The organism is Undibacterium sp. WLX3042 (assembly GCF_049544825.1).
In the GTDB taxonomy this organism is placed as follows: Bacteria; Pseudomonadota; Gammaproteobacteria; order Burkholderiales; family Burkholderiaceae_D; genus Undibacterium.
On the sequence record NZ_CP186698.1, the window covers coordinates 807,401 to 865,071 of the forward strand.

52 protein-coding genes (2 of these 52 running past the window's edge) are annotated in these 57,671 nt (G+C 51.3%); 30 read left to right on the forward strand and 22 right to left on the reverse strand.

Translation table 11 applies throughout. The annotated features are described in order from the left end of the window. From ACPAOP_RS03645 to ACPAOP_RS03655, 3 genes are all read left to right on the forward strand, one after another. Nucleotides 1–69, forward strand: the final stretch of a protein-coding gene (locus tag ACPAOP_RS03645) for a metallophosphoesterase family protein (RefSeq protein ID WP_423709374.1). Its footprint begins 858 nt before the window's first position; only the last 69 of its 927 coding nucleotides appear in the window; its start codon lies beyond the left edge, outside the window; its stop codon occupies nucleotides 67–69. 276 nt (nucleotides 70–345) lie between these two features. Next, entirely contained in the window at nucleotides 346–1,386 is a 1,041-nt protein-coding gene (locus ACPAOP_RS03650; RefSeq protein ID WP_423709375.1) for a GMP reductase, read from the forward strand. 420 nt (nucleotides 1,387–1,806) lie between these two features. Then, nucleotides 1,807–2,562 (forward strand): energy transducer TonB, encoded by a 756-nt coding sequence (locus ACPAOP_RS03655; protein WP_423709376.1) that lies wholly within the window; start codon nucleotides 1,807–1,809, stop codon nucleotides 2,560–2,562. Nucleotides 2,563–2,671: 109 nt separating this feature from the next. Here the strand turns inward: ACPAOP_RS03655 and ACPAOP_RS03660 are convergent, their stop codons facing one another. Both ACPAOP_RS03660 and tcdA read right to left on the reverse strand, forming a co-directional pair. Continuing rightward, nucleotides 2,672–3,175, reverse strand: a complete 504-nt coding sequence (locus ACPAOP_RS03660) for a chemotaxis protein CheW (protein ID WP_423709377.1) — start codon at nucleotides 3,173–3,175, stop codon at nucleotides 2,672–2,674. A gap of 186 nt (nucleotides 3,176–3,361) precedes the next feature. Next, nucleotides 3,362–4,174: a tRNA cyclic N6-threonylcarbamoyladenosine(37) synthase TcdA gene (gene tcdA, locus ACPAOP_RS03665; protein ID WP_423681247.1), complete on the reverse strand. Its 813-nt coding sequence runs from the start codon at nucleotides 4,172–4,174 to the stop codon at nucleotides 3,362–3,364. A gap of 115 nt (nucleotides 4,175–4,289) precedes the next feature. Here tcdA and ACPAOP_RS03670 point away from each other — a divergent pair, with 115 nt between their 5' ends. From ACPAOP_RS03670 to ACPAOP_RS03685, 4 genes are all read left to right on the forward strand, one after another. After that, nucleotides 4,290–4,823: a hemerythrin domain-containing protein gene (locus tag ACPAOP_RS03670; RefSeq protein WP_423681248.1), complete on the forward strand. Its 534-nt coding sequence runs from the start codon at nucleotides 4,290–4,292 to the stop codon at nucleotides 4,821–4,823. Nucleotides 4,824–4,868: 45 nt separating this feature from the next. Next, entirely contained in the window at nucleotides 4,869–5,504 is a 636-nt protein-coding gene (pdxH, locus tag ACPAOP_RS03675) for a pyridoxamine 5'-phosphate oxidase (RefSeq protein ID WP_423709378.1), read from the forward strand. Between the two features lie 191 nt (nucleotides 5,505–5,695). Next, a complete protein-coding gene (locus tag ACPAOP_RS03680; RefSeq protein ID WP_423709379.1) occupies nucleotides 5,696–6,841 on the forward strand; it encodes an MGDG synthase family glycosyltransferase in 1,146 nt (381 codons plus the stop codon). 61 nt (nucleotides 6,842–6,902) lie between these two features. Beyond that, complete coding sequence (locus tag ACPAOP_RS03685) at nucleotides 6,903–7,388, forward strand: hypothetical protein (protein ID WP_423709380.1); 486 nt, start codon at nucleotides 6,903–6,905, stop codon at nucleotides 7,386–7,388. Between the two features lie 31 nt (nucleotides 7,389–7,419). Here the strand turns inward: ACPAOP_RS03685 and ACPAOP_RS03690 are convergent, their stop codons facing one another. The 3 genes from ACPAOP_RS03690 to msrA form a co-directional block, all read right to left on the reverse strand. Continuing rightward, nucleotides 7,420–8,496, reverse strand: coding sequence for a hypothetical protein (locus ACPAOP_RS03690; RefSeq protein ID WP_423709381.1), 1,077 nt, complete (start codon nucleotides 8,494–8,496; stop codon nucleotides 7,420–7,422). Between the two features lie 10 nt (nucleotides 8,497–8,506). Then, the gene (locus tag ACPAOP_RS03695; protein ID WP_423709382.1) at nucleotides 8,507–9,079 is read right to left on the reverse strand and encodes a lysozyme; all 573 of its coding nucleotides are present in this window, start codon (nucleotides 9,077–9,079) and stop codon (nucleotides 8,507–8,509) included. Nucleotides 9,080–9,213: 134 nt separating this feature from the next. Then, a complete protein-coding gene (gene msrA, locus ACPAOP_RS03700; protein ID WP_423709383.1) occupies nucleotides 9,214–9,753 on the reverse strand; it encodes a peptide-methionine (S)-S-oxide reductase MsrA in 540 nt (179 codons plus the stop codon). Between the two features lie 272 nt (nucleotides 9,754–10,025). Here msrA and ACPAOP_RS03705 point away from each other — a divergent pair, with 272 nt between their 5' ends. The 4 genes from ACPAOP_RS03705 (at nucleotide 10,026) to ACPAOP_RS03720 (ending at nucleotide 15,716) form a co-directional block, all read left to right on the forward strand. Continuing rightward, the gene (locus ACPAOP_RS03705) at nucleotides 10,026–10,367 is read left to right on the forward strand and encodes a hypothetical protein (protein ID WP_423681255.1); all 342 of its coding nucleotides are present in this window, start codon (nucleotides 10,026–10,028) and stop codon (nucleotides 10,365–10,367) included. Nucleotides 10,368–10,732: 365 nt separating this feature from the next. Continuing rightward, nucleotides 10,733–12,109, forward strand: coding sequence for a hypothetical protein (locus ACPAOP_RS03710; RefSeq protein ID WP_423709384.1), 1,377 nt, complete (start codon nucleotides 10,733–10,735; stop codon nucleotides 12,107–12,109). Further along, a complete protein-coding gene (locus ACPAOP_RS03715) occupies nucleotides 12,106–12,885 on the forward strand; it encodes a hypothetical protein (RefSeq protein ID WP_423709385.1) in 780 nt (259 codons plus the stop codon). The genes ACPAOP_RS03710 and ACPAOP_RS03715 overlap by 4 nt, the downstream gene beginning before the upstream one ends. A gap of 5 nt (nucleotides 12,886–12,890) precedes the next feature. Further along, nucleotides 12,891–15,716, forward strand: a complete 2,826-nt coding sequence (locus tag ACPAOP_RS03720; RefSeq protein ID WP_423681258.1) for an ATP-binding protein — start codon at nucleotides 12,891–12,893, stop codon at nucleotides 15,714–15,716. A gap of 132 nt (nucleotides 15,717–15,848) precedes the next feature. Here the strand turns inward: ACPAOP_RS03720 and ACPAOP_RS03725 are convergent, their stop codons facing one another. Next, nucleotides 15,849–16,226 carry a TraR/DksA family transcriptional regulator gene (locus ACPAOP_RS03725; RefSeq protein ID WP_423709386.1) on the reverse strand — a complete coding sequence of 126 codons (378 nt, stop codon included), beginning with the start codon at nucleotides 16,224–16,226 and terminating at the stop codon, nucleotides 15,849–15,851. A gap of 442 nt (nucleotides 16,227–16,668) precedes the next feature. On the opposite strand from ACPAOP_RS03725, the gene ACPAOP_RS03730 reads away from it, so the two are divergent. After that, nucleotides 16,669–18,351, forward strand: a complete 1,683-nt coding sequence (locus ACPAOP_RS03730) for an alkaline phosphatase family protein (RefSeq protein ID WP_423709387.1) — start codon at nucleotides 16,669–16,671, stop codon at nucleotides 18,349–18,351. A gap of 75 nt (nucleotides 18,352–18,426) precedes the next feature. On the opposite strand, the gene ACPAOP_RS03735 is transcribed toward ACPAOP_RS03730, so the two are convergent. From ACPAOP_RS03735 to ACPAOP_RS03745, 3 genes are all read right to left on the reverse strand, one after another. Continuing rightward, nucleotides 18,427–19,983, reverse strand: a complete 1,557-nt coding sequence (locus ACPAOP_RS03735; protein ID WP_423709388.1) for an oligopeptide:H+ symporter — start codon at nucleotides 19,981–19,983, stop codon at nucleotides 18,427–18,429. A 209-nt stretch (nucleotides 19,984–20,192) separates the two neighbouring features. Then, nucleotides 20,193–23,381, reverse strand: a complete 3,189-nt coding sequence (locus ACPAOP_RS03740) for an efflux RND transporter permease subunit (protein WP_423681264.1) — start codon at nucleotides 23,379–23,381, stop codon at nucleotides 20,193–20,195. Nucleotides 23,382–23,384: 3 nt separating this feature from the next. Then, nucleotides 23,385–24,551, reverse strand: a complete 1,167-nt coding sequence (locus ACPAOP_RS03745) for an efflux RND transporter periplasmic adaptor subunit (protein ID WP_423709389.1) — start codon at nucleotides 24,549–24,551, stop codon at nucleotides 23,385–23,387. A gap of 438 nt (nucleotides 24,552–24,989) precedes the next feature. Between ACPAOP_RS03745 and ACPAOP_RS03750 the strand changes: the two genes are divergently transcribed. Together ACPAOP_RS03750 and ACPAOP_RS03755 are read left to right on the forward strand one after the other, a co-directional pair. After that, nucleotides 24,990–25,649 (forward strand): hypothetical protein, encoded by a 660-nt coding sequence (locus ACPAOP_RS03750; protein WP_423709390.1) that lies wholly within the window; start codon nucleotides 24,990–24,992, stop codon nucleotides 25,647–25,649. Between the two features lie 315 nt (nucleotides 25,650–25,964). Beyond that, nucleotides 25,965–26,996 carry a Leu/Phe/Val dehydrogenase gene (locus ACPAOP_RS03755; protein ID WP_423709391.1) on the forward strand — a complete coding sequence of 344 codons (1,032 nt, stop codon included), beginning with the start codon at nucleotides 25,965–25,967 and terminating at the stop codon, nucleotides 26,994–26,996. A gap of 145 nt (nucleotides 26,997–27,141) precedes the next feature. Here ACPAOP_RS03755 and ACPAOP_RS03760 read toward each other — a convergent pair whose 3' ends face one another. Both ACPAOP_RS03760 and ACPAOP_RS03765 read right to left on the reverse strand, forming a co-directional pair. Beyond that, complete coding sequence (locus tag ACPAOP_RS03760; RefSeq protein ID WP_423681268.1) at nucleotides 27,142–28,332, reverse strand: serine hydrolase domain-containing protein; 1,191 nt, start codon at nucleotides 28,330–28,332, stop codon at nucleotides 27,142–27,144. Between the two features lie 177 nt (nucleotides 28,333–28,509). Continuing rightward, nucleotides 28,510–29,943 carry an L-cystine transporter gene (locus ACPAOP_RS03765; protein WP_423709392.1) on the reverse strand — a complete coding sequence of 478 codons (1,434 nt, stop codon included), beginning with the start codon at nucleotides 29,941–29,943 and terminating at the stop codon, nucleotides 28,510–28,512. Between the two features lie 259 nt (nucleotides 29,944–30,202). On the opposite strand from ACPAOP_RS03765, the gene ACPAOP_RS03770 reads away from it, so the two are divergent. The 3 genes from ACPAOP_RS03770 (at nucleotide 30,203) to ACPAOP_RS03780 (ending at nucleotide 32,062) form a co-directional block, all read left to right on the forward strand. Next, the gene (locus ACPAOP_RS03770) at nucleotides 30,203–30,748 is read left to right on the forward strand and encodes a GNAT family N-acetyltransferase (RefSeq protein ID WP_423709393.1); all 546 of its coding nucleotides are present in this window, start codon (nucleotides 30,203–30,205) and stop codon (nucleotides 30,746–30,748) included. A 407-nt stretch (nucleotides 30,749–31,155) separates the two neighbouring features. Continuing rightward, entirely contained in the window at nucleotides 31,156–31,470 is a 315-nt protein-coding gene (locus tag ACPAOP_RS03775) for an NINE protein (RefSeq protein WP_423709394.1), read from the forward strand. A gap of 100 nt (nucleotides 31,471–31,570) precedes the next feature. Further along, nucleotides 31,571–32,062: a DUF805 domain-containing protein gene (locus ACPAOP_RS03780; protein ID WP_423681272.1), complete on the forward strand. Its 492-nt coding sequence runs from the start codon at nucleotides 31,571–31,573 to the stop codon at nucleotides 32,060–32,062. A 123-nt stretch (nucleotides 32,063–32,185) separates the two neighbouring features. On the opposite strand, the gene ACPAOP_RS03785 is transcribed toward ACPAOP_RS03780, so the two are convergent. From ACPAOP_RS03785 to ACPAOP_RS03800, 4 genes are all read right to left on the reverse strand, one after another. Further along, nucleotides 32,186–32,389, reverse strand: coding sequence for a hypothetical protein (locus ACPAOP_RS03785; RefSeq protein ID WP_423709395.1), 204 nt, complete (start codon nucleotides 32,387–32,389; stop codon nucleotides 32,186–32,188). Between the two features lie 205 nt (nucleotides 32,390–32,594). After that, the gene (locus ACPAOP_RS03790) at nucleotides 32,595–33,215 is read right to left on the reverse strand and encodes a 3'-5' exonuclease (RefSeq protein ID WP_423709397.1); all 621 of its coding nucleotides are present in this window, start codon (nucleotides 33,213–33,215) and stop codon (nucleotides 32,595–32,597) included. 57 nt (nucleotides 33,216–33,272) lie between these two features. Continuing rightward, nucleotides 33,273–33,542 carry a hypothetical protein gene (locus ACPAOP_RS03795; RefSeq protein ID WP_423681275.1) on the reverse strand — a complete coding sequence of 90 codons (270 nt, stop codon included), beginning with the start codon at nucleotides 33,540–33,542 and terminating at the stop codon, nucleotides 33,273–33,275. Between the two features lie 3 nt (nucleotides 33,543–33,545). Beyond that, nucleotides 33,546–36,071, reverse strand: coding sequence for a putative bifunctional diguanylate cyclase/phosphodiesterase (locus ACPAOP_RS03800; protein ID WP_423709398.1), 2,526 nt, complete (start codon nucleotides 36,069–36,071; stop codon nucleotides 33,546–33,548). Between the two features lie 248 nt (nucleotides 36,072–36,319). Here ACPAOP_RS03800 and glyQ point away from each other — a divergent pair, with 248 nt between their 5' ends. The 6 genes from glyQ to gloA all read left to right on the forward strand — a co-directional run bounded on the left by glyQ (nucleotide 36,320) and on the right by gloA (nucleotide 42,486). After that, the gene (gene glyQ, locus ACPAOP_RS03805) at nucleotides 36,320–37,249 is read left to right on the forward strand and encodes a glycine--tRNA ligase subunit alpha (protein WP_423681277.1); all 930 of its coding nucleotides are present in this window, start codon (nucleotides 36,320–36,322) and stop codon (nucleotides 37,247–37,249) included. Nucleotides 37,250–37,319: 70 nt separating this feature from the next. Beyond that, a complete protein-coding gene (glyS, locus tag ACPAOP_RS03810; protein WP_423709399.1) occupies nucleotides 37,320–39,404 on the forward strand; it encodes a glycine--tRNA ligase subunit beta in 2,085 nt (694 codons plus the stop codon). Between the two features lie 23 nt (nucleotides 39,405–39,427). Next, nucleotides 39,428–40,003: a D-glycero-beta-D-manno-heptose 1,7-bisphosphate 7-phosphatase gene (gene gmhB, locus ACPAOP_RS03815; RefSeq protein ID WP_423709400.1), complete on the forward strand. Its 576-nt coding sequence runs from the start codon at nucleotides 39,428–39,430 to the stop codon at nucleotides 40,001–40,003. A gap of 32 nt (nucleotides 40,004–40,035) precedes the next feature. Next, a complete protein-coding gene (locus ACPAOP_RS03820; protein WP_423709401.1) occupies nucleotides 40,036–40,782 on the forward strand; it encodes a lysophospholipid acyltransferase family protein in 747 nt (248 codons plus the stop codon). Nucleotides 40,783–41,047: 265 nt separating this feature from the next. Beyond that, on the forward strand, nucleotides 41,048–41,983 hold the full coding sequence (locus ACPAOP_RS03825; RefSeq protein WP_423709402.1) for a YgjP-like metallopeptidase domain-containing protein: 936 nt from the start codon (nucleotides 41,048–41,050) through the stop codon (nucleotides 41,981–41,983). 104 nt (nucleotides 41,984–42,087) lie between these two features. Further along, a complete protein-coding gene (gene gloA, locus ACPAOP_RS03830) occupies nucleotides 42,088–42,486 on the forward strand; it encodes a lactoylglutathione lyase (protein ID WP_423681286.1) in 399 nt (132 codons plus the stop codon). 87 nt (nucleotides 42,487–42,573) lie between these two features. On the opposite strand, the gene ACPAOP_RS03835 is transcribed toward gloA, so the two are convergent. From ACPAOP_RS03835 to ACPAOP_RS03860, 6 genes are all read right to left on the reverse strand, one after another. After that, nucleotides 42,574–42,699 carry a hypothetical protein gene (locus tag ACPAOP_RS03835; RefSeq protein ID WP_423681288.1) on the reverse strand — a complete coding sequence of 42 codons (126 nt, stop codon included), beginning with the start codon at nucleotides 42,697–42,699 and terminating at the stop codon, nucleotides 42,574–42,576. Between the two features lie 204 nt (nucleotides 42,700–42,903). Beyond that, entirely contained in the window at nucleotides 42,904–44,550 is a 1,647-nt protein-coding gene (gene pgi / locus ACPAOP_RS03840; protein WP_423709403.1) for a glucose-6-phosphate isomerase, read from the reverse strand. A gap of 67 nt (nucleotides 44,551–44,617) precedes the next feature. Then, nucleotides 44,618–45,394 carry a 16S rRNA (adenine(1518)-N(6)/adenine(1519)-N(6))-dimethyltransferase RsmA gene (gene rsmA, locus ACPAOP_RS03845; RefSeq protein ID WP_423681290.1) on the reverse strand — a complete coding sequence of 259 codons (777 nt, stop codon included), beginning with the start codon at nucleotides 45,392–45,394 and terminating at the stop codon, nucleotides 44,618–44,620. Further along, entirely contained in the window at nucleotides 45,391–46,434 is a 1,044-nt protein-coding gene (pdxA, locus tag ACPAOP_RS03850; RefSeq protein ID WP_423709404.1) for a 4-hydroxythreonine-4-phosphate dehydrogenase PdxA, read from the reverse strand. Before pdxA ends, rsmA begins: the two co-directional genes overlap by 4 nt. Next, nucleotides 46,434–47,765, reverse strand: coding sequence for a peptidylprolyl isomerase (locus tag ACPAOP_RS03855; protein ID WP_423709405.1), 1,332 nt, complete (start codon nucleotides 47,763–47,765; stop codon nucleotides 46,434–46,436). Before ACPAOP_RS03855 ends, pdxA begins: the two co-directional genes overlap by 1 nt. Before the next feature lie 179 nt (nucleotides 47,766–47,944). After that, complete coding sequence (locus tag ACPAOP_RS03860; RefSeq protein WP_423709406.1) at nucleotides 47,945–50,149, reverse strand: LPS-assembly protein LptD; 2,205 nt, start codon at nucleotides 50,147–50,149, stop codon at nucleotides 47,945–47,947. Nucleotides 50,150–50,331: 182 nt separating this feature from the next. Here ACPAOP_RS03860 and ACPAOP_RS03865 point away from each other — a divergent pair, with 182 nt between their 5' ends. The 5 genes from ACPAOP_RS03865 (at nucleotide 50,332) to ACPAOP_RS03885 (ending at nucleotide 54,989) form a co-directional block, all read left to right on the forward strand. Next, nucleotides 50,332–51,399, forward strand: coding sequence for an aminoglycoside phosphotransferase family protein (locus tag ACPAOP_RS03865; RefSeq protein ID WP_423681298.1), 1,068 nt, complete (start codon nucleotides 50,332–50,334; stop codon nucleotides 51,397–51,399). Nucleotides 51,400–51,409: 10 nt separating this feature from the next. Then, nucleotides 51,410–52,123, forward strand: a complete 714-nt coding sequence (gene murU, locus ACPAOP_RS03870) for an N-acetylmuramate alpha-1-phosphate uridylyltransferase MurU (RefSeq protein ID WP_423709407.1) — start codon at nucleotides 51,410–51,412, stop codon at nucleotides 52,121–52,123. Nucleotides 52,124–52,128: 5 nt separating this feature from the next. After that, nucleotides 52,129–53,481, forward strand: a complete 1,353-nt coding sequence (locus tag ACPAOP_RS03875) for an aminopeptidase P N-terminal domain-containing protein (protein WP_423709408.1) — start codon at nucleotides 52,129–52,131, stop codon at nucleotides 53,479–53,481. Nucleotides 53,482–53,484: 3 nt separating this feature from the next. Further along, nucleotides 53,485–54,672, forward strand: coding sequence for an FAD-dependent monooxygenase (locus tag ACPAOP_RS03880; RefSeq protein ID WP_423709409.1), 1,188 nt, complete (start codon nucleotides 53,485–53,487; stop codon nucleotides 54,670–54,672). 104 nt (nucleotides 54,673–54,776) lie between these two features. Beyond that, nucleotides 54,777–54,989 carry a hypothetical protein gene (locus tag ACPAOP_RS03885; RefSeq protein WP_423681305.1) on the forward strand — a complete coding sequence of 71 codons (213 nt, stop codon included), beginning with the start codon at nucleotides 54,777–54,779 and terminating at the stop codon, nucleotides 54,987–54,989. A 160-nt stretch (nucleotides 54,990–55,149) separates the two neighbouring features. Here ACPAOP_RS03885 and ACPAOP_RS03890 read toward each other — a convergent pair whose 3' ends face one another. Then, nucleotides 55,150–55,605, reverse strand: a complete 456-nt coding sequence (locus tag ACPAOP_RS03890; RefSeq protein ID WP_423681306.1) for an Lrp/AsnC family transcriptional regulator — start codon at nucleotides 55,603–55,605, stop codon at nucleotides 55,150–55,152. Nucleotides 55,606–55,901: 296 nt separating this feature from the next. Here ACPAOP_RS03890 and ACPAOP_RS03895 point away from each other — a divergent pair, with 296 nt between their 5' ends. Together ACPAOP_RS03895 and rocF are read left to right on the forward strand one after the other, a co-directional pair. After that, nucleotides 55,902–56,993: an ornithine cyclodeaminase gene (locus ACPAOP_RS03895; protein WP_423681307.1), complete on the forward strand. Its 1,092-nt coding sequence runs from the start codon at nucleotides 55,902–55,904 to the stop codon at nucleotides 56,991–56,993. A 36-nt stretch (nucleotides 56,994–57,029) separates the two neighbouring features. Then, on the forward strand, nucleotides 57,030–57,671 hold the 5' portion of the coding sequence (gene rocF, locus ACPAOP_RS03900; RefSeq protein WP_423709410.1) for an arginase. It continues 270 nt past the right edge of the window; the window shows 642 of its 912 coding nt (coding positions 1–642); it begins with the start codon at nucleotides 57,030–57,032; the stop codon falls past the right edge of the window.

Here is a 57,671-nt window from a genome sequence, read left to right on the forward strand (position 1 = left end):
TATGAGTGGGAATTTCTGCCAGTTCAGGGGAGCAACTTCAGCGATAAAGGCAAGGGAAGCTGCCACTAAGATTTCACACTTAGTCTCAACAATAATGCGGCTTAGCGAGGTATTCTACCTGCTAAGCCGCATTTTTATTGAGTCTTGCAAACGAATTGAATGATTACTGCTCTGCCGTGATCCCGCGTATACGTCAGCGGTGATATTCCTCATTTCAAAATCAATTCCAAACCGGCATTTTTTTAGGACTATACTTAACTACGGCTCAACGACTTGGTGCGTTTTATCTGATTCATCGCCCGGGTTGTCCATTCCCGCGTCCGCCAGACGCATTACGGAGTCGTCATGCATATTGAAGAAACACTGAGACTTGATTTTAAAGACGTGTTGATCCGTCCCAAGCGCTCTACCCTTACATCCCGCGCCCAGGTTGATTTAAACCGGGAATTCGTCTTTCACCATTCCGGCAAAACCTACAACGGTATTCCGATTATCGCTGCCAACATGGATTCCACCGGTACGATAGAAATGGCGCGGGCACTGGAAGGCCATCAGTTATCAGTCGCCCTGCACAAGCACTACGACGAGGACACACTGGTCAGCTATTTCTCGACGCTGGAAAAAAAATCGACCGCGTTTTATTCGATGGGCATTACACAAGCTGACTTTGAAAAATTTTCAGCTGTCATGGCACGCGCAAAAAATGCGATTGAATACGTCTGCATCGATGTGGCGAATGGCTATACCGAAGGTTTCATCAACTTCGTCAAAAAGGTCCGCTCTACCTATCCTCATCTGACTATCATGGCGGGCAATGTCGTCACCGGAGACATCACCGAAGAATTGATCCTTGCCGGCGCTGATATTGTCAAAGTGGGCATAGGCCCGGGCTCGGTCTGCACCACCCGCAAAATGACAGGTGTTGGTTATCCGCAACTATCGGCGATTATCGAATGCGCCGATGCCGCCCATGGCCTTGGCGGGCAAATTTGCGCCGACGGCGGCTGCGTTGTTCCCGGCGATCTGGCAAAAGCATTCGGCGGCGGTGCCGATTTCATCATGCTGGGCGGCATGCTGGCGGGTCACGATGAATGCAGCGGCGATCTGGTCGAGCGGGACGGTCAGCAGTTTAAACGTTTCTACGGTATGAGCAGTCGTGCTGCGATGGATAAGTATGCAGGTGGCGTGGCCAAATACCGCGCCTCAGAAGGCAAAGAAGTGCTGATCCCTTACCGTGGGCCAGTGGAAGCCAGTCTGCAGGATATTCTCGGCGGCGTGCGCTCTGCCTGCACCTATGTCGGCGCGCATAAACTCAAAGAGCTGACCAAACGCACCACCTTTATCCGCGTCACTCAGCAACTTAATGAAGTGTTCGGTAAATCCTGATACCCGCCTCACCATTCCTCTCTTGTGCCGCCACAGCCAAGCGCAAGAGAGGTATTACGTTCATCGACAGCACATCATCGCAACAATACAGCACTGAAGCGGTGCATCGTGTCTGCACACTCTCGCTGCCTCCAGCCGTCAATACCCTGTTCCTGTCTGAAAACAGCCCGATTTATTTAACTGCGGGCACTGGCACAATTCCTGCTGTTATTTTTTTCAAAACAGAATCCGCATTGAAAATAGTCATCACAAAAAACATTGCCAGTAAAATTTTTCCGTGTCAGGATAGCAATATATCTTTTATACAATTTATTTCCTTCTGACCAGAATGCGGTTTTGTGAAAACTAAAAAAAACGGGAAATACCGGCACACAAGATTAAAAGATATTGATGCAGCAACCGATTTGTATAGGGAGAAATATGAATAAGGTAGTTCAACAGCGAGCACATAAACGTCACACGTCTGCATATGCCATTCTTTGTACAGGAATACTGATCACCGCGTGCTCGAAAACGCCACCACCGGAAGAACCGGCAAAGGAATCCAGCACATCTGCGTCTTCTGGTGAGATGCCTACGGGGCTGGTCAAAAATCCCGTTAATCATGGTCATGTCGCAGATGTGACCAAATGGATGGATCAGGCATCGACTAAAACAGCTGCGCAAATCGCTCAGGAAGAAAAACTGCTGAAAGAAGCCAGAGAAAAAGAAAAACAGGCACTGGAAGCAAAACGCGCTCCGGAGAGTAAAACGCCAGCCAAACCAGCGCCCGTTGCGCGGGAAGTTCTGGCGGCAGCCTCAGCACCTGCTCCTGCTCCCGCCCCCGCTCCCGCACCTGTCGTGACGAAACCGGCGGAAGCCGCCCCGGTAGTCGCAGCAGCGCCGGCACCGGCAGCACAGAAGGCAGCAGAACCTGAACGTATTGCTTTAAGACTGCTCAATAGTATTCAGCCCAAATATCCTGCAACTGCTGCGCGGGCCGGCGTGACGGAAGGTGTGGTCAGCGCCAAAATTCATATCGAACCGGATGGCAAAGTATCACAGGTCGAAATTTTGAAAGCACGTCCGCCAAGGTATTTTGATAAAGAAGTGATTGCTACGGTGATGCAGTGGAAATATGCTCCGATCACCAGAGCACAAACAACGGTCACCGAGTTTAATTTCAAGATAGACTGAGCTTACGTATTGCAATTCTGCCTTCAGGCTCACGTACGGACAGCATGTAAAAAAAAGCCCTGCCTGCTACACGCAGATCAGGGCTTTTTTTCAGGTAAAGACGGATTGACTAGTGCGTAATCAGACCCAGCTCAGGACCAGACATCAGTTTTTCAATATCCAGCAAAATAATCATACGGTCATCAATGTCACCCAGGCCAACCAGATAATCTGAGGAAAAGGTCATTCCCATATCTGGCGGAGGTTTAATCGCAACAGCAGGCAGTGTCACAACATCAGACACGCTGTCAACGATCATACCTATGACATGCCCGTCGATGTTAAGAACGATCACCACTGTCGAGGCATCAAACGTCGCCTCTCCGGTCGCGAAACGCAGACGCATATCAATCACAGGGACAATCACGCCACGTAAATTCATCACGCCTTTCAGATACTCCGGCGCATTCGCAATCCGCGTCAGCGGCTCGAAGTTACGAATTTCCTGGGTCAGCAAAATGGGAATGCCATATTCTTCTGAGCCCAGACGAAAAGCAAGAAATTCCTGATCTTTCTGCTGTGCCAGACTATCCTCCGTATCTGCTTTTGTTCCGGCAAGTTCAGCAACGCTCATTGTTCTGCTCCTTTGAAAAATTTAAGCGAAAAACGCAGAAACATTACTCTGCCTGCGTTCTGGTGAGATCAAATTCGGAGAAGCTTCAAACGCAATAGTGTATGCACTGCACAAAACCATTGCGCCAAAATATTTCCATAAGGAACTAATTTTACTTGATTTACGCCGAAGCACGCGGCTTTTAACCTAATTTAATGGCTTCGCCAATTGACGCAGAACATGTGCAGCCGCCATCAGGCCGAACGATGCAGTCACCACCACGGAAGATCCGAAGCCGGCACAGTTCAGACCACTGATTCCATTATTCCCGTTATTTCCAGTATCGACAGCATCCACCTCACATGCCTCGGCGGTTTCAGGCATCGTCAGTGCTTCCATAGAAAACACGGCATCGATACCAAATTTACTTTTCGTTCCACGCGGGAAACCGTGATTCTGCCGCAAGCGTTTGCGTACCAGCGCCAGCAAAGGTTCTTGTTCGGTACGCGATAAATCGCGGATTTCTATCTTGCCCGGATCCGTCTGCCCGCCTGCAGCACCTATCGTGATCAGGGGAATAGTGTGCTGACGACAATAAGCGATCAGCGCCGTTTTTGCCTTCACATTATCAATTGCATCAATCACGTAATCGAAACCTTGCTGTCCCAGCATCGCGTCGAGATTGTCCGGTGTCACGAAGTCTTCAACCTCGGTCACCTTGCAAAATGGATTGATCAAGGCTATCCGCTCCGCCAGTGCCGTGACCTTGGCTTTTCCCAGGGTTTCACTGGTCGCCTGAATCTGACGATTGATATTCGATTCGGCAACATTATCAAGATCAATCAGCGTAATGCGGCCGATCGCGCTGCGCGCCAGCGCCTCGACAACCCAGGAACCGACACCACCGACGCCAATCACGCAGACGTGCGAGTCCGTAAAACGTGTCAATGCAGCACTGCCATACAACCGTGCAATACCACCAAAACGACGATCAAAATCAATATCAGAATCTTGTTGCATAATGAGAGAAATTGTAAATTCAGGTGCCATTTTACAAGACCGTGATTGATGTGTCGCAAGCAGGTCTACAATGGGTACTGCATAATGATGATCAACATCTCCAGAAGGAGTCTGCATGAACAGCTTATTTGACAGTGCGCCTGGCTTTGATCAGCCACTCGCGGTTCTCAAACACTGCCACGACCGTATCCGCAAACAACTCGCGACCATGGATAAACTGGTCAGCCATCTCAACGATGTCGGCATTGATGAGAATGCACAGCAAGCAGCAAAAGCGGTCTTACGTTATTTCAATAAAGCCGCGCCCCTGCATCATGAGGATGAGGAAATTGATTTACTGCCTGAATTAAAAGCAACGGTCACAGGCACAGACGCCGAATTGTTTGCGCAATTACACGCAGAAATACTGCAACAGCATCAGCAGATGGCGCAACAATGGCAAGTACTGGGAAAACAATTACAGGCGATTGAAGACGGCACAGGTACGGATTTATCCGCCGCAGATGTGGAAGATTTCGCAGCGCTCTATACCAGCCATATGCAAATTGAAGAAGGCCAGATCGCGCCAATGGCGCAACGCCTGTTCAGTGCCGCTCAGATGCAGAAATTAGGTGCGGCGATGCAGGCACGCCGCGGCATCAGCTCTTAGTACCGCCACAATTACAGATAATCATTTTGTTTTTAAAGGAAATCTATGTCGATCGCCCATCTCCGTAAGGATTATCAACAAGCCAGTCTGTCTGAATCGGATGTAGCCGCTGATCCTGTTGTCCAGTTTGGCACCTGGTTTGAACAGGCATTGAAAGCGGATGTCGCTGAAGCAAACGCGATGAGCTTAGCTACTGTTAATGATGACGGACGACCAACGTCACGCATCGTACTGATCAAGGAATTTGATCAGCGCGGTTTTTGCTGGTTCACCAATTACGACAGTGCAAAAGGTAAGGATCTGGAAGCTCATCCGTATGCTGCCTTACTATTTTTCTGGACTGCACTGGAACGTCAGGTAAGGATTGAAGGCCGCGTAGAAAAAGTGTCTTCGGAAGAAAACGACGCGTATTTCTATAGCCGTCCGTTAGGCAGCCGCCAGAGTGCAAATGCGTCAGCCCAGAGCCAGACAATTGCCAACCGCGATATGCTGGAACAACAGCTGGCCAGTGTTGTCGCTACCTTTGGCGATCAGCCTCCACGCCCTGAACATTGGGGTGGCTACCGTCTGGTGCCGGAAAAAATCGAATTCTGGCAAGGTCGCAGTTCACGCCTGCATGACCGTATCATCTACACCCGTAATGCAGATGGCAGCTGGAGTATTGGCCGCTTGCAGCCTTAAACAGCAGCCGCTTTATCCGCTGCGCCATCGTGTATGGTGCGCACAATATCCCCCGTCACTCTCTTCAGTCGGGGGATTTTTTATCTCCCGCCGACGTCAGAACATGTGTGATCTGCCACCGCAGATCACGTCATCAAGTCATCACACTGCACTGTTATGCTGGACGATCGTTTCTGATCAGTTCACCATTCATGCGAAAAAAAATCTTGTTGCTCAGCGTTTCAGCGGGAAGCGGACACAGACGTGCAGCCGAAGCGCTGCTCGCCTGCACGCCAGCCGACGAGCAGGTGGAAATACGCCATCTGGATGTGATGGATTTCGTCACGGCAGGGTTTCGCAAAATTTACACCGATTTCTACATCAGGCTGGTGAGCCGGGCCCCGCTGTTATGGGGCTATCTGTATCATGCAACTAATAGTGCGCAAGCTAACAGCATCCTAGAAAAACTGCGGCGCGGTGTGGAAAGACTGAATGCCAGGCCACTGAAAAAAATGCTGACCAGCTTTCAACCCGATGCCATTATCTGCACCCATTTCCTGCCGGCGGAAATGCTGTCGCATCTGCTGCAAAAATCAGAACTGAATTGCCCGGTGTGGGTGCAAGTCACCGATTTCGACTTACACCGTATGTGGGTACATGACAATATGGCCGGTTATTTTGCGGCGAATGTAGAAGTTGCTGAACGCATGCGCCAGAATGGCATTCCTGCGCAAAAAATACATGTCACCGGCATTCCTGTAATGCCTGGCTTCATGCAACGGCATGATCGCCGCAGCTGTGCCACAGAGTACGGACTGGATCCGCACAAACCAACAGTTTTGCTGATGGGCGGAGGTGCCGGTGTCGGCGATCTCGACAAACTGACTGCGCACTTATTACGCTTAGAGACGCCGTTTCAACTGATCACACTGGCAGGAAATAACACACAGATGCTGCATAAAATGCAGGCACTCGCACAAAAACATCCGGGCAAATTGCTGCCGCTGGGATACAGTAATCAGGTTGAGAGACTGATGGCGTGCGCAGACCTGGTCATAACCAAACCTGGCGGTCTCACGACCTCCGAGTGCCTTGCCTCTGGTGTGGCGATGATCGTGACCTCGCCGATTCCCGGTCAGGAAGAACGGAATGCAGACTTCTTACTCGAACAAGGCGTGGCACTCAAAGCGTACGACCAGATCAGTCTTGCCTATCGCCTGAATTTACTGCTCAGCCAACCCGAAAAATTATATGAGATGCGTCGCAAAGCGCTCACCTTAGGCAAGCCACATGCGGCGGCCGATGTCCTGACACGCGTTCTGAAAGAGGACGCGATACTGACAGAGGACAAACCTTAAGCCAGTAAAGAACAAAGACTGATCCAGCCTCGCACAACACCTCCACACTCACATCATTCGTATGAATTCATCGTTTAAAAATTTATTCCTGACGCTGTTATGGGTCGTTGTACTGGCGATTTTTTTTGCGCAGGTGGAAATCCAGATAGAAGGCGCTAACGGCTGGGGCGGCAGCCTGCCGACCTGGCGCATCAATAAACACTGGCTGCTCGATTTATTCTGGGGCGGTCGGGCAATGACGGGTTACCACGCATGGGTGTTTCCGTTCATCGCCATTTTCTTTCACTTCCCCCTGATCTGGATGCAGCAATGGAACGGCAAAATTCAGGCACGTATCATCGCCTGCATCATCATTTTCTGGATAGTGGAAGATGGCATGTGGTTCGTCATGAATCCCGCCTATGGCATCAGTAGTTTTAATCCTGTACTGGTGCCATGGCATCGCCACTGGCTCTGGGGTACGCCGGCCGATTACTGGATAGGCGGTGCGGTTGCGATCCTGTTACTTTACTATTCCTGCCGGAAAGATCCATCTGCCGGACAGTAAAGTACCGCAGCAACAACAGCACCGCCCGGCTTCAGGCAATCGGGCTGTAGGCTTTTTTAGGATCCTCACCGACATCTTCCGTCGATACTGTCGGTTCCGGTGACGCCGGATTAGGCGCGACACTCTGCGTTTTTTCAGGAATTTTAAAACCTGCATAAGTGCCGGCGCTCATCCCCATTAAAGTCAGAATATTGCCGTCAAATTCAGGCATGCTGACATGCTGTACAACATACAAAATAAACAGAATGCCAAACAACAGATTGAACACCAGCATCTGAAAACGGTACAAAGCCAGCCCCTGCGCATCACTCAGAATATCGTTCCAGAAACCCTGACTCTCACTGTTGACAGGTGGCTTGGTCGCATCCACGCCAGCGGCGGCAAAATACGTCACGCTGCCTATGCCAAGCAAGCCCAGCGCCTGACTGGATAAGGTCGGAATTCCTTCACCGACCAGCCACAACCACATGTAAGAAGCAAACACGATAAAAAACCACCATGCCATCTGCACCCGTGACAGACTGAAGCTACGGCAACGAACCGCGAGATCGGTGACATCGCGCAGCAAACCCGAATCACGTCCGAGGCGCAATAATGCAAAGCCGACACCGAGTATGAAGCCGAATCCCAGCAGCAGATACGAAGGACGCAATATCTGCAGACGCAATATGCCGTTTGCCAGCGCCACACTACCAGTAACCGTATTTATGCTCAGGCTGTAAGGCAGGTCGCGGCGAAAGCCGTGTTTCGCATCTTTCCACGGCGAGCCGACCAGTAACTCGCGCATGACACCAAGTTCACTGCCATCAAGCTGCGGCATAAAAAATTGCAGACCATATCCAATCGCATCCGGGTTGCAATCAATCGGTTTCAGTGGCGTCAGTTGTCCCTGTATGCGCAATTCCACTCCGGCGTACTGATCGCTGCTGACACGGTCACAAATACCGGGGCTGGCAATCACAAAGCGATGATTGATTTCAACCGCCACAATATCGGCGGAGCGGGCAGCATCGGCAGCATCAGCAGTAATCGAAGACAAACCACAAAGAAGAAAAACAGCGACAAAACATCGTTGCAGCACAGCACACAGAAATGAAGGCGCTCTCATTGTTTTCTCCTCAAGCGGATTGTGCAACTGGTATGATAGGTGTAAAGGATGCGGGTGCTCCGGCTGGCGTCACTACCGGGGTCAGAAATAAATCCCGTTCGGCGGCGCGGCGTTTGACCAGTCCCGGTAAGGGTTTGCCATCCGCCATGACCCAGCGTCCGAACTGATCTGCCGCACCGGCACGGTTATTGGCATTGAGCATCTTCAGTAGTGTTGAACTGCGCAAATTACCGATCCCCAGATTGAAGGTAAAACTGGTCAGCGCACCGAATTCATTGTCATTCAGGGACACCAGCACGACCGACGACACATCGCGCCCTGCGTTCATCAGATCCGTATGTAACAAGGCTTCGGCCTGAGCGAGTGTAATGCCCCCTGGATACAGGCTTTGCACCTGCGCCTTATCCGCAACTCCTTTCAGGAATCGCCCCTGATAAGTGATCGCATGTCCCCACCCTATAGTCCAGATACCGACGGGATCAAGATAAGGATCGATATTGTCTGTTGCAGGATTACCGTCCGGTATCCCTTCGTATTGTTTGATCAGGTCTACTGTCGCCTGATTCACATCGCGCAGTGCCATTGCAACCTCCGGAAGAGCGTTTATCGATGCAGAGACCCCGACATCGTCATCCGCGGATCCGGATTTGATACATCAGGGATGAATGTTGAAGCTTTGCAGCGCAGGTTCCGGAGGAATAGTGTCAAATAAATATGTCAATAAATTAATTTATTGGCAAAAATTTTTCGTGCCTTCGCCACTTTAGGCGCCACCACGAACGCGCAATAGCCTTGTTCAGGATGCTGGCGATAATAATTCTGATGGTAGTCTTCGGCGATATAAAACATCGGTGCCATAGTGATTTCCGTCACGATAGGCGCATCCCATACCGCAGCCATCGCCGCAACCACTTCCTGTGCTGTTTTTTTCTGTTGTTCATCATGATAAAAAATAGCGGAACGATATTGCGTTCCGACATCGTTACCCTGACGATTCAGCGTCGTCGGATCGTGTATCGTAAAAAACACTTCCAGTAATTCACGGTAAGACACCTGAGCCGGGTCAAACGTCAGCCGCACCACTTCTGCGTGTCCAGTCTGACCGGTGCAGATCTGCTCATAGCTGGGCTGATGCACGCTGCCGCCGGTATAACCGGACTCGACTTTCTGCACACCGCGAATTTGTTGGAACACCGCTTCAGTGCACCAAAAACAACCGCCACCCAGGGTGGCAATTTCTGTGCCGGGATTCGTCATAGTATTGTTCTGATTACGTTAAAACAAAGGTGCAGAAATGGTCTTTTGCTGACAGCGACTCAATTTCAGACCACCGCTGCACCTGTACATAACAACGAGTATATACAAGCGCGAGAACACGGGTTGGTGATAGCTATGGATGACGTCTTCACCGCGCAGGCAGCATCATTCTGTATCCGCTTTATGTAATTAAAATTACAATTTTTTACAGGTTATCCCTCGTTCCTGCACTTAAAATTTATGATCACCATTTTCCGGCAGGAGTTGTCATCATGCTTTATCAGGCCATCCGTAAACTCAGAGATCAGTTACGCACGGTATTCCATATACGCCGCCGGCGTTTATTGCCGCCACCCGGAGCGAAACCGGCGTTTGGCAGCACGATCACGCTTGACAGGCTGAAGATGCAACTGTTCTTGCCTATCAATTACGAACAATGGGAATGGCTGACTTTACGTGGCTGGCGCACGCTTGATTCGCGCCAGAACCGCCGTCGCTACTACCGGGTGCCACGCGCAGCCGTGACTCGCTTATTGCAAGCGACGCCGGATGAGCGGGAATTCGTACATCAGCGTATCGTCGAACATAAATACGATAAAAAAAGGCTGGAGTAAAAGGCCGGATCAAGCAACAACCTGCAACATGACTCCTGCGCGGTCGGTAGCATCCAATACAAGCGTCTGCCGGGTTAACTGTCCGACAGACCCGCTTTCATCCTGAATTTCGTTTGCTAACCTATCAATTCTGGGGAGTATGTGCCAAAAACATTCAGAGCTCCTTACAAATAAAGGGCTTTTAAATATACTCCCCCCAGTATTATTTGAGCCCGAGGAACGCCGTCACGTCCGTTTCAGCCTGAACCCGGAATTGAACTGCGCCGCTCGGTAGCAAAAACACCCCTGCATCAGCACCTCGCTACCCTGTCTGAAAATAGCTTTCAGACAATACTCAAGCCCCTTGCAAGCGGGTAAAATGCCGTATGCAAAATTTTAGTGACGACGCTCACGTCCTGACCGGGGAAGACCTCGCTCTGCAGACGTATTTCAAAACCGGTATTTCTCCTGACGACGTTTCCGCCGTTTTCCCCTTAAAGCGCGCCCAGCCTGTATTGCAGGCATTCACGGCGCTGTTTCATGGCGGCTTCAACGGCGTCTTGTTACGTCTCCTGGTCTTGCGCGAGCTGACGGCAGATGTCGAAACGCCATCGCTGAGCCGCGCCGATATCAACGCCAAACTCGGTTATCTGGAGCCGGATGCGCTCGAAACCGTGTTGTCGCGCCTGCGCTCAACCGGCCTGCTGGTGTGGGATGCCAGCCAGTCGGTGTATCGCATCACGCCGACCGCGCGCAATGTGCTGGCCGCCATAGAATCGCTGCTGCACACGGAAGAAAATAACGATCAGGCTGAGATGAGTTACATGCTGACGCAGGTCGCCGGTGCGCAAGCAGTTGGCGGTGTCTCGGTCGAGCAATTGCATCATCTGTTAGGCCGTCTGATCGAGCTGACCGAAGAATTTTCAGATGCGATTGCATCCGGCTCTGAATTCCAGTTACGCGCAGCGCAGCAGAAATGGCATACCGCCTGCGACTGGGTGGAAAAAGGTTCGCAAATCATCCACGCGATCACCCACGATGAACGGGCCGATGCGGCCACCCACCGCGCCGCGCAGGCCATCGGCCGCGCGCAGAGTGCGCTGCTGAATATGCAAGGCATGTTTTCACGTGCGTTGAATCAGATCGAACGGCAACGCGTGCATCTCGGACAGTCGGGTTTATCGACGACCGATATCAAAACCTGGCTGCTGCAAAAAGAAGACCTCGCTGCGCTGGCTGACGATGCGCTGGCAAGTCCGGTCACACCGCTGTTTATCACGCCCTCAGAAATGATAGACGTGGCCGAAAGCGAATTGCTGAGCCATCGTGTATCAGCGGTCGCCGGCGCCCTGCCTGCTGGTGAAAATGCTGTCTCGATTGCCAATGATGATGACGATGCGCTGCATGAACTCGATCACTGGCTGGATCTACTGAGTAAATCAGACCCGCGCGAGAAACCGATCGCGCTGCAGGACATTTTGCTGCCTGCGAGTTTTTCGATTGCCTCGTACCGCGCATCGATGCTGCCGTTGCTGGGCGATGTCAATGAATCAGCGCTGCAAGGGGCAACGGCCAATCTGGCGCGCTTGCCGCTGGTCTTTCAGTCCAAAGACAAAATGCAAAAGGTACATGATGCCCATGTCGCCGCGATTTCGGTCGCCAGCATCAGCGCTGCACCTGCTGCCATTCACACGATATTCAGTGCCGACGATACTGGCAGCAATGCCGGATTCAGCACTGGTACCAACAGAGAAACACCATGACCGAAGATGCACAAATTCTGATTGCGCGCCTGCTCGCGCATCAAACCCTGCGCCGTGAAGACAAGCTCGTCAAACGCGCTTTGTCTGATGAAAATTTCCGTACCGAACTCGATGCGAGGCTCAAAGCCTGCGGCATGAAATTCGTTGATAACGTGTATGCCGATTACGTCACACTGGCATTAACACGCGACAGCGAATCGAAAGTTTTCGGCACCAAAGAAACCTGGCAAAACAATAATTTCGGTCTCGCCCGCGATGGCGTTGCGCTGCTGGTGGTGTTGTGGTCGCTGATTATTCTGCCGAAACGCGAACGCCAGGAAGCACATCAGCTCGCAGAAGAAGATCAGAACGATATGTTTGGTAAAGAAAAACCTTTGCCACGCGCCGAAGATACCTCGATCGGTATTTCATACCGCGCATTGCTGGCCGATTTCGGCGATAAGCTCGGTAAAAAAACGCGCATGGATATGAACCTCGGCCAGCTGGCGCGCGTCGGTTTTATCGAACGCAAAGGCGATCTGATTCTGGAAGGCCCGCTGCTCGATCTGCTGATGGATACCGACACGCTGAAAGACCGCATCATCAATGGCGCACTATCGGATATTTTCCAGATTCCCGCTGTGCGTACGCCTGCGATTCTGACTCCAGCCAACGAAGAAACTGATGCCGAGGAAACGCTGGCAAGTGACGACAACCTCGATGCGGATACAGATACAGATACAGATACAGATACAGATACCGATGCAGACGCGCCCCTCAACACCGGAAAAGAATAAAACTTATGTTTCATATTAAATCGCTGGAACTGGTGCACTGGGATTACTGGCAGCGCATCAAAAATATTCCTCTCGACGCCAAGATCATTACGATTGCCGGACAAAACGGTTCCGGCAAAACCACCTTGCTCGATGCCTTGCGCACCTTGTTCGGGCTCGAATGTTCTATGGGACGCTCCTACAAACACTATGCGCGCCATTCCGGCCAGCAAACTGCCTGGATACGCGCAGTAGTCGATAACAGCGCGGTGGGTCCGCAGATTTCAAATCGCCCTTTCCGCATGTCCGGTTTGTACGAAGATGAAGTCACACTGTTCTGCAAAATAGAAAAAAACGGTGGCGACTGGAAGCGTCAGTATCTGATGCGCGGCGGTAAAGTCGAGATCGAGGAAGTGATCGAAGCGCACGACTGGCTGGGCGTGGAAAGCTACCGAAAGCGCTTATCCCATGCAGGTTTGTCGAATGCGATGGGCAAGGTATTGGCACTCGAACAGGGCGAAACTGACAAGCTGTGCGAATACGCCCCGCGTCAGTTACTCGATCTGGTGTTTCAGGTTTTTGGTGACAAAGAAGTGCTGGATGCTTACGACGATGCGAAGCGTCATCAGCATGATACTGAAGTTGAATTGCAGCGGTTTGAAACTGAACTCGAAGCTGCAAAGGCGAATCTGGAAGGTTTACGTCTGAAGGTCGCCAATTACCATCAGTACGAAAGTTTACTGAAAGAAAAGCGTGATCTGCAGGAAGAAATTCTGCCGACACTGCAATATCATGAAGCACTGGAAAAAGCCGCTGCCACCAGCCAGTCGCTGCGCGCCGGTAAACGTCTGCTGAAGACACAGGACGAAGCCCTGTCAGGCCGTCGGCAACATCTGGCGCAACAAGCGCATGAAGTGTCGGAAGCCAAACAAGTAGAAGCGGCGCTGGAAGCCGAAGAATCGGCGTTGCGTGAAAAACTGCAGCAAATCAATGCCAAACTGAAACCGCAGGAAAGTCTGCTCGAGCAAAAAAGCCGGTTACAAAAACTGGCCGCCGAAGCTGATGCCGATGTCGCCAACGTCGCCGACGACTTAGAGAAAAAAGAAGCCGAACTCTCGCGTCAGAAAGCGGAACGCGACGCGCTCAGCCAGCGCATCGCCAGCGAGATGGATACCATCGCTGCGCTGCAAGGAAAATCAGCACTGCCCGACCCGGAAAACGTACGCCAGATGCGCCGTGCTCTGAACGACGCGGGCATCGCACATTGCATGTTGCCTGATATTGTCGAAGTCACCGACCCGCAATGGCAAGGCGCGGTAGAGGGAATGTTGCGCGGCTATACCTCAGTGATACTGCTCGATAAAGCCAGCGATGCCACAGCGGCCTACCGCATTGGTGAGAAACAAAAATACAGCCACTTCATCGTGCCTGAGCGTGTCAGCGCTCCCGTCGTCAAAGATCAGAGCCTGCTGTCCGTCGTGAATTTCACCGCGCAGGCACCTGCCTGGCTGATAGAACAATTACAGCGTGTCACCACCGTCGCATCTATCGAAGCAGGCATGAAATTGCCGCGTTCGCAAGAATGGATCACGCCCGATGCCTATCATTTTGAACGACGTGGCGGACGCTCGCTGTTTGTTGACGTATCGCGCTATCGTTTCGGTAACGCCGGTCGTACTCAGCGTCTGGAAGCATTGCTGAAATCGCTGCCGCGCCTGCAATCGCAGGAAGACGTGCTGACCATGAACATCAGCAAACTAGCCGGTGAAATCAGCGCGTATAAAGCGCGTCTGGCAGGTGTCGATGCAGCGAAAGAACTCAGTGCGCGTCACGCCGAATTTGAAGAAGCACAGCGCAATACGCAACCGTTGAAACAACAGCGTATCGAAGTCGGCAGCCGCTTAGGTGAAATCGCACCGCTGCTGAAAGCAGCAACCGAGCAACGCTCTGTCGCGCATCTGAAATGGGAACAAGCCAAGGCCGCCATCGCTGATGCCGAAGCACAATTGCGTGTATCAGAAAAGCGTCACGCCGAAGAGCGCGCCGCGCAATACGAAACCCTGCGCAGCATGCGCGATACCTGGCATACGCTGCCGCCCAACTGGAAGCGCGCTTCACACCGGCGTGAACTGGTGGCGGAACACGAAAACGTCCATCAGATCGAATTACGACTGCGCAGCCTCAGCAATAATCTGGCGCGCGATGACTGGGAAACCGACTCCACTGTGGTGGATCAGTACACCCGTCTGAACACCTTGCTGCAAGGCCGCCAGGCAGAAACCGATGAGCGCCGATATCAGAATAACCGGGCGATCGAGGCCACCATCAATGCCCGCGCCGCCTACATGGACAGACTGCGTTACACCATTAAGGCGTACAGCAAAAATATCCGCCAGCTCGGCGAGCTGGCCGGTATTGAAGTGCATACCGATCCGGTGAAGCTGGAGAACGATGATATTCAGCTGGCACAGGCCGGTTTGCATGTGCGTTTCAAATTCGATGGCAAAGGCCCTATCGGTATGAATGACGGTGAAGCCTCCGGCGGCCAGCAAGTCATGAAATCACTGATTCTACTGATCGGTCTGCTGAAATCGGAAGACGGTTCCGGCGGCTTCGTTTTCATTGATGAACCGTTTGCCCATCTGGATATCCGTAATATTCAGCTGGTTGGCGAGTTCCTGAAAAATACCGATGCACAATATCTGATGACGACACCATTGACGCATAACACCGATGTCTATGACCCATCAGAACTGACGCTGATCACCAGCAAAAAGAAAAAAGACAGCGAATGGGCGCAGCCGATTTTTGTGCTGCAAAGGAAAGTCGAAAAGCTGAAAGATGCAAGATAAGAAAGCATGTGCAGGCTGGCGGACACTGGCTTGCATCGCTATTTCGGTCTGACTCTGACGTAATACGCATCTATAAAAAACCGGTCAGTAGCAAGCATGCTGCTGACCGGTTTTTTTAAGAGAGTCAGAAAATTACATACTGGAATGCGGATGCAGATGCAGACGCTGATCGTTGGCTTCAAGCTTCCCCTGACAATCGATACACCGCTCTGCGGTCGGTTCAGCTTCTAAACGTGCAAACGGAATAGTTGCACCGCATTCGCTGCAGATATCAGCAACATTTTCATTGAGTCGCGCCCGCGCCCGCTGTAATGCCTGCCACTCTGTGTGGTGATGCAGGAATTGCGCCATTTCATCGGCATTGAGTGCATCGTTCGTCAGGCGATCGCCCTCGCCCGATTGTATCTGCAGACTTTCCGGATTATGTTGCCGCAGCTCCTCTTGTATATTTTGCTGCAAGCTATCCAGTTTTTCTTTTAAGCTGTTTTGTTGTGCGCTGTTGAGACTCATATTTTCTCCCTTAATTCAATCACCTGCCAGATATACAGATTAACCTGGCCAAGACCACACCGTCTTGATCAAAAGCAACTCGGGTACTGCCAGCTTCTACCCTGAGCGGATATAACACCGTGACGACTGCGTTACGGCCCTGATCGCATTGTGCATCCTGTCTGTATCACTCCTTACCTGAATCATTTTGCGGTAGTCCGCAGCTTAAAACAAGATGATCAAGTTCAGCATAAAAGACGGATATTCCGGCTTAAGTTACCATACCTCAGCAGATAACGGCAACGCATGGTCTCAGGCGGCAGGATTCATACTCAGCGGAGCGTAAATAACACCCCGTCAGCAGCTCGGCATGAAATAATGATGCGATATGCTTTTATTCCTTAGTCAGACTACCGGACGTATCCCGGTAGTCTGTTTTCGTTAACCTCAACAACATCACAACATGAAACTAATGAAGCCCGCCTTGCTTACTATGCGCCCCATGCGCAGACTGTTTTTACTTACTTGTCTCGTTGCAACCAGCAGCCTGGCAACATTGCCTGCAATCGCCGCAGAAAAGTCTGCGCAACCAAAACTGGTGGTGGTGCTGGTGGTTGACGGTTTACCGCAAGAGCAAGTCACGCGTTATCGTGATCAGTTCGGACAAGGCGGATTCCGCCGTCTGCTGGATCAGGGAGCATGGTTCAGCAATGCCCATCAGGCGCATGGCGTGACGGTCACCGCGGTTGGTCACGCTGCCGTACTGACGGGTGCATACCCGTATCAGCACGGCATCATCTCGAATGACTGGACAGATACGAAAACACTGGAATCGATGTACTGCACGCAAGACAATGCGCACAGCTATATCGGCGATGAAACCAAACCCGGCGCGGGTACCTCACCTGCTAATTTACGCGCCAGTACTGTCGGCGACGAATTGCGCTATGCGACCGGTAACCGGGCGAAAGTGATCACGGTATCCGGCAAGGATCGCGGTGCGATTCTGCTCGCCGGCAAAGCGGGTACGGCGTATATGTATATGGGCAAATCGGGTAATTTCGCCAGCAGCACTTACTATATGCAAAGCCACCCGCAGTGGGTGCAGCAATACCATGCCAGTAAGCCTCAGGACAGATTCTATGGCAAAGAATGGCGTCCCTTACTTGCCGATGCATCTTATGCAGGTGATGCCAGCGATGATCTGATTGCTGACGAAAAAAATCGTTTTCCGTTTAAATATGAAAGCAAATCCGGCAAACCGGATGCGGAATATTACGGCAAGCTGTACACCGGTCCTTATCTCGATGAAATGACACTGGACTTTGCCCGTGCTGCGGTGGAAGGCGAAAATCTGGGCCGCAATCCTGCCGGAGTGCCAGATGTGCTGGGCGTCAGCTTATCCAGCCATGATTACGTGAACCATAGCTTCGGCCCTGAAAGCCGGATGTCGCACGATCATTTGCAGCGACTCGATCGTCTGCTGGCGAATTTTTTCAGCTATCTGGATAAACGTGTTGGTCTTGATAACACCATGGTCGTGCTGACTGCTGATCATGGTTTCCCGAATGTGCCGGAATTCTCTCAATCCATCAAACGAGATGCACAGCGTCTCGATGGTAAGCAAATGTCTGCCGCATTGAGTAAGCATCTGGCAGAAAAATTCGGGCAGGAAAACCTGGTCAGAAAATGGTCGCCGCCAAATGTGATTCTGGATTACGCTCTGATGGAGCAAAAGAATCTGAAACGGGAAGAAGTAGAAAACACCGCCGCACGTTTCTTGTTGAATTACCCTGGCGTCGCCAATGCATTTACCCGCACGCAACTGGAAAACGGCAATCTGCCCGCTACCCGTATCGGTACCCTGATGCAACGCGCGTGGAACCGTCAGGTATCCGGTGACATTATGGTGGTCATCAAACCTTTCTGGTATTTCAGCAGCGGTAAGCAAGGTACTTCGCATGGTTCCCCTTACTCGTATGACACGAATGTGCCGCTGATGATCATGGGCAAACCATGGATTAAAGCCGGTGCTTACGGTCAGTATGCCGAGGTCATGGATATTGCACCGACACTCGCGCACCTGCTGCGTGTGCGTCCGCCATCAGCTGCCGAAGGCCGTGTGCTGACAGAAGCACTGCAGTGATCTGATTAATGCAATTAGAAAAAAGCCGCATGAAAATCATGCGGCTTTTTTATTTCAGTAGCCTGACTTGTTGCTTCAGGCTTTGCGGTAGTTGTTCAGCATTTTGTAGTTCTTCGCATACAGCGCAAACAGTAAGGCCGCGAGTAAGGCAAAACCGGCGAAGAAGAACATCTGAAATGCCGTCACACTAATGCCTGTCGTTTTGATCTGCTCAGTCACTGCTGTGCTTTTCACACTGGAATTAGCCAGCAAGACCCATAAGTTACCTATCGTCACGGACAGATTCCAGAAACTCATGATCACGCCTTTCATTGCCAGCGGTGCCTGACTATAAGCAAATTCCAGACCGGTCGCAGATACCAGCACTTCACCAAAAGTCAGCAAAGCATACGGCAAGATTTGCCATGTGATATCGATCGAATTGCCGCCATCAATCGCCAGTTGCATAAAGCCGACGACAATCCATGCCAGCCCGGAAAATGCGATACCCAGTCCCATACGGCGCAGGGCAGTCAGCTCAACGCCCACACGCTTGAGCATAGGGTACAGAATCAGGTTATTGAATGGAATCAGCAGCATCACCAGCATAGGGTTTAATGCCTGCATCTGTGAGGACTGGAACCATGATGGTTTCGTCATCAGATCGGCCTGCAATACCCAGGTTGAGGCTTTCTGATCAAACAAAGACCAGAACGGTGTCACCAGTGCAAACACCACCAGAATACGCAACACAGAACGCACACCATCGACTGCCTCATCAGGATGCGCTCCTCGCGCGCGATCCAGTTGCATCCATGCGCCTATACCGCCGAATCCCAGCATTAACACGAGCACCAGACACAATGCGGCAACGATGCCGATAGCTGGAATCAGGAACAGCGAGCCAACTGCCAGCAACGCTCCCAGCCATGCTATCAGCGTGCCGCTATTCGATTGGCCTGCAACTTTGGTCGTCAGCGCAGTACGCACGACATTCAGGAAAGAATGCGGGTCTTTTGAGACCGGTGGCACATGCACATATTTTTTGCGGCCAGACCAAAAAATCATGGTCGCGATGAACATCAGCGCACCGGGAATACCGAAGGCGACGCTGGCACCCAGTTGCTTGAGGAACAGCGGCATCAGCAGCGAAGCGAAGAAGGAACCGAAATTGATGATCCAGTAAAAACCATCGAATACTTTTTGCGCCAGCTTGCGATTGGTCTGGTCAAACTGATCGCCGACAAACGAGGTCACCAGTGGTTTAATCCCGCCGGAACCGAGCGCGATCAAAAACAGGCCGGTATAAAAACCATTGCGGTTATCCTCGAATATCGCCAGGCAGGCGTGTCCTGCGCAATACACGAGACTGAGCCAGAACACGGTATTGTATTTACCGAAGTAACGGTCAGCGAGCCAGCCACCCAGCAAAGGGAAAAAATAAACGCCGATCACGAAGGTATGAAAGACTTCTTTTGCCATGCCTGCACGCATGTTTTCCGGCATCGATAATAACAGGCTGGTAATCAGAAACGAGGTCAGGATGTTGCGCATGCCATAAAAGCTGAAACGTTCGCAGCCTTCATTCGCGATAATGTAGGGAATTTGTGGCGGCATTTTCGCTTGTTCAGCGTGCCCGGTATTTTGCGTCATCGACCTCTCCAGTTTCATTGTTGTTGTGTTGAACAATAAGAAAACGGCCCTTGGTAAAGGCCGTCTGTAAAAAACATTTTATCCTGCTGTATTGTTGTCCTAAATAGCGGACGAAGTATCCGGATTTGCCGGTATCACGTCAAGCTGAAGAGACGTCAGCAAGAAGGTAAAGCCCTGACTTGCCGAGGACAGCAGAATAATTTTTCGTATTATTTTTTGCCTTTTATTTTGCGCCAGATACGGAATGGCAGGCGGAAAATAAAGCGGACAAACGTCACGGTGAAAATTGCCTCCAGCAAGGTCAGCACAAATGCCACTGCCGTATTCCAGCGTTCATCGCGACGGTGGAATTTCGCCACCATGCGGTCGCTGTTGATTTCTATACTGTCATAGAAAGTCGGCACCACCAGCAAGGTCAGCAACGTCGAGGTGATCGTACCGCCGATAATCGCGATCGCTAACGGACGGTAAAACTCGCCGCCTTCCCCCAGACCGATAGCGACTGGCAACATGCCAGCAATCAAAGCAAATGTCGTCATCAGAATCGGCCGCAGACGTTTTCGCCCGGCATACATCAGCGCTTCTTCGCGATCGAAACCTTCACGCTCACGTTCACGCGCGCAGTCCAGCAGCAGAATCGCATTCTTCGCCACCAACCCCATCAGCATGATGATGCCGATAAAACTCATCAGATTGAGTGTGCCTTTGGTCAGCAACAGCGCCACCACCACACCGATCAGACTCAGAGGTAAAGACAGCATCACCGCAATCGGTGCCGTGAATGAGCCGAACTGCATGACGAGAATCAGGTACATGAGACCGATGCCCATCACCAATGCAATCCCCATCTCGCTGAACAATTCTTTCTGCGAGCGGGCTGCGCCGCCGAGTTCGAGGGCATAGCCGGAAGGGAAACTCATCGCTTTGGCGATTTTCAGCGCATCGGCAGTCACTTCACCAGCGGAACGCCCCTGCACGTTGGCCGACACCGCAATCATGCGTTTGCCGTCGTAATGCTGAATCTGCGATGGCCCTTTGCCCATCGTGATTTTCGCAATCTGCTCCAGCGGCACCATCTTGTCGCTGCCGGTGACAGAGATCGGCAGTCGTTCGATGTTTTCCAGATTGACGCGATCACCCGGTTGCAAACGCACAGACACATCGCGCGTTTCGCCGGTAGGATCAACCCAGTCGCCAACTTCCACACCGGCAAACGCGACCCGCAATGCCTGCGCCGCATCGTTCACAGAAATACCCAGGGTATTCGCCAGTCCGCGATCCATTTCTATCTGTAATTCATCTTTCGGTTCTTGCTCAGATAAACCGACGTCAACTGCACCTTCCACTTTTCTGAGCTTGTCCATGAATTCATTGGCGATCGCCAACAGCTTGCGCGCATCCGGGCCTGAGAACTGTATCTGCACCGGTTTACCGCCGCCGTTGTTCAGATCATCCTGCACCACGTATTCGGCACCGATGATGTTACCGACGAGTTTGCGTAATTCAACAGCAATCTCTGCCGCAGAACGTTTGCGTTCCGTGCTTTTGCCAATATCGACATAGACGCGGCCACCACTCAGATTGACTGTACTGTTGGTTGCCTTGGTTTCTTTGATCGTGCGTGCGAGCTCTGCTGATTTTTCAACTTTCAGACGCGAGTATTCCAGACTGGAACTCGAAGGCGTGCGCACGTTCACAATCAGCATACCGTTGTCCGCTGCCGGTAAAAAGCTGGAACCGCCCAGCGTGGCATGCAAGATAATCGCAACAACGAAAGAGACACCCGCAATCACCGCCATCCAGACGCGATGATGCAAGGCCCACGCAATCACGTTACCGTAACGGTCTGACTGATGATCGAACCATTGATTGAACTTTGCCAGAACCAGACTGATCCCTTTTTTGGGCTTTTCATGATGTCCCGGTGGATCGCCCCAGTACGCCGACAACATAGGATCGAGCGTAAAGGAAATAAACAGACTGACCAGCACGGAAGATGCGACAGTCAGCGCAAACGGCCGGAACCACTCTCCGGAAACGCCGGGCATAAACGCGACAGGAATAAAAACAGCGATGATAGAAAACGTCGTCGCTGCAACGGCCAGACCAATTTCTTTCGTCCCGTTACTTGCAGCAGTACGTCTGTCCACCCCCATTTCCATATGCCGGACGATGTTTTCACGCACGACAATCGCATCATCAATCAGCACACCGATCGCCAGCGATAATCCCAGCAAAGTCATGAAGTTTAGAGTGAAGCCGGATAACCAGATCGCAATAAATGCTGCCACAACCGAGGTCGGCAGACTCAGCGCGGTAATCAGCGTTGATCGCCAGGAATTAAGGAACACATACACTACGAAAATCGTCAGCACCGCACCGAAAATCAATGATTCGATGACGTTATTCAGACTGCTTTCAGCATCCTTACCGCCGTCCTGCGTGATTTCCATTTTGGTACCGGCTGGCAGCGTCTTATTGATTTCATCCACCATGCTGCGAATACGTTTAGCTACCGATACCGTACTCGCATCGCGTGAACGGGTCACCGAAATACCGACGTTAGGATTGCCATTACGGACACTGAAACCGCTGATTTCAGCAAAGCCATCGGCGATATCAGCGACCTGTGCCAGACGGATGATTTCACTGCCACGACGTTTTATCACGATCGCCTTAAAATCTTCCGGCGACTCTATCCTGCCGATCAGACGTATGCTTTGTTCGTTGAGTTCACCTTTAACTTTACCTACCGGCGCGGTCGTATTCTGACTCTTTAGGGCGTTCACGACTTCTGCTACCGACACATTGTATTCACGCAGTTTCTGCGAATGCAGCAAGACACTCAGCTCGCGCTTGAGCGAACCATTGACAGTGACTGTTGCAACACCGTCTATGCCACGGAATTTTTCAGAAAATTCATCTTCGGCCTTGCGTGAAATCTCGGCATGCGTCAGCGTGCTGGAAGACAAAGCAATCTGCATGATGGGTTGTGCCGACGGATCTACTCTTTGCAACACCGGCTCGCGCATTTCCACCGGCAGTTTGTAGCGGACGCCGGCAATCGCGTTTCTCACCTCATCCGAGGCTTCCACCATGTTCTTGTTGAAGTTAAAGAAGATAACGATACTTGCGCTGCCTTCATAAGCAGTTGAGGTCAGTTTATCGACACCGGTGATACTCTGCAAAGATTTTTCTATGCGGTTAATCACTTCCCTTTCCACGGTTTCCGGAGACGCACCCGGATACGGCACGCTGACCACCAGCAAGGGCTGATCGACATCCGGAATCTGATTCACCTTGAGTTTTTTCAGGGCGAGTAAGCCCAGCGCCATCAATGCAATGATGATGACGATCATCGCTATCGGGCGTTTGATACTGAAATCGGATAAAAACATGGTTTATTTCCCCGCAGCTGCGGACGCTGCAGCAGGAGTGACTGCAACCGGAGTATTTTTAGGAACAGAAGCCACCATCTGCACTTTTTGTCCGTCTTTCAAGGTCGATAGCGGATTGCTGACCACCTTATCGCCATTCTGCAGGCCGCTGCGTACCACAAAATCGCCCCGACGCGGATCACGTTCACCGATACTGACACTGACTTTATTCAGAACACCGTCCTTAACGCGCCATGCGTAAGCCTTATCACCATCACGTACCAGCGCAGACCCCGGAATCATCAGCGTTTCTGTCGATGCGGCCTCTATCATGCCTTCCGCAAACAAACCCGATACGCGTGGCTGTTCGCCCTCGCCTAGGGTCACCAGCACCTCGACCTGGCGTGTCGTTGCGTTCGCCGCTAAATCGACGCGCTTCACTTTTCCTCTGAATTCCTGATTGCCATAGCCATTGACGCGGAAAGAGACTGCCTGCCCGATCTTGACGCTGGTGACTTTATCCGCCGACACCAATCCTTCAAAACGCATGCTGGTCGGATCGATGACTTTCACCAGTTCCTTACCGATTTGCGCGGTATCACCAGCCGACACTTTACGTTCGCTGACTACGCCATCAAACGGTGCGCGGACTTCGGTGCGTTGTAATTGCTGACGTGCCTGCACTGTGCGCGCCTTTGCGGCAACCAGATCGCTCTGCGTATTATTGCGGCGGATTTCGGCATCTTCGAGTTGTTGTGCCGACGCCATGCCAGATGCCCTGAGAGTTTTCAGGCGCTGCAACTGACGCTCGGCCTGATCAAACGTCTGCACCGCAGCGCGCTCGGCTTCCTGCGCAGAATGGAGGCTGTCTTTGATCGACGTGTCGTCCAGCCGCACCAGCGTATCACCACGCTTGACGGTTTCGCCATTCTCTTTCAGCACCTGCAAAACAACCGAAGAAATTTCCGAACGCAGATCGGCTTTACGTTCCGGCTGAATCGAGCCGGTAATCACGGGGCCGGAAGACAGTGCGTTACTCTGTACCGTCGATAAATCCTCATTCGTCACCATCAGAGGTTTCTCGGCAGCCGCAGAGGCACTGGCCTTGGTCTGGTCGTCGCTCTTTTTGAACTTGCTGCAGCCAGTGAGGGCAAGCGCAATACTTAATACAATCAGACTGGGTCGCAACATAAGAAATCTCCGGAATACTCTCATTTTAAGAAGGCAGCTTAGACTGAAACTAAAGAAAAAAGGTTCAACGATTAAACCTGTCATGCAGAACATCGCAACACATGGGGCAGATCTGACTGAATCCGGAAAATCCGAGGCGACGCCTGGATCGGAGACAAAGACCAGATACAAGCAACAGGGGTCAGCATCAACGCCACGGCCCGGGAAAAATCCAGGCAATCACAATATTGTCAGTCAGTTTTTTAACATCCCGCGAATCACACTTGCATTCAATAAATGCGTAGTGAGGGATAGAAGCTGGCAGTATCCATGAGTCGTAAAGCTCTTGTCAATCAGACATTGCGTGTATGAAATAAGCGAAGCACAAGCCTTTGTACGGCTTGCTTTTCCCCTGCAAGTCCGGTAGGCTCCGGCCTCCTTTGCTTTTCCGTATTTGTTGTGCCAGCCTTTGTCAAATCTGCTCAAACTGCATCCCCGGCATCTCCTGCCGCCACCGTCACTGCTGCATCAGTCACCCCCGCTGCGACCGTTCTGATTGCCACCGATGTCTTTGGTATCACCCCTGCGGTACAGAGTCTGGTACGTCAGCTCTCAGTCAACGCCCTCATCATCAGCCCGTTTCAGGATACGGAACGCCAGTTCCGTTCCGAGCAAGACGCATACCAGGCATTCATTGCAGAAGGCGGCGTCGCCCGCTATACAGAAAAACTTAATGCGATCCTGCAACAACGGAGCGGTCTGAAACACGCGATTGGTTTCAGTGCCGGCGCCAGTGCCTTGTGGATCAGCAGCCAGCACGAATTCGTGCGTTCATTACAGAACATGGTGCTGTTTTATGGTTCACGGATACGCGACCACCGTGAAATACGCCCCGTCTGTCCGGTACGCCTGATTTTTGCGGAGCAGGAAGCCGCTTTTGATCCGGCAGGACTGGTCAGCGATCTGCGCCAGCGCGGTCATACGGCAGAACTCGCCAAAGCAACCCGGCATGGTTTCATGAATGCGTATTCCAGAGGTTGCTGCGTCAAATCGCAAACCCGATACTCCGCTGAATTATTCGCGCTGCTGCATCCGGCATCGGGTCAAGCCGCCGCCTGATTTCGCCTTATTTCATCTTCTCTTACTGCGCCGGACCTGTCTGACACCAGCGCAGTTGCTGCCTCAAACGCAGCATCGGCCGCATCTCAGTCACCGCGCCGTTGCTGTGGTTTGAGTAAATGCCGTCCGTCCCTTATACTTCCCGCCGCGTGACACAATCACCGTACCGCGCTTTTGATTGCATCAACCAGCAATCAGCAGCTTTTTTATTCAGTAACTGTTGTACCCGTTTTTATCCCTTTTTCATTCACTTTTTGCAGCCAGACACTGTTGCCTTATCAGGTTCACAGTCGCCCGCTGCGCGGAGCCATAAGCATGACCGCTTTTGTATTTAACGAAATCAACTTCGACAACCACGAACAGGTTGTCTTTGCCTCAGAAGAAAAATCAGGCCTGAAAGCCATTATCGCTGTACACAATACGCATCTCGGCCCGGCAATGGGTGGCTGTCGTATGTGGAATTACGCCACAGAAGCAGAAGCAGTACGCGATGTATTGCGCCTCTCACGCGGCATGACTTATAAAAACGCCGTTGCCGGCCTGCCTATCGGCGGCGGTAAAAGCGTCATCATCGGCAACCCGAAAACAGATAAAACACCGGCTTTGTTTGAAGCCCTCGGCGAAGCACTGGAGCGCCTCGGCGGCCGCTATGTCACGGCAGAAGACGTCGGCACCAGCCCGGCAGATATGGCCAATGTCGCCAGCAAAACAAAATACGTTGCTGGTCTCGGCGACCGTGGCGATCCGTCACCATTTACCGCACTCGGCTGCTTCGTCGGCGCACAGGCGGCCATCAGACATCAGCTCAAACGCGACAGCTTTGACGGTCTGACCGTCGCACTGCAAGGTTTGGGTCATGTCGGTTACGACTACGCCCGTCGTCTGCATGCAGCAGGTGCAAAATTAGTCGTGGCCGATATCGATCAGGCGGCATTGCAACGCGCGCAAGACGAGCTGGGTGCAGAAGTCGTTGGCATTAATGCGATCTACGATGTGCAGGCCGACATTTATGCGCCTTGCGCTCTGGGTGCAACACTGAATCCGGATACATTGTCCCGCCTGAAAGCAAAGATCGTTGCGGGTGCTGCCAACAATCAGTTAGCCACCGCTGATATCGGTGAAGCCTGTCGCCAGAAGGGTATTTTGTATGCGCCGGATTTCGTCATCAATGCCGGCGGCATTATCAAAGTCTGCTACGAATACCTGAATACACCGGAAGATGGCATGGAAGCGCATGTACGTCGTATCGGCGACACGCTGACGGAAGTATTCACCCGCGCCGATGCAGAAGGCCTGCCAACCAGCGTGGTAGCTGATCGCATTGCAGAAGCGAAGTTTAAAAAATAAACTGACTGGCGACCGCCTGATTTGCGGATGCTATCTTGAGCGAGCTACCTGAATCATCAGGTGGCTTTTTTATGTGCGCTTCACAACTGCATTATCAGTGGGCAGGCCTCAAAAAAAGCACCTGTCATGGTACGCAGATACAAGCTCATTTTTCCGCTACCTTAGGCAGCAAACCTTCCAGTTGCGCAGGTAAAGATCCGGCGGAATCATAGTTCGACAGCACGATCATTGTGTATCCGCTGTCGAGGTACATTGCAACATCACCGGACACGCCACGCAGGCTGCCCGAATGTCCCGCTACTTTTCCGGCTGGGCTATTCCATATCTGAAAGCCTAAACCGTAGGGTCTGCCGCCCACGTTTTGGCCCTGGCTGTATTCCGTCAGATGTAATTGCAGCGTATCTTTTTTAATTAACTTCCCGCTCTGCAATGCGGTCGTAAAGCGCCATAAATCGTGAACAGTCGAGTAACCTGCACCGAATGGCAGCCCCCGCAAAGGAATATAAAAATTATTCTCTTTTGAAAAATCCGGCGCTTCCGGCGTAGAAAAATAACCAGTCGCCATGTTATCGACAGGCTCATCCCGGAAATAGCTGTCAGAATTCAGCATCCCCGCAGGTCGGTAGATATGCTCACGGATATAGCTGAAAAAATTTTCTCCTGACGCCTTCTGGATCACCAGACCTAATAAAAAATACCCTGTATTGCTATAGGAAAACCGGCTGCCCGGTTCGGCTTTCAGCGTGTCGCCTTGCAGTAAAGGTTTGTAATCGGCGAGTTCCCGCAAAAACAGCAATCTGATGTAAGGCGACTGAATGATCTGCTGCGACAGCATGTCTCCAAAGCCAGCGCGGTGTGACAACAACTGCCTTATCGTGACCTGATCCAGTACATTTTTGGGATACCAACCCACATCCACGTATTGACTCAACTTATCGTCGTAACTGAGTTTTCCTGCGTCCGCCAATTGCGCAATCGCGACGGCAGTCAGCATCTTTCCTATCGACGCGATATTAAATTTTGTGTCTATCGTATTCGCATAGTGGTAGCGCTTATTTGCCTGCCCGCAGGCGCCATCGGCGATGAGGCGCTCTCCATTCGCAATTAAGATCGCACCGGAAAACTGATTCTGCTGACATTTATCCTGAAGAAGTGCGCGGACATGATTCGCTAATTGTTTTTCCACCGGACTTAATAAGGCTGTTTGGTCCTGCGTCGCTGCAACTGCCGGTGTTGTTGATACCGCCTGAGCGACCACCTGCGCAGAAGAAAATGAAGATTCACTGAAAAATAAAACGGCTCCACTAACAACAAACAGCAGTTTTTTTATCCGCATGTGATCACCTTATTTTTCATGGAAAGAACAAGCAGCATTCATTCAACTACGAACTTAAAAAATAAGCAATATCGGCGCACTGGCATTTCACTACCTCTGTCGGGAGCTGAAAATGATAAAGCCGCCTGAAACGGGATTCAGGCGGCTTACCAGGTCTGCTCATTGACAGGACGGTGATTACGCTCGTTGTTCGGCCTCGCCTGTCGTCAATTCTGCGTCGCTGTTAAACACGTTCATATCAGTTTCACCCAATACTCGACTGGTGATCGTCCCCGCTGTCATTGCACCGCTGACATTCAATGCCGTGCGCCCCATATCAATTAAGGGTTCCACGGAAATCAACAGTCCCGCTAATGCGACTGGCAGATTCATCGTGGAAAGAACGATCAGCGCAGCGAAGGTCGCGCCACCACCAACACCGGCCACGCCGATCGAGCCTATCGTGACGATCGCGATGAGCTGCGCGATAAAGCTGAAGGTAAATGGATCGATGCCCACCGTTGGCGCGATCATAATTGCCAGCATCGCAGGATAGATTCCGGCACAGCCGTTCTGACCTATCGTTGCGCCGAACGAGGCAGCGAAATTCGCGATGCCTTCCGGCGTCCCCAGGCGCTGGGTCTGGGTTTGTACATTCATAGGAATGGTACCCATGCTGGTGCGCGAAGTGAATGCGAACGCCAGTACCGGAAATATCTTTTTAGCGAACTTCAGAGGATTCAGCCCGGCACCGGCAATCAGACATAAATGCACACAAAACATCAGTAACAGCGCGCTGTACGATGCGACGACAAAGTTAATCAACTTCAGAATATCGGCATAACTCGATTCCGCCACAACCATCGCTATTAAAGCAAAAATGCCATACGGTGTCAGACGCAGCACCATGGAAACCAGGCGCATGACGATAGCGTGGGCAACGTCGACAAACTGGGTGAATGAGGCAAACAGCAAAGGTTTGCTTGCAGCGATACCGGTCGCAGAAAGACCGATGAAAATCGAAAAAATCACGACCGCTATCGTCGATGTTTTACGTGCGCCGGTGATATCCAGAAACGGATTCGTCGGTATAAAACTCAGGAGCAAACTTGGCAGGCTGATCGCTTTTGCGTTTGCCAGCGTGCCTTGCAGATATTCGCCGCGCGCGACTTCGGCCGCGGTTGAACTCAGGCCAACGGCAGTCAGGCCAAAGAATTTGGCCATCATAATACCAATGCCCGCTGCAACCGCTGTCGTTGCCAGCAAGGTGCCTATGGTCAAGGCACTGATTTTACCCAGCTCACTGGCACCATTCAGTTTCAGAATCGCACCGACGATCGACACCATAATCAGCGGCATCACGATCATCTGTAACAGCTTGACGTAACCAGTGCCAACGATATCGAGATAAGCATTGGTCGTGGTAATAATCGCTGCGGTACTGGCATCACCGCTATACAACAGATGCATCGCGGCACCCAGCAATACACCCAGTACCAGGCCAGTCAGCACGCGTACTGTGAACGTTGCCTCCCTACGCTGCTGCCGGTACATCAATCCGCCTATCGCCACAGCGATGGTCAGATTAATCAAAACAAAGATGGTGGAATAAGTAGCGATCGGACCGATCATGAACTTGCCTCTGTCTAAATGAAATGAAGTGAAAAGCAGTGACGAATAGGCCACTTAGCATGTGAAGATTTTTCGATAAAAAATCAATGACTCCTGCGATTATACTTGGCAACGATAAAGTCACTGCATGGTGGCGATGTCGCCACGAGAGCGCAGGTATCAAAGCACATTGCGAAAGCGTTCCGCTACAAATACACTGTCCGTCTTGCTGCAAAGCAGCCCTACAGATTAACTCTGACGCCTGAGAAGGATGCTGCCAATGACGATCTTGCTTACCCCGCGCCTGCAATTGATTCCTATGGACGACAATCATTTCGACGGTTTGTTCGCAATGAACAGCGATATCGAAGTGATGCGCTACATTACCGGAAAGCCGGATACACCCGCCGACACGCAAGCGATGATCGATCGCGTCAAAGCGCGCTGGAAAGAATATGGCTTTTCCTGGTGGTCGTTTTTTGACAGAGACAGCGGTCAGTTAGTCGGTGCTGGTTGCATCCAGCATCTGGGGCGCGATCCGGCAAATCCACTGGAAGCAGGCTGGCGATTAAGACGTGACCGCTGGGGCAACGGCTATGCGTCGGAAGCCGCCAGAGCAATGGCTGGTTTTGCTTTTGACACACTGAACGCGCCCTTATTATGTGCGGTCTGCCATCCGGATAATCATGCGTCTGCTCATGTCATGAAAAAACTCGGCATGCAGTTTAAAGCGACTGAATCCTGGTATGACATGCAAGTCGCCGTCTACGACATGCCGCGTGAATCCTGGTACGCCGACAGCGCGGCTGGTGATCGCGCAAACTGACTCCGCATAAAGGCGACATCAGTGAGGTTGTCGCCTGCTCTTGAACCCCGGCCCATCAACATCCGGGGTGCATCATTTTTCTCACACACCTGCACGTCAACTTTCTTCCGTCTTCTGCATGCTGCGGATGAAAAACAGCGCCGGCAAGGTTACGCTGTTTATGCTGTCGCTTCGTGCCCCTGTTCGCCACACATTGTCCGCGGAGTGTTGCGCTGGTTCTGTTTTATTTAAACTTTTTCATTTCATTAAAACAACTTCTCTCTTAAAATTGCTTTTATGATCAGGCGGGCGAATGTCGGAGTCAGACACTAAGGTATCTTGCATGACGCATCGTTTTCTGATCGACAGGTATTCGTGGCGCATCACCGGCGTCGTCACTGCGCCGGCTTACAAATCAAGGAGAAAAAATGAGTATGGTGTTTTGCCGCGGCTGCGGTAAGGAAATTCATGAAACCGCGCTGACCTGCCCCCACTGCGGTGCGCCACAGGGAACGCCGCAAGAGACGAGCAAATCGGACAAACGGGTACTGCCTGCAGCATTGCTGTGCTTTTTCTTAGGCGTCTTTGGCATACACCGGTTTTATGTCGGAAAAATCGGCACCGGTATTTTGCAGCTGCTGACGTTTGGCGGTCTTGGTATCTGGGCGCTGATCGATTTCATTATGATCGTCGTCGGCAGCTTTACGGATAAAGACGGTAATACCATCAATCTCTGGACCTGATATCAAGGGCGAGTCTCAACCACAATAAAACCGCACGGATGCTCTGGCTGTATGCCAGCTGAAAAAGATGTGCGGAACACTCCATCTGAAAAGGAAGAATATGAGCATGGTATTTTGCCGCGGCTGCGGTAAAGAAATTCACGAAACTGCTGCAACCTGTCCGCATTGCGGCGCACAGCAAATTTTATCCACACCTGCAGCGGCGAACGTTGCCGGTGATGAAGTTCAGGCGTTCGACTGGTATGTCGCTGTACTCAGAAATTATGCCGGTTTCAGTGGCCGTGCACGTCGCAAAGAATACTGGTTCTTTTTCCTGTTTAACATCCTGATCAGTATGGGTTTAGGTCTGGTCGATGGCATCACGGGTAGTTCAAATATTTCATCAGGTATGGGATTTCTCGGTGGTCTTTATGCATTAGGTACATTCATCCCTGCTATTGCAGTTACCATGCGCCGTCTGCATGATACCAACCGCAGTGGCTGGTGGATGCTGATCGCACTCGTTCCTGTCGCCGGCATCATCGTGCTGCTGGTGTTCCTCGCGAGCGAAGGTCAAAAAACAGAAAACCGTTACGGTGCTCCGGTCAAATAAGCCGACCGGCGTCTTCAAAAAAGATCATCAGGTGCTGACCTGATCGTCGATGCGAATAAAAAAGCGACATCACTAACGATGTCGCTTTTTGTTTTTTCCGGTGTTTTTGATCGTCAGTAAATTTTACGAACCAGATGCTGGCGGACGTTGTTTCAATTCAAATCCCTCACAAGGTTTGCCTGATGCTTCGATAATTTCCATTAGAGGCTGACGCTGACTTTTGATGCCGAACATGCGGCATCCGTACATGAAATTCACATCATGCGTAATGTAGTAATGCACGCATAAGCGGCAGGTTTGCTGTATCGGTTTATTCGTTTCAGACATCATGCTCGGGATAATAACAACAGTACACCGTCTGCGACATCCTGTGCACAGCTGCCTGCAGCGGCTCTGCAGGCTGAAATAATACTCCCCCCAGTATATTAAATCGTCCTTTGTTTATGCTGACGATAGACGCATTTTTACAAAATCAGGGGGGAGTATGCTGATTTCCTGAAAAATCATCACCTGCATCAGATCCCACCGGGAATCATGGTGACGGCACTGCAGCTGCTGCCACTGTCGTGTTTCGCGCTGACGCCTGCAATGCCAGCCAGCGCTGATATACCAGCAAGGCGACATGCGCATCATTCGCCGCATAGCTGATTTGCTTGTCCGTCAATGGCTGCTGCGCCCAGTTCGAGGTCGAGGTCTTCTTTGATTTTGATAACTGCATGCCGAAAAATTTTGCCACCGCCGCTTTGGCCCCCATATCCTGATGACGATTCACACGCAAGGCTTTGGCCAGATCGAGCACATTCGTCGTCGTGATATTCAGTTTGCTTTTCAAATGACGCAGATCGTCGCTCAAGCCGAAACCGACTTTCAGTATATGCGGCGCTTCGAGAGCTGCTTTGACGACATCGATATTCACCGTCTGCACAACCGGAAAAAGAAAGGCCTCGGTTTCGGTCGCGAGCTGGATCAGATGCGGCCCCTGATGACGCTGGCCTTTTTGAAAGACAGGTTTGGTTTCAGTATCAAAGCCGAGCACGCTGGCCTGTGACAGATGCCGGTGCGCAAATGCGGCGCTGACAGTATCGGTGACGATATGAATGTTGGCTGGGTCGATACCCGGATAGAGCGGCAGGCTGGATTCCTGTTCTGACATCATGAAATAAGCGGAAGTGAATGACGGAATGGCTGCCAGTCTACCCCAGTAACGACCTCATGTCGCATCAGGGATGTGCTGCGTTTCATTATGCACATCCTGCCGCCGGCGCGCGGGATGAATTGCATGTGTGGCGAGCGAGATCATTAAAGACTGGCCATCCGGCAGCGTGACGGCCATTTTTTCACAGCCGTTATGCTGAAAATGATAAATCGTCAGATCACCGACGGCGCGCGAATTCTGTATATCGGCATCGACCAGAATTTCAGCCAGAGTATTGGCGGCACCGACATGCCACAACAGCTGATTAGTCAGCACTTTACTCATGACTCACTCCTCCGGACGCCGAGCCTGATTTTTCAGCACAAAAGCGGCAAATGCGGAAGCATCCACCGGTTTGGAAAAATAATATCCCTGCACCTGCGTGCAGCGCATTTCTCTGAGCAGAGCTGCCTGCTCCTCTTTTTCAACACCTTCCGCCACCACGTTCAGGCCCAGACTCAGCCCCATGGCAATGATCGCGCCGGCAATCGCAGCATCATCCGGATTCACATGAATATCATTGATAAATGATTTATCGATCTTCAGCTCATCAATCGGAAAACGGCGCAGATAAGACAAACTGGAATATCCTGTGCCGAAATCATCGAGTGAAATCGACAAGCCCAGATTTTTCAAAGAACGCAAGGTCATCAGGGTGCTGCTGACATCCTGCATCACCATGCTCTCGGTCAGTTCCAGTGTGACGGCGTGAGGATCAACGCCGCTGCGCTGAATAATATTGGCCACGCGTTCAGCAAGATCATCTTGCCGGAACTGGCGTGACGACATGTTCACCGCAACCTTGAGCGCGCCCAGACCATTATTCAGCCAGATAACCTGCTGACGACAGGCTTCATTCAGCACCCATTCACCGAGCGGCAAAATGAGGCCGGTTTCTTCAGCCAGCGGGATGAATTCTATCGGATGGATCAGCCCTATCTGCGGGTGATACCAGCGCACCAGCGCTTCCGCGCCGATGACTAATCCGGTTTTAAGATCAATTTTCGGCTGGTAATGCAGGGCAAATTCGGCGCGTTCCAGACCGCGCCGCATCGCGCTTTCCATGTTCAGGCGACTGATCGCAGTGACGCCCATTTCTGGAATAAACTGACGCACGCTGTTACGCCCGTGCTCTTTGACGCGGTACATCGCAATATCGGCATAACGCAGCAGAATTTCGCCATGATCACCATCACGCGGATACACCGATACGCCGATACTGGCAGTGACAAAAACTTCTCTGCCATTGATGTGCATGGGGCGGGACAGGGCATGCATGATTTTTTCTGAAATCGCTTCCACGTCATCGCTCTCAGGCAAATCCGTCAACACGATCACGAATTCATCACCACCGAGACGCGCAACCGTATCAGTGTCACGCACACACAGATTCAGCCGTTGCGCGACTTGTTTCAGCATTTCATCACCGGCGCCATGACCGGAAGCATCATTGATCAGTTTGAAATGATCAAGATCCAGCAGCAGCAAACCCACATGCAGATTCTGACGTTTGGCCCAGGCAATCGCCTGAGAAATGCGGTCATTCAGCAGATTGCGGTTCGCCAGCCCGGTCAGGCTGTCATGCGTCGCCTGATATTCGAGTTCTTTCTGATAATTAACGCGCTCGCTGACATCATTGATCACGCTGACGAAATGGGTCGTCACCGCACCCGCAGCATCCTTGACCGGGGAAATCCGCAACTCATTCCAGAACTGCGAGCCGTCTTTGCGATAATTTCTCAGCAAAGCGCGCCCCTCGCGCCGCTCACGCAGCGCAGAACGGATTTCTTCCAGATCCGGCTGCGCCAGATCGTCACGCACCAGAAAGCGCCCTTCACGCCCGATCACTTCGTCGGCGTGATAACCGGTGATCCGTTCAAACGCAGGATTCACATAAACAATGGAATGGTCGGTCTCGTCACTACGGGTGATCATGATGCCATTGCTGCTCGACACCAGCGCCTGCTCCCGCAATAACAATGCCTGCTCGACCTCCTGCAATTGAAACTGTTTATCGGAGATATCCTGACGCACGGCAACCAGATGCGTGACCTGTCCCAGTTCATTGCATAAAGGGCTGACGAGCTGGCGCTCCCAGTACAGATGTCCATCAAAATGCCGGCTCTGCACATCGCCATGCCAGTGCTCTCCGTGCCTGAGCGCCAGAAATGCCTGCATGTGCTGCTGGTCGCTGGCGGCACCGTTATTCCACAGTACGTGGGTTTTCCTGATTTCGTTGAGGCTGAAGCCAGAGATGCGGGTGTAACTGGCATTGCAGTATTCCAACTCGCCGGCAGCATTCGTAATCAGTATCGCATACGGGCTCTGATGCACCGACAGCGCCAGTAACTCAAGATTATTTTGCAGGTCATGGTGATCCTGGGTAGTCAGCAGTGCACGTACGGCTGTGACCAGCTCGTCTGCAAAGCGCGTCAATATTTTCCGGTGTTCCGCTGCTTCATGCAGTTCAAATGGTGCCCTGACGGACAGTTTCAGATGCATCTGCGGCGCGATATTGAAATTCAGCACCAGCGCATGGATGCCGTCACGCTCATCATCGGGAGGAGTAAATGATAAATCCGCTGTCCGTGTTGACGTCGCTTCAAAACGCGATGTCTGACCGTTATTGTCAAAAAAAATTTCAGTATGCGAATAGCCTGCCCGCAATACCAGTATCTTGCAAAATCCTTCCAGCAATCCGGGTAAATCTTCCGGATACCAGAGACAATCCGTCAGCTCTCCCAGCAGCAGATACCAGTTTTCCAACCTTTGCGACTCTTCGTCCAAAGAATTTGCGCGGCCTGTTATGTCCATCAGCTACATCGCTCCCCTCAATCATCGTGAAATCTGCGAGAAGATTTTTATACCTTGTTAAAAACATTAACGCAATATAAACATTGATCTGAGGAACGAAAAGTCCGCGGGACGAGGTTTCACGTTGCAGCAATGTGTCGCCTAGTCTGAGCGGATGACATTCCTGCCCCCATTTCTAGGTTAAAATCTAGGGTTTAGCAAACACTACACCTCGCGCCGCCCCGGCTGCGATAAAGGCAGACAGCACGATGCTCACATTTCAACAAATCATCCTGACATTACAAGATTACTGGGACAAACAAGGCTGCGCCTTGTTGCAACCTTACGATATGGAAGTCGGTGCAGGGACATCGCACACCGGTACTTTTTTACGTGCTATCGGCCCGGAACCCTGGCGCGCTGCGTACGTACAGCCTTCACGCCGCCCGAAAGATGGCCGCTATGGCGAAAATCCGAATCGTCTGCAGCACTACTATCAGTATCAGGTGGTATTGAAACCGGCACCGGAAAACATTCTTGATCTGTATCTTGGCTCGCTTAAAGCACTGGGACTGGATTTACAGCAAAACGATATCCGCTTTGTTGAAGATGACTGGGAAAACCCGACGCTGGGCGCCTGGGGTCTGGGCTGGGAAGTTTGGCTCAACGGTATGGAAGTCACACAATTCACCTACTTCCAGCAGGTCGGTGGTCTGGATTGCAAGCCGATTCTGGGCGAAATCACTTACGGTATTGAACGTCTGGCGATGTATCTGCAAGGCGTGGAAAATGTCTATGACCTGGTCTGGACCGAGCGCGAAGAAAACGGTAAAACCGTGCGTCTGTCTTATGGTGATGTGTTCCATCAGAATGAAGTTGAGCAATCGACCTTCAACTTTGAATATTCGAATACTGATTTTCTGTTTTCTCTGTTCACCAACTACGAAGCAGAAGCCAAGCGCCTGCTGGAAGTGACAGAAAAATCACTGGCTCTGCCTGCTTACGAAATGATTCTGAAAGCCGCACACACATTCAATCTGCTCGATGCACGCGGGGCGATTTCGGTGACAGAACGTGCCGCGTATATTGGCCGCATCCGTAATCTGTCGCGTGCAGTTGCAGCCGCCTATTACGCGTCGCGCGAAGCGCTCGGTTTCCCTATGTGCGCCGCTGATGATAAGCATAAACCTGTCGCCTGAAACCTGAACGCGCAGACGCCTTCCATAATTTCGGATGCCGGTTGCTGACCGGTATGCAGGAAAGAAAAACATGAACCAAACACTGTTAGTTGAATTATTTACAGAAGAACTGCCACCAAAAGCGCTGGCAAAACTCGGCGAAGCGTTTGCCGCTGGCATCGTGAACGGCCTGAAATCGCGCGATTTTCTGGAAGCGGATTCCGTCGCCACCAGCTACGCTTCACCGCGTCGTCTGGCCGTCAGCATCACGCGTGTACGCGCGACGTCGCCGGATAAACAAATCCGCGAAAAAGTGCTGCCGGTTTCTGTCGCCATGGATGCCGCCGGTCAGCCGACTGCGCCACTGGCAAAGAAACTCGCAGCAATGGGTTTCGCTGATTTACAGATCAGTGATTTGGAGCGCGCGGCCGACGGTAAAGCAGAGAGTTTTTTCATAAACTATACGCGTGTCGGCGAAAAGCTTAAGTGGGAGCTGAATGAGTCAATCATAGAATCAATTGAACGGTTGCCTATTCCTAAAACTATGAGTTATCAACGTCCCGATGGTGGTACCGTGCATTTCGTTCGCCCCGCACATAGTTTGATAGCATTGCACGGTAGCGAAATCGTCCCAATCAACATTCTAGGATTAGATGCTGGACGCCTAACTCTAGGCCATCGTTTCCTGTCCGCTGGCGAAGTCAGTATCAGCCACGCCGACGATTACGCCGCTGCGCTGAAAACAGAAGGTAAAGTGATTGCCAGCGTCAGCGAACGTAAAGAACAAATCCGCGCCGCGCTGTTGGCAAAGGCAGGTGCCGATCTGGTGCTGATGCCGGAATCGCTGCTGGATGAAGTCACGGCACTGGTCGAATGGCCGGTCGTTTATGAATGTCATTTCGAAGAGGAATTTCTGGCAGTTCCGCAGGAATGTCTGATCCTGACGATGCAAACCAATCAGAAATATTTTGCGCTGACCGATGCCGACGGCAAACTGCGCTCACGCTTTCTAATCGTCTCGAATCTGGAAACAGCAACACCGGAACACATCATCCAGGGCAATGAGCGCGTGGTGCGTCCACGCTTGTCGGATGCGAAATTTTTCTTTGAGCAAGACAAGAAAAAAACGCTGGCATCGCGTCTGCCTCTGCTGGCGAACGTGGTGTATCACAACAAGCTGGGTTCGCAAGCCGAACGCACAGAACGGGTCAAAACACTGGCCGGAAAAATCGCTGCAGCGTTGCATAGCGATGTTGCACTGGCAGAACGTGCGGCCTTGCTGGCAAAAACCGATCTGCTGACCGACATGGTCGGTGAGTTCCCTGAATTGCAAGGCATCATGGGCACCTATTACGCCCTGCACGATGGCGAACATGCTGACGTCGCGGCGGCTGCTTCCGAGCATTATCAACCGCGCTTCTCTGGTGATGCATTGCCGGTGACAGCAACCGGCACCGCCGTTGCTCTGGCCGATAAACTGGAAACCCTGGTCGGCATCTGGGGCATCGGTCTGCAACCAACAGGTGACCGTGACCCGTTTGCGCTGCGTCGCCATGCGCTCGGCATTTTGCGCATGCTGGTCGAAAAACGCCTGCCCTTGTCTTTATCTGCCTTGCTGGCAGATGCAGTTGCCTTGTTTACAGGTAACAGCCAGTTCAAAGATCCGGGCGCAGAGGTATTGAATTTCCTGTTTGACCGTCTGCGTGGTCAGTTGCGTGAACGTGGTTTTGCACAAAACGAAGTTGAAGCAGTCGTCGCGCAAAATCCGGATACGCTGGACAACATCGTTGAACGTTTACAAGCGGTACAGGCATTTGCGGCTTTGCCGGAATCGGTCTCGCTGGCGGCGGCAAATAAACGTATCACCAATATCCTGAAAAAAGCCGAAGGCACTCCGGGCGCAGTGAACGCAGCCTTATTACAGGAAACAGCTGAACAAGCGCTGGCGAAAGCAATGGCCGATGTGAAACCACAAGTTGACGCAGCCTTTGCCAAAGGCGACTTTACTGCTGCGCTGAAAACACTGGCCGCCTTGCGTGCTGAAGTCGACAGTTTCTTTAACGATGTGATGGTGAATGCGGAAGACCCAGCATTGCGGAATAATCGTTTAGCGCTGTTGTCCAGTCTGCATGGCATGCTGAATCAGGTTGCTGACATTTCCAAACTCGCTGCTTAAGAATGACGTCTAAGGATTTGCCGATGAAACTCATTATTCTCGACCGTGATGGCGTCATCAATCATGATTCCGATGCTTTCATCAAGTCGCCGGATGAATGGGTGCCTATCCCCGGTTCACTGCAAGCGATCGCCCGCCTGAATCAGGCGGGTTATCGCGTGGTCGTGGCGACCAATCAGTCTGGTATCGGACGCAAGCTGTTTGACATGACCACGCTCAATGCGATTCACCAGAAGATGCATACGGCAGCACAGCAAGTCGGCGCGACAATTGACGCTGTCTTTTTCTGCCCGCATATGGCTGACGATAATTGTGACTGCCGCAAACCTAAGCCCGGTATGTTGCAGGAAATTGCCCGTCGCTATGAAGTGAATCTGAAAGGCGTGCATACGATTGGCGATTCCTTACGCGACCTGCAATCCGGCTTTGTGGTCGGCTGCATTCCTCATCTGGTGCTGACCGGTAAAGGCCGCAAGACGCAGGAAAAAGGCGGGCTGCCGCCGGGTACACACATTCATCCCGACCTCGCAACTGTGGTCGATCATTTGCTTGCCGCAAATCAGGCTGAGATCAAAACTGACATTAATATGGCGATCTGACTTTGCTGTCGGCCGCAACGAATGGAAATCTTATGTATCGCGCACTCCTTTTTATCCGCTCTTTTATTTTCATGTTGCTGATGATTGCCATCACGGTGATCTGGTCCCCCATCAGCATGCTGTTTGCGTTCCTGCCATATAACCAGCGTTATTACATTACTGCGCGCTGGAACGTTTTTGTGGTGTGGGCTGCTAAAGTTGTTTGCGGTATCCGTTATGAATTCAAAGGATATGAAAATTTTCCGGATGCACCGGCGATTATTTTGTCCAAACATCAGTCAGCATGGGAAACGATTTTCCTGCTGATGGCGACACCGAGACCATTGGTTTTTGTATTCAAAAAAGAAATTACGTATATCCCGTTTTTTGGCTGGGCGATTTCGTTGTTGCGCATGATCCCTATTGACAGAAACAAAGGTAAGGATGCGTTTGCCCAGGTTGTCAGCATCGGTAAGAAGCGTCTGGCAGATGGTCAGTGGATCATCATGTTCCCGGAAGGCACCCGCATCGCGGTCGGTAAAAAAGGCTCTTACAAAGGTGGTGGCGCCCGTCTGGCGGTCGAAACCAATACACCGGTGGTGCCGATTGCGCTGAACTCAGGCGAATGCTGGCCAAAAAATTCGTTTATCAAAAAACCAGGGCTGATCACAGTCTCGGTTGGTAAACCGATTTCTCCGGAAGGCTGCACTGCAGCAGAGCTGATGCAAAAAGTCGAAACCTGGATAGAGGCGGAAATGCGGGTGATTTCCCCTGAGGTTTACAAAGACGAGAAGAAATAATCCCCTGCCCCGCCTGCTTGCTGAACACGTCCGCAAGCCTTGATGCGCGGTGATGAATTCCCGGCAAATACCTGCCGCTGTATCACCGCTCTATCAACGTGACGGCAACGCTTGATTGCCGCTTTGTCTTTGCTTCAATGCAGTTTCGCGCGACTCCAGCGGATTTTTTCAACTTGGTATACATTGCGCTCTGGTTCTTCTTTTTTGTCGTTGCGGATAAAAATGTGCAATACAAGTTCAGTGTCATCAATGTATCTCAGTTGAAATGAAATCCCCGCTTCCATCTTTAGGTAATGCCATACAACGCGCCTTACAACTGGATTTGTTCGGCGATTTTTTGTTGTCGGAACGCCTGCGCTCACCTACTCCGGCGGCGACGCCAGTACTAACTCCACAACCAGGCAAACCAGCGGTACAAGCACCTGTACCTTCGCCAACATTACCAGTCACAGACACCGTTACAGCGCCCAGAGCAGGCGATCTGCGCCGCTTACTGCTGCAGGGAACATGGCTGACGTATCAGTTGCAAAGATCAAAGCGACGCAGCATCGGTTTCCTGATCAACGAAGACGGCCTGCGCGTCACCGCGCCACGCTGGGTCACGCTCGCTGATATTGAAAAAGCCATCCATGAAAAGCAGGCGTGGATCTTACGCAAACTGGCGGAACGGCGCGAACTGACCGCACGTCGTCTGCGACCGGCAATGGAATGGCGCGACGGTGCCCGGCTGCCCTATCTGGGAAACGAGATTACCTTGCGCATCGCACCAGGCGCTGCCAATGCAGCTCATTTCTGCCACGAAGCGAATGAACTGTTGATCAGCCTGCCGCACGAAGCCAGCGAACAACAATTGAAAGACCGGGTGCAGGCATGGCTGCAGCAGGAAGCCAGACGCGAATTTAATCAGCGCTTGCCGGTCTTCGCCGAGAAATTGAATGTCCGTTATCACAGCATGACTTTATCAGCAGCGACAACCCGCTGGGGATCATGCACCTCGCAAGGTAAGATAAGACTGAACTGGCGGCTGATCCATTTCTCGCCACAAATTATTGATTATGTCGTCGCGCATGAACTCGCGCATTTGCGGGAAATGAATCATAGTCCGCGTTTCTGGGCGACGGTACAATCGGTCTTTCCTGACTTCGAGACGGCCCGCCATCAGTTGCGTCAGCATGTCAGCGCAGATCTACCCGAATTCTGAAAAAAAAGGGGGAGTATCCTGAATAGTCCCTCTTTAATCAGCATCAACACTAAGGCTTTTTTAATAAATTTGAATTACTCCCCCCAGTACATAAAGGAAAACACATGCGCATTCTGCACACTATGTTACGCGTCGGTAACTTGCAACGATCCATAGCTTTTTATACCGAAGTGCTTGGTATGAAATTACTGCGCCAGTCGGATAACCCTGAATACAAGTACACGCTGGCGTTTCTGGGCTACGGCAGCAACCCTGAGCATGCCGAACTGGAACTGACTTACAACTACGGCGTTGAGCAGTACGATATGGGCACAGCCTACGGACACATCGCAATCGCAGTACCGGATGCGTATGCCGCCTGTGAAGCGGTCAAAGCACGCGGCGGCAATGTGACACGCGAAGCCGGTCCGGTGAAAGGTGGCAGTACGGTTATCGCGTTTGTACAGGACCCAGACGGCTACAAAATTGAATTCATTCAGCGTATGTCTGAAGTCAGCCTGTAATCGTTGCGGTAATACGCAGCTTCAATAAAAAAAGCGCAGAGTCTCTGCGCTTTTTTTTAGACATCCGAAAGAATGGATTGCGTCCGGCTACTTTTGTTCTGCTTCTTTTTCCTTCTCGCCCGGATAACTGACCATCTGATTGATTGCCCTTGCGAGGAAACGCACGCTGAGAATAAACAGCAAGAATAAACCGGTAAAAATCGCTGTCCACATCAACGCAATCCAGACAAAATAAATTTTTTATTTACAGCAACAACGAATATGCAAGGTTAACAAGGTTTGCCCGAATCAATGCTTCATTGATGACGCATGTTTGGTTATTGCATTGTTCAGCAGCCGTTTACAGACTTTCCGCGGGCAGACGAACAATTGGCTTCAAGATATTGAACACTGAAAACATACGCTCATCTTTGATGCTTATACATGTCCGTATCTGCGAAAATACGCAATCAAGCCGCTGGTCGAGGTGTCGAGCTGGGCATCATTCGACTGATCCCCCATAATCGCCGGCAATAAGCGGTTCGCCAGTTGCTTACCTAATTCAACACCCCATTGGTCGAATGAGTTAATGCTCCAGATCACACCTTGCACAAAAACTTTGTGCTCGTACAGCGCCAGCAGCATCCCCAGCTGGAAAGGGTCCAGACCCGGCATCAGTATCGTGGTGGAAGGCTGATTGCCTGCAAATACCTTATGCGGCAGCAATTTCGCGATCTGCGCCTCACTCAGTCCCGCCTGCGTCAGTTCTTCCCTTGCCTGCGCCTCCGTTTTGCCAAACGCAAGCGCTGCGCTTTGGGCGAGGCAGTTCGCCAGCAATGGCGCCTGATGTCCGGGCAAAGGAAAATCACTGGATGCCGCCACCACGAAATCACAGGGAATCAACCATCCTCCCTGATGCAGTAGCTGGAAAAAAGCATGTTGCCCGTTAACGCCGATTTCTCCCCAGACAATGGGATTCGTGCGGCACGTCAGCGCCTGACCATCGCGATCAACAGCCTTACCATTCGACTCCATTTCCAATTGCTGTAAAAACGCCGGCAAATGGCGCATAGACTCGTTGTACGGCAATATAGCTGTGGTTTCAGCGCCGAGGAAATTGGTATTCCAGATCGAAATCAGCGCCATCAGCACGGGCAGATTCTGTTCCAGCGGCGTGGTCCGGAAATGGCTGTCCATCGCTTCTGCTCCCATCAGCAGTCGCTCAAAACTATTCATGCCTATCGCCAGGGCAACAGATAGCCCCACCGCCGACCACAAAGAATAACGCCCACCGACCCAGTCCCAGATTTCAAGAATATTGCTGTCGGGAATACCGAATTCATGCGCCTTCGCCGGGCTGGACGTGACGGCAATAAAGTGTTTGGCGATTGCCCATTCCTCCATCGCGGCTGCCATCAGCCATGTGCGGGCTGTATGCGCATTAATGCTGGTTTCCTGTGTCGTGAACGTTTTGGATGCCACCACAAATAAGGTAGTGCGCGGATCAAGCTCCTCCAGCAGAGGCGCCAGATGTGCGCTATCCAGATTCGACACATAATAAAATTTCAGATGCGGATACTGTAACGCTGACAGCGCACGGGTGGCCAGTTTAGGACCCAGATCAGAACCACCGATACCGATATTCACGATGTTTTGTATCGCGTCGCCCTTAAAGCCACGCCACAAGCCGCTGCGGACACGCTCAACAATGTCGCGCATCCGTTTGCGGACCGCCCGCACCTGCGGCATCACATCATTGTCTGCCGCCGGAAACGGCTTGTAATCCATGTGGCGCAGGGCGGTGTGCAAAACAGCACGGTCTTCGCTGATGTTAATTTTCTCACCGGAAAACATACGGTCACGCCAGCCTTCGACATCGGACAGACGTGCCAGTGCCAGCAGGCTGTCCAGTGCAGGCTGATCCAGCCGCTGCTTGGAATAATCGACCAGCAAGCCTTCGAGTTCTGAGGAAAAACGCTGAAATCGCTGACTATCCTGTGCAAACAAATCCCGCAGATGCATCTTTTCGAGACGCTTCTGATGTTGTAACAGAGAGTGCCATTCCGGTGTCAGCGTAATATTCATGTCGTCAAAACCAATGTGAACTGAAAGTGAAGAAATAATCCGCAGTGAATCAATCGTTAAGCAGTAACTACGCAGCAGACAGCAGGCGGGCCAGATTCACATATTGCTCCAGCGCGATTGTCTCAGGCCGCGCCTGTGGATCGATACCGGCATCCAATAACTGCTGTTCGGTAAACATACCGGCAACGCAATTCCGCACCACTTTCCGCCTTTGCGAGAACGCTTTGGTCACAACAGCTTCGAGATTCGCCTGTTCGCAAGCCAGCATGTCCGATTTCGGGATCATACGTACAATCGCCGAATCCACTTTCGGCGGTGGATCAAAAGCTTCGGGCGGCACGATAAACAACAGATCCATGTGATAACGCCATTGCAGCATGACTGACAAACGCCCGTAGGCTTTACTACCCGGCTCGGCCACCATACGTTCAACCACTTCCTTCTGCAACATGAAATGCTGGTCCTGTACCAGCGGTGCAATCCCGGCCAGATGAAATAATAAGGGACTGGAAATGTTGTACGGCAAATTGCCGACGACCCGTAATTTCTTTCCTTCCGGTACGGGAATGGAAGAAAAATCGAATTTCAACGCATCGCCTTCATGCACGATCAGTTTTTCTTCGGGAAAACTTTTTTTCAGACGAGCAACCAGATCGCGATCCAGTTCGACGACATGCATCTGCGGCACACCTTCCAGCAACAGTTGCGTCATCGCGGCGAGACCGGGACCGATCTCAACCATGGTATCGCCCGGCTGCGGATTGATAGCGCGGATAATCTGGCTCAATACCAGCTGATCGGTCAGAAAATTCTGACCGAAACGTTTACGAGGAATGTGTTTCATGATGATGTTTTGTTTTTTGCTATGGCGGCGGCGCTGCGTATTGCCACCTGCATGCTGCCGATATCGGCGTGTCCCACGCCTTTTGCAGCGAGATCGAGCGCAGTGCCATGATCGACGGATGTACGGATCAGCGGCAGACCCAGAGTAATATTAACGCCCAGTCCGAAACTCGCGTGTTTAAGTACAGCCAGCCCTTGGTCGTGGTACATGGCCAGCACACAATCTGCGTCCGCCAGGTATTTTTGCTGGAATAAGGTATCGGCCGGATAAGGACCGCTGACATTGATACCCATGCTTTGTGCCTGCTGAATCACGGGTGTAATGACGTTGATTTCCTCCATACCGAGATAACCGTTTTCACCCGCATGAGGGTTTAAACCTGCGACCAGAATACGTGGCTGCGACAGGCCGAACTTACCCCGCAAATCGGTATCAATGATCTGTATCGTGCGCAATAAATGCTCAGGCTGTATCGCCTGCGGAACGTCTTTTAATGGCAAATGCGTGGTCGCGAGCGCAACGCGTAAGGGTTGAGGCAAGTGGTCGCTGGCTTCGCAAGCAAGCATCATCACAACCTGTGGCGTATGGGTTTTTTCCGCGAAATATTCTGTATGACCACTGAATTTGACGCCTGCGTCGTTGATCGTGCTTTTCTGCAGGGGCGCTGTCACGACAGCATCACACCAGCCCCGTTCCACCGTTTCGATAGCGACGTCCAGTGTATGCAATACTGCGCGGCCATTACGCGGATCCAACTGACCCGCAACCACGTGCGCACTTAGCGGGCAGTCAATGACGCTCATCCGGTCGGCCGGTATTGCCGACAGGCCATAATTCCTTACCGCCTCGATAGAGACTGCCATCAGGCGAATGGCCGGGTCAACGTCATTTGCCAGCATCGCCAGATAAGCAGCATCACCTATCAGTACCGGCCTCACCTCGTGACGTAAAGACCAGGCCGCACGCAGAGAGATTTCCGGTCCGATTCCTGCCGGCTCCCCTACCGTCAGGGCAATGACCGGCAATCTTGGTTCTGGCATTATTGATCTTCCCGGTATTCAACATAAGTACGGTCACGCAATTCGCGCAACCAGTCCTGCAGTGCTTCATCCGCTTTGCGTTCGCGCAAAGCCTGACGTGCGATCATGCGCTGGCGGTCTTTCGACTGATCTTCCACTTTACGTTCCAGCACCTGAATCAGATGGAATCCGAATGGTGATTGCACGGGGTCGCTGACTTCATTGATCGCGAGTTTATTCATCGCATCTTCAAATTCTTTCACGGTATCACCCGGATAAATCCAGCCAAGATCACCGCCTTTTGATGCACTGCCATCAGCAGAATTGGTTTTAGCCAGTTCTTCAAAGGTCGCTGTTTTATTCTCTATCTGCTTTTTCAGATCCAGTAATTTCTGCCGGGCCTCAGCTTCTGTCACGATCTGATTTGCTTTGATCAGGATATGACGAACGCGGGTTTGCTGAACCGCTGCAACAGCAGGCTGTCCCTCACTGGCAGCGCGCTTACCAACCAGTTTCAAAATATGAAAACCGTTCGGACTACGTATGATTTCAGAAAACTCGCCGACCTTGATTTTGTTAATCGCATCAATAAACAATTGCGGAATACGGTCTTGTTCACGCCAGCCGATATCGCCGCCTTTCAGGGCTTCGGCGCTGTCTGAGTAAGTCACTGCCAGCTTGGCGAAATCACCGCCCGAACGCAATTTCTGCACAACTTCTTCAGCACGGTTACGGCGCAGAGCGATTTGCTCAGCAGTGGCATTTTCAGGAATACGGACCAGAATATGCTGCAAGTTGATTTCCTGCTTACCTACTTTGGCACTGGCTTCTGCGGCGAGAAAATTATCAATCTCTGATTCGGTAATCAAAATTTTGCTATCGACTTCACGCTCACGGATACGTTGCATCATGATGTCGTCACGGATCTCTTCGCGGAAACGCGCAAACGAAGTACCTTCACGTTCGATCTGATTGCGAAATTCCTGCAGATTCATCTTATTCTGCTCCGCCATACGCTGCAAGGTACGGTCCAGCATCACATCATCGACCCGCATGCCGTTTTCTTTGGCCAGTTGCAGCTGAGCACGGTCAACAATCAGGCGCTCAATTATTTGTTTCTTCAATTCTGCCCGGTCCGGCAAAGCAGTTCCTTGCGCTCTGAGCCGGCGCTCAACAGAAACGATACGCTCATTGACCTCTTGCTGCGTGATCACTTCATCATTCACAACCACGGCAATGCTGTTGATGGCTTGTGGTTTAGCAGGGGCTGATACCTGTTGTGCCAGACTGAACTGACTTGTCAGCAAACTTGCGGAAACGGCCAAAACAGAAATAAAAGTGCGTTGTTTCATGTGCAATAAATGTCGCATAATGTTCTAAAAAGCTGGTTAAGCAAGGCGTCAGAGCAGCGTGTTCTGAGAGCGCAAAAGTTGCAATATACACGTTAGCTCTCATTTCACAAACAACCACATCCTGACATTGCCGCAGAGAAAATCATCAATGACTTTTTTCTCGTCTAAACGAACGTCAATTAACGCTCACTAATCGGTTGATAACCGGAGATATTCCTTTTTAACGCCTCGATCGGGTTGTTACCGATACCCAATCGCGCTAAACCGTTCAGTTCAAGCTGTATCGAAAAACCTGAATTATTGTTAGTGCTGTTGACCGCAAAACGCTGCGCGAGGAAGCGCAAGGACCAGCAATCGGCTTTGTATTCAAAACCAACCAGACCATCAACCACGCGCTTATCCATCAGGGAATAATTGCTGCGACCGACGGCATACCAGCGATTCGCGATCGGCCATTGTCCCGAAATATCCAGCTGTTTCAAAGTGTCTCTTTGCAAGCGGTATGACAGATTCAGGATCTTTTTCACTTCCGGCTGCCAGCGTATACCGTAACTCGCCTGAACCGACTGATGCGTACTCTGATTCAACTGCAACGCGGCATCTGCCGTCAATGTCGGCGACACTTTCCCTGACGCTGCCAGCAATATGTCTGAACGGCTGGGACTGGTCACATTATCCAGCGTCACACGCTGCGTGTTGAAATAAAAACGCTGTCCCAATGCAAGTTTCAGTCTTTCTTCACCATCCAGCTCGATATAGCGTGACACCAATGCGGCTGTAATCTGATTGGCGTCACCGATACGATCCTGTCCGGTAAAGCGGTTTTCGCTGAAAATCTGGGCAAAATTAAAATCGGCGACACCGCTGTCAAAATTAGGGAAAGCAGACTGTTCGCGATAGGGAGTACGCACATAGAACAGGCGTGGCTCCAGCGTTTGCGTCACTTCTCTACCAAGCAGGCTGGACTGCCGCTCAAACACCAGACCGCTATCAACCGAGAAAGTCGGTACTACACGGTGAAAATTCGGATCCTGTCCCGGCGCGATATTCGACAACTGGTAATTGGTAGCATGCAGTGAAACTTTAGGCACCACAAAATAGGCTGGTTCAACCAAGGGGAACGAAACCTGTGGATTGATGACCAACCTGTCACCTCGCACTTGCGTCGGATGCCAGAAGCGCGTCAGCATTGCATCCGCGGACCAGTCAAAGCCTTTCACATCATGTTGCTCAGCATGAAATTGCAGTTGCGGCAAACGATCATATGGCCGGGCAATGGGTGCTGCATAATCCTGCAGCACTTGATAATTACTGGCGCGTAAATTCAGATTCCAGAACGATCCGGCATACGTAAAATTAATATCGCGCATTAATAAACGCTGTGAAGTTTTGGTGATCGAATTGGAAAAATCAGAGGGATAGTTATCATCTGACGCGTAGTTCAGATTCCAGTTCATTCCCAGCTCTGGCAGCAGTTGTTGCTGATGAACGGATGTCAGCGCATAGCGATTGGTATTTGTGACACGGTCATTATTGAGCCCCTCAATACTGGTCTCACCGCGATAGGTTTCACCCAGATAGCGTCCTTCCGCACCGAGTTGCAAACCGCGGCGTGAAATAAGCTTAGGGTAAAGAGTCAGATCGCGATTCGGCGCAATATTGAAATAATACGGTAACGCAAATTCTGCGCCGCCCTTCGATGACGCACCGAAAACCGGTGGCAGAAAACCTGAATGACGCGCGCCGGACAATGGGAATGTCAGCGAAGGCGTTGCCAGAATCGGTGTTCCAAGAAAATACAGCACAGATTTGCCGGCCACTCCTTTGTCGAGCCCGGTATCGAGATCCAGCGTTTCAGCACGTAAATACCAATCGGGGTCCAGACCTTCACAGGTGCTGTAGGTTCCCTGATGAACCACAGAACGTTCGTCATCAATGAAATCGATCTTTGCTGCCTTACCCTGTGCATTATTACGCAACAGTTTATAAACAGGATTCATCACATTGCCCGAACTGGAATCCAGCTGGACACGGGCACTGTCACCGCTGTAGCAATCACCGTTGCGTTGCAGCCTTACCTTTCCTTCCGCGTCAACTTCATCTTCGAGAAAACGGTAAGACGCTTTATCCGCATTCAGCGTCGTCGCGCCTTTCACTACTTCGACATCATTTTCAAAGTGGATAAATCGTTCAGGCCGTCCCCACATCCGTTCAGACTGTACCGTCGTTGGTGCATCTTTATCGTCGGTTTTAGCTTGATTTTTTTTCTGACGCAGCACCATATCTTCCTCGAAATTCTGAGGACTTGTTGTTTGTGCCTGGGCCTGCGCGAAGAAGGCCGGTACGAGTACCGATACGACAATCGCTGGGATAGTAGGAAACATCAGCGGTGAATGAGATAATACGGGTTTCCTGCGCATGTATTCAGAGGTCAGTAAGCGTTTTGCAAGCATGCTGGTCGGTATCAATCAGACAATCCGCCAGAAATCAGTCGCCTATTATAGGTGAAATGCTGACAAAACCATCTGAACAGTGCAGACAAACTAACTCTCTTACCATTTTGCCCATGTCATCGAACGTTACACCGACGCAAACACCGACACACAATCCCTCTTTACCGGATAAAAAAGAAGAACGCAGGCTCGCTCTGCGTGAGTGGTTGACTCATTTCCCGGAATACGAATTGCTGACAGAGACGATGCGTCCGGCCTCAGCCGATGCCAGTTTTCGCCAGTTCTACCGGCTTGACACCAAAAGCGGCGGCAGCCTGATCGCGGTTGATGCACCGCCAGCCACAGAAAACTCAGCGGCTTATATCAAGGTGGCCGATCTGTTACGTCAAATGAATTTGTCGGTGCCACAGGTATTCGCGCACGATCTGGCGCAGGGCTTTCTGCTGGTCAGCGATCTGGGTCAGCACACCTATGCGCATGTACTCAACAATGACACTGCCCATAAACTGTATCTGGATGCGATAGACAGCCTGATCCTGCTACAAACCCAGAGTCAGCCGGATGTATTGCCAGAATACGATCGTGCATTTCTGTTGCGTGAACTGAATATTTTCACCGAATGGTATATCGGTAAACATCTGGGTATTACTCTGACAGAAGCGCAAACCAAAACGCTGGACAAAGTTTTTGAACATCTGCTCACCAGTGCAATGGCGCAGCCACAGGTGTTTGTTCACCGTGATTTTCACTCACGCAATCTGATGTGGATGGATAAAGGCAATCCCGGCATCATCGATTTTCAGGATGCGGTATACGGCCCTATCACCTACGATCTGGTATCCTTGCTGCGCGACGCCTATGTACAATGGGATGAGGAAATGGTGCTCGACTGGGCCATACGCTATTGGGAAAAAGCGAAACGTGCAGGCTTGCCCGTCCCCACTGACATCGACAATTTCTACCGCGATTTTGAATGGATGGGACTACAACGTCATCTGAAAATTCTCGGTATTTTCAGCCGTCTTTCGCATCGCGATGGTAAAGACACCTATCTCGCCGATATACCGACGGTGATGGAATATATACGTAAGACCTCTCACCGTTATAAAGAACTGGTGCCGCTGTTGCGCCTGCTCGACGAGTTGGAAAATACAGCGCCACAAGTTGGCTATACTTTCTGAGGCGAACATCATGAAAGCCATGTTACTCGCAGCAGGACGCGGTGAACGCATGCGTCCTCTGACTGATGATTGTCCGAAACCCTTGCTGAAGGTGCGTGGCAGACCAATGATCGTCTGGCACTTACTGAATCTGGCGAAAGCAGGCATCACCGAGATCGTTATCAACCATGCTCACCTTGGTCACATGATAGAAGATGCGCTGGGTGATGGTTCAAAATTCGGTGTGCAGATTCAATATTCAGCTGAAGCCAGTGCGCTTGAAACCGCAGGTGGTATCGCTAAGGCGCTGCCTCTGATCGGCGAAGATCCGTTTGTGGTTGTGTCGGCCGATATTTATATTCCGCACTTCGATTTTAAAGAATGTCTGAACACGCTGGAAGACCATGATCCATGGGGCAATCCGCACCCTGTCGATCAGCGTGATATCGCCTGGCTGTATATGGTAAAAAATCCATCCTTTCATCCGGGGGGCGACTTTGCAATGACGCTCATGGGGCTGTCGAACGAAGGCACACCAAGACATACCTTTGCCAATGTCGGCGTGTACCGGCCAGAAATGTTTGCCAGCATACGCCCGGGCGATCACGCAAAACTCGGCCCACTGCTGCGTGAATACATCGATGCGGGTCGCGTCGGCGGAGAATTGTATCGCGGTGAGTGGCATAACCTCGGCACACCGGATCAGTTAAACGCACTCAACGCACCGTTGACGTTCAAGCGGTGAAAACAATGGAAAAACACAGCCATGCCCATTACCAGATCCGGCGCCAGCGACTGATGGCGCTGATGCAGGCACATGGCGGCGGTGTCGCCATTATTCCGACTGCCCGCGAACATATCCGTAACAACGATAATCCGTTTCCATTCCGGCACGACAGTTATTTTTATTATCTGTCCGGCTTTGATGAGCCTGAAGCAGTATTGGTGTTAGTTGCCAATGCAAATGAAGAAAAATCGATATTGTTTTGCCGTGAGAAAAATCTCGAACGGGAAATCTGGGATGGTTTCCGCTTCGGACCAGCTGCAGCTAAAACTGCATTCGGCTTTGATCTCACTGATGCCGTCGACAATATCGACACTGCAATGCCGGATTTTCTGGCAGATGCGCACACCTTGTTTTACAGCACTGCCGCCGAACCGAACCTGGACACGCAGGTACATCAATGGCTACAGGCAGTACGCGCCAAAAGCCGCACAGGGATTCAGGCTCCGTCCCATACCATAGATGTGCGGGTACTTCTGGATGAGATGCGACTCATCAAAGATGAGACAGAAATCGCCCTGATGCAACGCGCCGCGGACATCTCTGCAGCGGCACATGTGCGAGCCATGCGCAGCGCCCGCCCTGGTCAGTTTGAATATGAACTTGAGGCTGAATTGCTGCATGAGTTTCTTCGCCTGGGCGCACAGTCCCCTGCGTATGGCTCCATCGTTGCCAGCGGCGCCAATGCCTGTATTCTTCATTATCAAAGCAACCGGGCACAAATAAAAGACGGTGATTTGATCCTGATCGATGCCGGCTGCGAATTCAACAGCTATGCTTCCGATATCACGCGTACTTTTCCGGCGAATGGTCGCTTCAGTCCGACACAGAAAATCTTATACAACATTGTGCTGGCAGCGCAGCAGGCGGCACTGGACTGCGCGCGCCCTGGCAGCAGATATATGGATGGACATCATGCGGCGTTACGTGTGCTGACGCAGGGAATGCTGGATACCGGTTTATTAAACAGAAACAAGGTCGGCAATCTTGATGATGCATTGGCAAGTCAGGCTTACCGGCGCTTTTACATGCATGGCACAGGGCACTGGCTGGGGCTGGATGTACACGACGTAGGCAATTACAGGGAAAGCGAATACAGCGGCGATGAAAGACCCTATCGCCAGCTACAGGAGGGGATGGTGATTACGGTAGAGCCAGGTATCTACGTACAGCCTGCTCCCGACGTGCCGGAAGAATTCTGGAATATCGGCATCCGCATCGAAGACGATATCCTGATTACCGCTGACGGACATCACAACCTGAGCCGGGATACACCAAAAACGGTGACAGAAATTGAAGCAGAAATGCATTCCACATAGATGATGAAATCAACGACTCCAGCCATTATCAATGATGTCGACATCGCTATCTGCGGTGCTGGCCCAGCCGGACAAGCGCTCGCTTTGTTGTTGCATAAACAGGGAATAGCAGCAGACCGGATCGCCTTATTTGACGGAAAAACCAGTGCCGAGGCTGAGCAGGATGCACGTACAATCGCTCTGTCCGCCGGCAGTCAGCAAATTTTAGAGATGGCAGGCAGCTGGCCAGTCAAAGCAACCCCGATCAACGAAATTCATGTCTCGCGGCGCGGCCATTTCGGACGCAGCCTGATCAACGCTGATGATTATGCAGTGCCAGCCTTAGGTTATGTCGCACGTTACGGCGACATCATCGCACCAATGCAAAAGGAAATCCTGCGGGTCGGTATCCGGATTCACCGTCCCCTGCTGGTCAGCGGTCTGGATGAAGTCAATGACCATGTGCGTATCAATCTGCATAATCCGGTAACTGGCGATCACAGCAGCATGAGCGCTAATGTGGTTGTGCAGGCAGAAGGAGGCACATTTTCCGATCAGTCTGCGCGCACGCGTCGCCATGATTATCAGCAGACCGCCATCATTGCCCATGTCACCAGTGATCAGCCTTTACCACACCGGGCATTTGAACGTTTTACCGAACAAGGGCCGCTCGCCTTGTTACCACAGGAAAACGGATATGCACTGGTCTGGTGTGTGCGTCCAGATGTCGCCGATACGTTATGCGCTGCCGATGATGTGAGCTTCAAACAAGCGTTACAAAAGGCATTTGGTAATCGCATCGGGCAACTGCAGCAAATATCAGCAAGGGTATCTTACCCGCTCGGCCTGAATGCGCAGACACACGCAACAGCCCGTACCGTCAGCATAGGTAATGCAGCGCAAACTTTGCATCCGGTGGCGGGACAAGGACTGAATCTGGGATTACGAGACACATTTGTTCTGGCCCGTTGCCTGAGCCGCCATGCGCATCAGCTTGATCATCCGGCAGCCATACTGGAAGATTTTATCCGGCAGCGGCAAGCGGATCGCGGCATCACCATACGCCTGACCGATACGCTGGCGCGTGTTTTTGCCAGTACGCCGGATGGCTCATTAACGCAGTCGCTGCTGGGTCTGGGTCTCAGCGTGGTGGACATATGCAACCCTGCACGCGACGTTCTGGCAGGGCATATGATGTATGGCTGGCGTTAAGCAGGCTGATGTCAGCATGCATCCGTCATCGCGTTTTCACCGGAGCTTTTTCTTAAACAAGCTATAATCCGCCCCCTGCATTACTCATCACTAAGGACTCGGTCATGAAATTACGTACCAAAAGACGCGCACTGAATTACACACGTTTGTACAATTACCAGCTCGCCACCGTACTCGAAGCAGCATTCGAAGAATTCCGTATCAGCTTTGCCAAAGAAGGCGAATCTCTTTCTGAGTCCCTCGATTCCCTGCAAAAACTTGGCGCCAGCTATCGTCACTTCAAAAAATTTGCTTTACGTTTTGGCTTTACCCGCTGATACGATTCGATATCCCGTCAGGAAGGGCATTCTGCCCTTCCTGTACACTTCTTAGCTGCTTAAACGGGGCGTACTTTGCCTGCATAGCCGCAGCTGGCATCACAAACTGACTCAGGTGGGTTCTGATAAAACTCGCTGAAAAACAAAAGCATCTGAGCTGTTATTCTATCGGCAGGCCACTGACCGGTTTAATTTCTTCCATACAAATCATCGAACGCAGAGATGCAACGCCGGATACCTGCATCAAGGTATCCGTCAGAAACTGCGACAAACTCTTGAGATCTTTCGCAACGACTTTCAGGATGTAATCAAAGTCGCCTGAAATCGTATGGCACTCAATGATGTCAGGGAATGCCATCAGTTGACGTTCAACCTCACGCACATTTCGAAACTGCTCGCGATCGAGTGACAGGTTCACAAATGCCATGACGCCGAGACCAACGGACTCAGGTGCAACTTGCGCGACATAGCCGCGTATCACTTTTTTTTCTTCCAGCGTTCTGACCCGACGCAAGGTTTGCGGAGCAGATAAATGTATCTGCTCCGCCAGATGCAAATTACTCATACGGCCATCGTCTTGCAGGCAACGCAAAATACTGCGGTCATAATTATCCACACTAGACTCCAATCAAAATATTTTATTAAAAATCTTATTTTAGAAAAAATAACATACAAATTTTTATTTTATGAAATTTAATTTCTATTTTTAACAATAAAACATTGAATTTAGCAATCTAATTATTGACCTGACTGGCTACAATCTTCAGCAGAACACGTCATGTAATAAGGCACAAAGATGCGTGAGGCTTTTACGAAATTCTGAAAATTTCACAAAAGCATCCGGGCTGACAGCAGGCAGATCAATTCAGTCCAGTGACGATGTTTTTACTTACTATCAATACGGAGAACATCATGGTCGCTTTCATTGGCACACAAGACATGCAAAAGCATTTGCGCGAAGTTGGCGTCGACACAGCTATCACCCGCATGGCAGCAATGATCAGGGAGGACTATCTGCGCTGGGAATGCTTCGACAAATCTGCCAGAGTTGCACATCATTCGGATATTGGCGTCATTGAGCTGATGCCAATTTCTGATGGTAAGAGTTACTCGTTCAAGTACGTCAATGGTCACCCAAAAAATACAGAAACAGGTTTGCTGACAGTCACCGCATTCGGGGTGCTGGCCGATGTCGCAACCGGTTACCCACGTTTACTTTCAGAACTGACACTGACAACAGCGATACGTACCGCTGCGACTTCTGCACTGGCTGCATCCTGTATGGCACGTAAAAATTGTCGCAGTATGGCATTGATAGGCAATGGTGCACAGAGTGAATTTCAGGCCATTGCGTTTCATACGATGCTGGGAATCAAAGAGTTGAGAATTTATGATGTCGATCAGCAAGCCAGCGATAAACTGATACGTAACTTAAGCAGCTTTCCGGAAATACGTATTATCCGTGCGATCTCGATCGCTGAAGCAGTCAAAGGTGTAGATGTGATCACCACGGTCACTGCGGATAAAACCAATGCAACGATCCTGACGCCGGAGATGATAGAGCCGGGTATGCATATCAATGCGGTGGGTGGCGACTGCCCGGGAAAAACGGAACTGCATTCCGCCGTGCTGCAGAACGCTCAGGTTGTCGTCGAATATGAGCCACAATCACGTATCGAGGGAGAGCTACAGCAAATGCCGGCAGATTTCCAGGTTACAGAATTGTGGAAAATTTTGAGCTCAGACAGTGTTTATCGTCAAAACGACGACAGCATCACTATTTTTGATTCTGTCGGCTTCGCGCTGGAAGATTTCTCTGCGATGCGTTATCTGGAAAAATATGTGATGCCACATTCCTCCACGGTTCTGGATCTGCTGCCAGTCATGCAAAATCCTAAGGATTTGTTCGGTATGAGCATGAGCGGCAAACACAATAACGATACGTACATGTCAGTCACTGAAAGGGAACAATATAGTCTTCCTGAAATATCCTCTCCCGCTTAAACTTGCACCTATCTCACTCACATAATTTAAAAAAGAATGAAGACAATTTCTTTAATTGGTGCGCCAACGGATGTAGGCGCGAGTGTCAAAGGTGCTGGCATGGGGCCGGATGCACTGAGAGTGGCAGGACTCAATGATGCACTCGTGGCACGCCAGTTTCATGTCGTTGATCATGGCAATCTGCATGGTCCAGCCAATCCCTGGCAACAGCCGGTCAATGGTTTACGTCATCTGAAAGAAGCGATCGACTGGAATCAGGCTGTGTACGACGCGGTCAACCAGGCACTAATGCAGGGACATATTCCGATGATGTTAGGCGGCGATCATTGCCTCGCCATCGGCTCGATCAGCGCGGTCGCGACGCATTGTCGCCGCGCAGGAAAAAAGCTGCGTGTGTTATGGTTCGATGCGCATGCGGACAGTAATTTATCCACCATCAGCCCGACCGGTAATATTCATGGAATGCCTGTTGCTTGTCTGATGGGACATGGTCCGCAGGAGCTGATCAGTTATGCCGGGCACACTCCTGCAATGCAAGCTGCCGATATCCGCCTGATAGGGATTCGCAGTGTCGATGCCGGAGAAAAAAAGTTTATCCACGATCTGGGAATGCAGGTATTCGATATGCGCTACATTGATGAGTATGGCATGCGCAATGTAATGAGCTCTGCGCTGGCA

Excerpts from the sequence above, each read along its gene's own strand:
- ACPAOP_RS03650 (WP_423709375.1), top strand. The coding sequence starts at position 346 with ATGCATATTGAAGAAACACTGAGACTTGATTTTAAAGACGTGTTGATC.
- ACPAOP_RS03655 (WP_423709376.1), top strand. The coding sequence starts at position 1,807 with ATGAATAAGGTAGTTCAACAGCGAGCACATAAACGTCACACGTCTGCA.
- ACPAOP_RS03660 (WP_423709377.1), bottom strand. The coding sequence starts at position 3,175 with ATGAGCGTTGCTGAACTTGCCGGAACAAAAGCAGATACGGAGGATAGT.
- tcdA (WP_423681247.1), bottom strand. The coding sequence starts at position 4,174 with ATGCAACAAGATTCTGATATTGATTTTGATCGTCGTTTTGGTGGTATT.
- ACPAOP_RS03670 (WP_423681248.1), top strand. The coding sequence starts at position 4,290 with ATGAACAGCTTATTTGACAGTGCGCCTGGCTTTGATCAGCCACTCGCG.
- pdxH (WP_423709378.1), top strand. The coding sequence starts at position 4,869 with ATGTCGATCGCCCATCTCCGTAAGGATTATCAACAAGCCAGTCTGTCT.
- ACPAOP_RS03680 (WP_423709379.1), top strand. The coding sequence starts at position 5,696 with ATGCGAAAAAAAATCTTGTTGCTCAGCGTTTCAGCGGGAAGCGGACAC.
- ACPAOP_RS03685 (WP_423709380.1), top strand. The coding sequence starts at position 6,903 with ATGAATTCATCGTTTAAAAATTTATTCCTGACGCTGTTATGGGTCGTT.
- ACPAOP_RS03690 (WP_423709381.1), bottom strand. The coding sequence starts at position 8,496 with ATGAGAGCGCCTTCATTTCTGTGTGCTGTGCTGCAACGATGTTTTGTC.
- ACPAOP_RS03695 (WP_423709382.1), bottom strand. The coding sequence starts at position 9,079 with ATGGCACTGCGCGATGTGAATCAGGCGACAGTAGACCTGATCAAACAA.
- msrA (WP_423709383.1), bottom strand. The coding sequence starts at position 9,753 with ATGACGAATCCCGGCACAGAAATTGCCACCCTGGGTGGCGGTTGTTTT.
- ACPAOP_RS03705 (WP_423681255.1), top strand. The coding sequence starts at position 10,026 with ATGCTTTATCAGGCCATCCGTAAACTCAGAGATCAGTTACGCACGGTA.
- ACPAOP_RS03710 (WP_423709384.1), top strand. The coding sequence starts at position 10,733 with ATGCAAAATTTTAGTGACGACGCTCACGTCCTGACCGGGGAAGACCTC.
- ACPAOP_RS03715 (WP_423709385.1), top strand. The coding sequence starts at position 12,106 with ATGACCGAAGATGCACAAATTCTGATTGCGCGCCTGCTCGCGCATCAA.
- ACPAOP_RS03720 (WP_423681258.1), top strand. The coding sequence starts at position 12,891 with ATGTTTCATATTAAATCGCTGGAACTGGTGCACTGGGATTACTGGCAG.
- ACPAOP_RS03725 (WP_423709386.1), bottom strand. The coding sequence starts at position 16,226 with ATGAGTCTCAACAGCGCACAACAAAACAGCTTAAAAGAAAAACTGGAT.
- ACPAOP_RS03730 (WP_423709387.1), top strand. The coding sequence starts at position 16,669 with ATGAAACTAATGAAGCCCGCCTTGCTTACTATGCGCCCCATGCGCAGA.
- ACPAOP_RS03735 (WP_423709388.1), bottom strand. The coding sequence starts at position 19,983 with ATGACGCAAAATACCGGGCACGCTGAACAAGCGAAAATGCCGCCACAA.
- ACPAOP_RS03740 (WP_423681264.1), bottom strand. The coding sequence starts at position 23,381 with ATGTTTTTATCCGATTTCAGTATCAAACGCCCGATAGCGATGATCGTC.
- ACPAOP_RS03745 (WP_423709389.1), bottom strand. The coding sequence starts at position 24,551 with ATGTTGCGACCCAGTCTGATTGTATTAAGTATTGCGCTTGCCCTCACT.
- ACPAOP_RS03755 (WP_423709391.1), top strand. The coding sequence starts at position 25,965 with ATGACCGCTTTTGTATTTAACGAAATCAACTTCGACAACCACGAACAG.
- ACPAOP_RS03760 (WP_423681268.1), bottom strand. The coding sequence starts at position 28,332 with ATGCGGATAAAAAAACTGCTGTTTGTTGTTAGTGGAGCCGTTTTATTT.
- ACPAOP_RS03765 (WP_423709392.1), bottom strand. The coding sequence starts at position 29,943 with ATGATCGGTCCGATCGCTACTTATTCCACCATCTTTGTTTTGATTAAT.
- ACPAOP_RS03770 (WP_423709393.1), top strand. The coding sequence starts at position 30,203 with ATGACGATCTTGCTTACCCCGCGCCTGCAATTGATTCCTATGGACGAC.
- ACPAOP_RS03775 (WP_423709394.1), top strand. The coding sequence starts at position 31,156 with ATGAGTATGGTGTTTTGCCGCGGCTGCGGTAAGGAAATTCATGAAACC.
- ACPAOP_RS03780 (WP_423681272.1), top strand. The coding sequence starts at position 31,571 with ATGAGCATGGTATTTTGCCGCGGCTGCGGTAAAGAAATTCACGAAACT.
- ACPAOP_RS03785 (WP_423709395.1), bottom strand. The coding sequence starts at position 32,389 with ATGTCTGAAACGAATAAACCGATACAGCAAACCTGCCGCTTATGCGTG.
- ACPAOP_RS03790 (WP_423709397.1), bottom strand. The coding sequence starts at position 33,215 with ATGTCAGAACAGGAATCCAGCCTGCCGCTCTATCCGGGTATCGACCCA.
- ACPAOP_RS03795 (WP_423681275.1), bottom strand. The coding sequence starts at position 33,542 with ATGAGTAAAGTGCTGACTAATCAGCTGTTGTGGCATGTCGGTGCCGCC.
- ACPAOP_RS03800 (WP_423709398.1), bottom strand. The coding sequence starts at position 36,071 with ATGGACATAACAGGCCGCGCAAATTCTTTGGACGAAGAGTCGCAAAGG.
- glyQ (WP_423681277.1), top strand. The coding sequence starts at position 36,320 with ATGCTCACATTTCAACAAATCATCCTGACATTACAAGATTACTGGGAC.
- glyS (WP_423709399.1), top strand. The coding sequence starts at position 37,320 with ATGAACCAAACACTGTTAGTTGAATTATTTACAGAAGAACTGCCACCA.
- gmhB (WP_423709400.1), top strand. The coding sequence starts at position 39,428 with ATGAAACTCATTATTCTCGACCGTGATGGCGTCATCAATCATGATTCC.
- ACPAOP_RS03820 (WP_423709401.1), top strand. The coding sequence starts at position 40,036 with ATGTATCGCGCACTCCTTTTTATCCGCTCTTTTATTTTCATGTTGCTG.
- ACPAOP_RS03825 (WP_423709402.1), top strand. The coding sequence starts at position 41,048 with ATGAAATCCCCGCTTCCATCTTTAGGTAATGCCATACAACGCGCCTTA.
- gloA (WP_423681286.1), top strand. The coding sequence starts at position 42,088 with ATGCGCATTCTGCACACTATGTTACGCGTCGGTAACTTGCAACGATCC.
- ACPAOP_RS03835 (WP_423681288.1), bottom strand. The coding sequence starts at position 42,699 with ATGTGGACAGCGATTTTTACCGGTTTATTCTTGCTGTTTATTCTCAGC.
- pgi (WP_423709403.1), bottom strand. The coding sequence starts at position 44,550 with ATGAATATTACGCTGACACCGGAATGGCACTCTCTGTTACAACATCAG.
- rsmA (WP_423681290.1), bottom strand. The coding sequence starts at position 45,394 with ATGAAACACATTCCTCGTAAACGTTTCGGTCAGAATTTTCTGACCGAT.
- pdxA (WP_423709404.1), bottom strand. The coding sequence starts at position 46,434 with ATGCCAGAACCAAGATTGCCGGTCATTGCCCTGACGGTAGGGGAGCCG.
- ACPAOP_RS03855 (WP_423709405.1), bottom strand. The coding sequence starts at position 47,765 with ATGAAACAACGCACTTTTATTTCTGTTTTGGCCGTTTCCGCAAGTTTG.
- ACPAOP_RS03860 (WP_423709406.1), bottom strand. The coding sequence starts at position 50,149 with ATGTTTCCTACTATCCCAGCGATTGTCGTATCGGTACTCGTACCGGCC.
- ACPAOP_RS03865 (WP_423681298.1), top strand. The coding sequence starts at position 50,332 with ATGTCATCGAACGTTACACCGACGCAAACACCGACACACAATCCCTCT.
- murU (WP_423709407.1), top strand. The coding sequence starts at position 51,410 with ATGAAAGCCATGTTACTCGCAGCAGGACGCGGTGAACGCATGCGTCCT.
- ACPAOP_RS03875 (WP_423709408.1), top strand. The coding sequence starts at position 52,129 with ATGGAAAAACACAGCCATGCCCATTACCAGATCCGGCGCCAGCGACTG.
- ACPAOP_RS03880 (WP_423709409.1), top strand. The coding sequence starts at position 53,485 with ATGAAATCAACGACTCCAGCCATTATCAATGATGTCGACATCGCTATC.
- ACPAOP_RS03885 (WP_423681305.1), top strand. The coding sequence starts at position 54,777 with ATGAAATTACGTACCAAAAGACGCGCACTGAATTACACACGTTTGTAC.
- ACPAOP_RS03895 (WP_423681307.1), top strand. The coding sequence starts at position 55,902 with ATGGTCGCTTTCATTGGCACACAAGACATGCAAAAGCATTTGCGCGAA.